This window comes from Streptomyces sp. NPDC014995 (assembly GCF_043080745.1).
Classification (GTDB): domain Bacteria; phylum Actinomycetota; class Actinomycetes; order Streptomycetales; family Streptomycetaceae; genus Streptomyces.
In genome coordinates this window covers 391,683-447,041 of the sequence record NZ_JBIBVX010000004.1, presented here as the reverse complement: position 1 = coordinate 447,041, position 55,359 = coordinate 391,683, and the positions used below count along the sequence as shown (strand labels likewise).

The 55,359-nt window shown below is 72.1% G+C and carries 53 protein-coding genes (2 of these 53 running past the window's edge); 23 read left to right on the top strand and 30 right to left on the bottom strand.

The genetic code is table 11. From position 1 onward, the window contains the following. Positions 1 to 866, top strand: the 3' portion of a protein-coding gene (locus ACF1A1_RS11735) for a PLP-dependent aminotransferase family protein (RefSeq protein ID WP_391999032.1). The gene continues 346 nt to the left of window position 1, outside the view; 866 of the gene's 1,212 nt are visible here — the last part of the coding sequence; its start codon lies beyond the left edge, outside the window; the stop codon is at positions 864 to 866. 4 nt (positions 867 to 870) lie between these two features. Here ACF1A1_RS11735 and ACF1A1_RS11730 read toward each other — a convergent pair whose 3' ends face one another. The 3 genes from ACF1A1_RS11730 to argS all read right to left on the bottom strand — a co-directional run bounded on the left by ACF1A1_RS11730 (position 871) and on the right by argS (position 3,749). Beyond that, positions 871 to 1,704 (bottom strand): DUF4253 domain-containing protein, encoded by an 834-nt coding sequence (locus tag ACF1A1_RS11730; protein WP_391999030.1) that lies wholly within the window; start codon positions 1,702 to 1,704, stop codon positions 871 to 873. A gap of 37 nt (positions 1,705 to 1,741) precedes the next feature. Further along, complete coding sequence (locus ACF1A1_RS11725) at positions 1,742 to 1,894, bottom strand: hypothetical protein (RefSeq protein ID WP_391999028.1); 153 nt, start codon at positions 1,892 to 1,894, stop codon at positions 1,742 to 1,744. Positions 1,895 to 1,982: 88 nt separating this feature from the next. Continuing rightward, the gene (gene argS / locus ACF1A1_RS11720) at positions 1,983 to 3,749 is read right to left on the bottom strand and encodes an arginine--tRNA ligase (RefSeq protein WP_391999027.1); all 1,767 of its coding nucleotides are present in this window, start codon (positions 3,747 to 3,749) and stop codon (positions 1,983 to 1,985) included. Positions 3,750 to 3,905: 156 nt separating this feature from the next. Between argS and lysS the strand changes: the two genes are divergently transcribed. Beyond that, positions 3,906 to 5,648, top strand: a complete 1,743-nt coding sequence (gene lysS / locus ACF1A1_RS11715; protein ID WP_391999025.1) for a lysine--tRNA ligase — start codon at positions 3,906 to 3,908, stop codon at positions 5,646 to 5,648. Positions 5,649 to 5,711: 63 nt separating this feature from the next. On the opposite strand, the gene ACF1A1_RS11710 is transcribed toward lysS, so the two are convergent. From ACF1A1_RS11710 to ACF1A1_RS11700, 3 genes are all read right to left on the bottom strand, one after another. Next, positions 5,712 to 7,010, bottom strand: a complete 1,299-nt coding sequence (locus ACF1A1_RS11710) for a DUF2637 domain-containing protein (protein ID WP_391999024.1) — start codon at positions 7,008 to 7,010, stop codon at positions 5,712 to 5,714. 103 nt (positions 7,011 to 7,113) lie between these two features. After that, on the bottom strand, positions 7,114 to 8,025 hold the full coding sequence (locus tag ACF1A1_RS11705; protein ID WP_391999022.1) for a DUF3558 family protein: 912 nt from the start codon (positions 8,023 to 8,025) through the stop codon (positions 7,114 to 7,116). Between the two features lie 118 nt (positions 8,026 to 8,143). Further along, the gene (locus ACF1A1_RS11700) at positions 8,144 to 8,974 is read right to left on the bottom strand and encodes a DUF3558 domain-containing protein (protein ID WP_391999020.1); all 831 of its coding nucleotides are present in this window, start codon (positions 8,972 to 8,974) and stop codon (positions 8,144 to 8,146) included. Between the two features lie 221 nt (positions 8,975 to 9,195). On the opposite strand from ACF1A1_RS11700, the gene ACF1A1_RS11695 reads away from it, so the two are divergent. After that, on the top strand, positions 9,196 to 10,389 hold the full coding sequence (locus ACF1A1_RS11695) for an RtcB family protein (protein ID WP_391999019.1): 1,194 nt from the start codon (positions 9,196 to 9,198) through the stop codon (positions 10,387 to 10,389). Between the two features lie 75 nt (positions 10,390 to 10,464). Here the strand turns inward: ACF1A1_RS11695 and ACF1A1_RS11690 are convergent, their stop codons facing one another. Further along, a complete protein-coding gene (locus tag ACF1A1_RS11690; RefSeq protein ID WP_391999018.1) occupies positions 10,465 to 10,623 on the bottom strand; it encodes a hypothetical protein in 159 nt (52 codons plus the stop codon). Then, on the bottom strand, positions 10,623 to 11,399 hold the full coding sequence (locus ACF1A1_RS11685; protein ID WP_391999017.1) for an SDR family NAD(P)-dependent oxidoreductase: 777 nt from the start codon (positions 11,397 to 11,399) through the stop codon (positions 10,623 to 10,625). The genes ACF1A1_RS11690 and ACF1A1_RS11685 overlap by 1 nt, the downstream gene beginning before the upstream one ends. A 161-nt stretch (positions 11,400 to 11,560) precedes the next feature. Here ACF1A1_RS11685 and ACF1A1_RS11680 point away from each other — a divergent pair, with 161 nt between their 5' ends. Then, positions 11,561 to 11,998, top strand: coding sequence for an ester cyclase (locus tag ACF1A1_RS11680; RefSeq protein ID WP_391999015.1), 438 nt, complete (start codon positions 11,561 to 11,563; stop codon positions 11,996 to 11,998). Positions 11,999 to 12,007: 9 nt separating this feature from the next. On the opposite strand, the gene ACF1A1_RS11675 is transcribed toward ACF1A1_RS11680, so the two are convergent. Continuing rightward, the gene (locus ACF1A1_RS11675; protein WP_391999014.1) at positions 12,008 to 12,346 is read right to left on the bottom strand and encodes a YnfA family protein; all 339 of its coding nucleotides are present in this window, start codon (positions 12,344 to 12,346) and stop codon (positions 12,008 to 12,010) included. Between the two features lie 194 nt (positions 12,347 to 12,540). Here ACF1A1_RS11675 and ACF1A1_RS11670 point away from each other — a divergent pair, with 194 nt between their 5' ends. The 4 genes from ACF1A1_RS11670 to ACF1A1_RS11655 all read left to right on the top strand — a co-directional run bounded on the left by ACF1A1_RS11670 (position 12,541) and on the right by ACF1A1_RS11655 (position 15,490). Then, positions 12,541 to 13,020: a hypothetical protein gene (locus ACF1A1_RS11670; protein ID WP_391999013.1), complete on the top strand. Its 480-nt coding sequence runs from the start codon at positions 12,541 to 12,543 to the stop codon at positions 13,018 to 13,020. A gap of 141 nt (positions 13,021 to 13,161) precedes the next feature. Continuing rightward, on the top strand, positions 13,162 to 13,635 hold the full coding sequence (locus ACF1A1_RS11665) for a MarR family winged helix-turn-helix transcriptional regulator (RefSeq protein WP_391999012.1): 474 nt from the start codon (positions 13,162 to 13,164) through the stop codon (positions 13,633 to 13,635). Positions 13,636 to 13,637: 2 nt separating this feature from the next. Then, the gene (locus ACF1A1_RS11660; protein WP_391999010.1) at positions 13,638 to 14,705 is read left to right on the top strand and encodes a permease; all 1,068 of its coding nucleotides are present in this window, start codon (positions 13,638 to 13,640) and stop codon (positions 14,703 to 14,705) included. After that, positions 14,702 to 15,490 carry a TIGR03943 family putative permease subunit gene (locus ACF1A1_RS11655; RefSeq protein ID WP_391999009.1) on the top strand — a complete coding sequence of 263 codons (789 nt, stop codon included), beginning with the start codon at positions 14,702 to 14,704 and terminating at the stop codon, positions 15,488 to 15,490. The genes ACF1A1_RS11660 and ACF1A1_RS11655 overlap by 4 nt, the downstream gene beginning before the upstream one ends. Positions 15,491 to 15,527: 37 nt before the next feature. Here ACF1A1_RS11655 and ACF1A1_RS11650 read toward each other — a convergent pair whose 3' ends face one another. After that, the gene (locus ACF1A1_RS11650; RefSeq protein ID WP_391999007.1) at positions 15,528 to 16,328 is read right to left on the bottom strand and encodes a DUF6597 domain-containing transcriptional factor; all 801 of its coding nucleotides are present in this window, start codon (positions 16,326 to 16,328) and stop codon (positions 15,528 to 15,530) included. A 120-nt stretch (positions 16,329 to 16,448) separates the two neighbouring features. On the opposite strand from ACF1A1_RS11650, the gene ACF1A1_RS11645 reads away from it, so the two are divergent. The 5 genes from ACF1A1_RS11645 to ACF1A1_RS11625 all read left to right on the top strand — a co-directional run bounded on the left by ACF1A1_RS11645 (position 16,449) and on the right by ACF1A1_RS11625 (position 23,311). Further along, on the top strand, positions 16,449 to 17,537 hold the full coding sequence (locus ACF1A1_RS11645; protein ID WP_391999006.1) for an LLM class flavin-dependent oxidoreductase: 1,089 nt from the start codon (positions 16,449 to 16,451) through the stop codon (positions 17,535 to 17,537). Further along, complete coding sequence (locus ACF1A1_RS11640) at positions 17,534 to 18,139, top strand: FMN reductase (RefSeq protein WP_391999005.1); 606 nt, start codon at positions 17,534 to 17,536, stop codon at positions 18,137 to 18,139. The genes ACF1A1_RS11645 and ACF1A1_RS11640 overlap by 4 nt, the downstream gene beginning before the upstream one ends. 235 nt (positions 18,140 to 18,374) lie before the next feature. Further along, positions 18,375 to 19,085: a response regulator transcription factor gene (locus ACF1A1_RS11635; RefSeq protein WP_391999004.1), complete on the top strand. Its 711-nt coding sequence runs from the start codon at positions 18,375 to 18,377 to the stop codon at positions 19,083 to 19,085. Positions 19,086 to 19,113: 28 nt separating this feature from the next. Beyond that, entirely contained in the window at positions 19,114 to 20,541 is a 1,428-nt protein-coding gene (locus ACF1A1_RS11630; RefSeq protein WP_391999002.1) for an ATP-binding protein, read from the top strand. A gap of 313 nt (positions 20,542 to 20,854) precedes the next feature. Continuing rightward, a complete protein-coding gene (locus tag ACF1A1_RS11625) occupies positions 20,855 to 23,311 on the top strand; it encodes a SpoIIE family protein phosphatase (RefSeq protein WP_391999000.1) in 2,457 nt (818 codons plus the stop codon). Positions 23,312 to 23,354: 43 nt separating this feature from the next. Here the strand turns inward: ACF1A1_RS11625 and ACF1A1_RS11620 are convergent, their stop codons facing one another. Next, the gene (locus ACF1A1_RS11620) at positions 23,355 to 24,863 is read right to left on the bottom strand and encodes a SulP family inorganic anion transporter (RefSeq protein ID WP_391998998.1); all 1,509 of its coding nucleotides are present in this window, start codon (positions 24,861 to 24,863) and stop codon (positions 23,355 to 23,357) included. A gap of 466 nt (positions 24,864 to 25,329) precedes the next feature. Between ACF1A1_RS11620 and ACF1A1_RS11615 the strand changes: the two genes are divergently transcribed. Continuing rightward, the gene (locus tag ACF1A1_RS11615) at positions 25,330 to 25,734 is read left to right on the top strand and encodes a MerR family transcriptional regulator (RefSeq protein WP_391998997.1); all 405 of its coding nucleotides are present in this window, start codon (positions 25,330 to 25,332) and stop codon (positions 25,732 to 25,734) included. 103 nt (positions 25,735 to 25,837) lie between these two features. Here ACF1A1_RS11615 and ACF1A1_RS11610 read toward each other — a convergent pair whose 3' ends face one another. The 4 genes from ACF1A1_RS11610 to ACF1A1_RS11595 form a co-directional block, all read right to left on the bottom strand. After that, complete coding sequence (locus ACF1A1_RS11610; protein ID WP_391998996.1) at positions 25,838 to 26,680, bottom strand: carbohydrate ABC transporter permease; 843 nt, start codon at positions 26,678 to 26,680, stop codon at positions 25,838 to 25,840. 3 nt (positions 26,681 to 26,683) lie between these two features. Next, positions 26,684 to 27,673, bottom strand: coding sequence for a carbohydrate ABC transporter permease (locus ACF1A1_RS11605; RefSeq protein WP_391998995.1), 990 nt, complete (start codon positions 27,671 to 27,673; stop codon positions 26,684 to 26,686). Between the two features lie 64 nt (positions 27,674 to 27,737). After that, on the bottom strand, positions 27,738 to 29,081 hold the full coding sequence (locus tag ACF1A1_RS11600) for an ABC transporter substrate-binding protein (RefSeq protein WP_391998994.1): 1,344 nt from the start codon (positions 29,079 to 29,081) through the stop codon (positions 27,738 to 27,740). A gap of 115 nt (positions 29,082 to 29,196) precedes the next feature. Then, entirely contained in the window at positions 29,197 to 30,216 is a 1,020-nt protein-coding gene (locus ACF1A1_RS11595; protein ID WP_391998993.1) for a LacI family DNA-binding transcriptional regulator, read from the bottom strand. Between the two features lie 181 nt (positions 30,217 to 30,397). On the opposite strand from ACF1A1_RS11595, the gene ACF1A1_RS11590 reads away from it, so the two are divergent. Continuing rightward, complete coding sequence (locus ACF1A1_RS11590; protein WP_391998992.1) at positions 30,398 to 31,750, top strand: mucin-1; 1,353 nt, start codon at positions 30,398 to 30,400, stop codon at positions 31,748 to 31,750. A gap of 123 nt (positions 31,751 to 31,873) precedes the next feature. Here the strand turns inward: ACF1A1_RS11590 and ACF1A1_RS11585 are convergent, their stop codons facing one another. The 11 genes from ACF1A1_RS11585 to ACF1A1_RS11535 form a co-directional block, all read right to left on the bottom strand. Then, positions 31,874 to 32,338: a Fur family transcriptional regulator gene (locus ACF1A1_RS11585; protein WP_391998991.1), complete on the bottom strand. Its 465-nt coding sequence runs from the start codon at positions 32,336 to 32,338 to the stop codon at positions 31,874 to 31,876. Between the two features lie 53 nt (positions 32,339 to 32,391). After that, entirely contained in the window at positions 32,392 to 32,595 is a 204-nt protein-coding gene (locus ACF1A1_RS11580; RefSeq protein WP_391998990.1) for a hypothetical protein, read from the bottom strand. A 21-nt stretch (positions 32,596 to 32,616) separates the two neighbouring features. Then, positions 32,617 to 33,510, bottom strand: a complete 894-nt coding sequence (locus ACF1A1_RS11575; protein ID WP_391998988.1) for an anchored repeat-type ABC transporter permease subunit — start codon at positions 33,508 to 33,510, stop codon at positions 32,617 to 32,619. Then, positions 33,507 to 34,262: an anchored repeat-type ABC transporter ATP-binding subunit gene (locus tag ACF1A1_RS11570; protein WP_391998987.1), complete on the bottom strand. Its 756-nt coding sequence runs from the start codon at positions 34,260 to 34,262 to the stop codon at positions 33,507 to 33,509. The genes ACF1A1_RS11575 and ACF1A1_RS11570 overlap by 4 nt, the downstream gene beginning before the upstream one ends. Next, positions 34,259 to 35,851 carry a choice-of-anchor M domain-containing protein gene (locus tag ACF1A1_RS11565; protein WP_391998986.1) on the bottom strand — a complete coding sequence of 531 codons (1,593 nt, stop codon included), beginning with the start codon at positions 35,849 to 35,851 and terminating at the stop codon, positions 34,259 to 34,261. Before ACF1A1_RS11565 ends, ACF1A1_RS11570 begins: the two co-directional genes overlap by 4 nt. Then, entirely contained in the window at positions 35,851 to 37,395 is a 1,545-nt protein-coding gene (locus ACF1A1_RS11560) for an anchored repeat ABC transporter, substrate-binding protein (protein ID WP_391998985.1), read from the bottom strand. The genes ACF1A1_RS11565 and ACF1A1_RS11560 overlap by 1 nt, the downstream gene beginning before the upstream one ends. A gap of 134 nt (positions 37,396 to 37,529) precedes the next feature. Continuing rightward, complete coding sequence (locus ACF1A1_RS11555) at positions 37,530 to 39,221, bottom strand: choice-of-anchor M domain-containing protein (RefSeq protein WP_391998983.1); 1,692 nt, start codon at positions 39,219 to 39,221, stop codon at positions 37,530 to 37,532. Beyond that, the gene (locus tag ACF1A1_RS11550; RefSeq protein ID WP_391998982.1) at positions 39,221 to 39,868 is read right to left on the bottom strand and encodes a choice-of-anchor M domain-containing protein; all 648 of its coding nucleotides are present in this window, start codon (positions 39,866 to 39,868) and stop codon (positions 39,221 to 39,223) included. Before ACF1A1_RS11550 ends, ACF1A1_RS11555 begins: the two co-directional genes overlap by 1 nt. Before the next feature lie 243 nt (positions 39,869 to 40,111). Further along, positions 40,112 to 40,423: an ArsR/SmtB family transcription factor gene (locus tag ACF1A1_RS11545; protein WP_391998980.1), complete on the bottom strand. Its 312-nt coding sequence runs from the start codon at positions 40,421 to 40,423 to the stop codon at positions 40,112 to 40,114. A 111-nt stretch (positions 40,424 to 40,534) separates the two neighbouring features. After that, positions 40,535 to 40,837, bottom strand: coding sequence for a hypothetical protein (locus ACF1A1_RS11540; protein WP_391998978.1), 303 nt, complete (start codon positions 40,835 to 40,837; stop codon positions 40,535 to 40,537). 560 nt (positions 40,838 to 41,397) lie between these two features. Further along, entirely contained in the window at positions 41,398 to 42,045 is a 648-nt protein-coding gene (locus tag ACF1A1_RS11535; protein WP_391998977.1) for a hypothetical protein, read from the bottom strand. A gap of 338 nt (positions 42,046 to 42,383) precedes the next feature. Between ACF1A1_RS11535 and hemL the strand changes: the two genes are divergently transcribed. The 8 genes from hemL to ACF1A1_RS11495 all read left to right on the top strand — a co-directional run bounded on the left by hemL (position 42,384) and on the right by ACF1A1_RS11495 (position 50,624). Next, entirely contained in the window at positions 42,384 to 43,703 is a 1,320-nt protein-coding gene (gene hemL / locus ACF1A1_RS11530; RefSeq protein ID WP_391998975.1) for a glutamate-1-semialdehyde 2,1-aminomutase, read from the top strand. Next, positions 43,700 to 44,386, top strand: coding sequence for a histidine phosphatase family protein (locus tag ACF1A1_RS11525; protein ID WP_391998973.1), 687 nt, complete (start codon positions 43,700 to 43,702; stop codon positions 44,384 to 44,386). Before hemL ends, ACF1A1_RS11525 begins: the two co-directional genes overlap by 4 nt. A 146-nt stretch (positions 44,387 to 44,532) precedes the next feature. Then, positions 44,533 to 45,816, top strand: a complete 1,284-nt coding sequence (locus ACF1A1_RS11520) for a hypothetical protein (protein WP_391998972.1) — start codon at positions 44,533 to 44,535, stop codon at positions 45,814 to 45,816. A gap of 66 nt (positions 45,817 to 45,882) precedes the next feature. After that, a complete protein-coding gene (locus ACF1A1_RS11515) occupies positions 45,883 to 46,467 on the top strand; it encodes a TlpA family protein disulfide reductase (RefSeq protein ID WP_391998970.1) in 585 nt (194 codons plus the stop codon). 1 nt (position 46,468) lies between these two features. After that, positions 46,469 to 47,239, top strand: coding sequence for a cytochrome c biogenesis CcdA family protein (locus ACF1A1_RS11510; protein WP_391998969.1), 771 nt, complete (start codon positions 46,469 to 46,471; stop codon positions 47,237 to 47,239). Between the two features lie 3 nt (positions 47,240 to 47,242). After that, a complete protein-coding gene (locus tag ACF1A1_RS11505; protein WP_391998967.1) occupies positions 47,243 to 48,973 on the top strand; it encodes a cytochrome c biogenesis protein ResB in 1,731 nt (576 codons plus the stop codon). Next, positions 48,970 to 50,070 carry a c-type cytochrome biogenesis protein CcsB gene (gene ccsB / locus ACF1A1_RS11500; protein WP_391998965.1) on the top strand — a complete coding sequence of 367 codons (1,101 nt, stop codon included), beginning with the start codon at positions 48,970 to 48,972 and terminating at the stop codon, positions 50,068 to 50,070. The genes ACF1A1_RS11505 and ccsB overlap by 4 nt, the downstream gene beginning before the upstream one ends. 158 nt (positions 50,071 to 50,228) lie before the next feature. Continuing rightward, a complete protein-coding gene (locus ACF1A1_RS11495) occupies positions 50,229 to 50,624 on the top strand; it encodes a hypothetical protein (protein WP_391998963.1) in 396 nt (131 codons plus the stop codon). Positions 50,625 to 50,680: 56 nt separating this feature from the next. On the opposite strand, the gene ACF1A1_RS11490 is transcribed toward ACF1A1_RS11495, so the two are convergent. From ACF1A1_RS11490 to ACF1A1_RS11475, 4 genes are all read right to left on the bottom strand, one after another. Then, positions 50,681 to 51,115, bottom strand: a complete 435-nt coding sequence (locus ACF1A1_RS11490; RefSeq protein WP_391998961.1) for a hypothetical protein — start codon at positions 51,113 to 51,115, stop codon at positions 50,681 to 50,683. Between the two features lie 140 nt (positions 51,116 to 51,255). Further along, positions 51,256 to 52,836, bottom strand: a complete 1,581-nt coding sequence (locus ACF1A1_RS11485; protein WP_391998959.1) for a hypothetical protein — start codon at positions 52,834 to 52,836, stop codon at positions 51,256 to 51,258. Further along, entirely contained in the window at positions 52,836 to 54,977 is a 2,142-nt protein-coding gene (locus tag ACF1A1_RS11480) for a hypothetical protein (RefSeq protein WP_391998958.1), read from the bottom strand. The genes ACF1A1_RS11485 and ACF1A1_RS11480 overlap by 1 nt, the downstream gene beginning before the upstream one ends. Before the next feature lie 133 nt (positions 54,978 to 55,110). After that, positions 55,111 to 55,359, bottom strand: the 3' portion of a protein-coding gene (locus ACF1A1_RS11475; protein ID WP_391999068.1) for a nucleoside deaminase. 201 nt of this gene lie beyond the right edge of the window; the window shows 249 of its 450 coding nt (coding positions 202-450); the start codon falls outside the window, past its right edge; the stop codon is at positions 55,111 to 55,113.

The following is a 55,359-nucleotide window of genomic DNA, read 5'->3' as shown; positions in this document are numbered from 1 at the left end:
CCCTCCTCGCCACGGCTCTGCTCGACCCCGGGGACACCGTCCTCGTCGAGGACCCCTGCTACCTCGCCGCCCTCCAGGTCTTCGGGCTCGCGGGCGCCCGCGTCGTCGCCGTGCCGGGGGACGCGGACGGCCCCGACCCGGAGGCGCTGGCCGAACTGGTCGTGCGCGAGCGGCCCAAGCTGCTCTACACCGTCCCCACCTTCCAGAACCCCACCGGGCGCACCCTGCCCGCCGGCCGCCGTGCCGCCCTCGCCTCCGTCGCCGCCCGCCACGGCCTGTGGATCGTCGAGGACGACCCCTACGGCGAACTCCGCTACGAGGGCGAGCGCGTCCCCTGGATCGCCGAGCACGCCGAGGCCCGCGACCGGACCGTGCTGCTCGGCTCCTTCTCCAAGGTGATGGCCCCCGGCCTGCGGCTGGGCTGGCTGCGCGCCCCGGCGGAGCTGCGGCGCACCTGCGCGGTCGCCAAGCAGGCGGCCGACCTGCACACCCCGACCGTCAACCAGCTCGCCGCCGCCCGCTACCTGGCCGACACCGACCTCGACGCGCACGTGGCCCGCGTCGCAGCCGTCTACCGCGAGCGGCGGGACGCCATGCTCGCCGGCCTGCCCGAGGCCCTCCCCGAGGGCTCCGTCTGGAACCGGCCCCAGGGCGGCATGTTCCTCTGGGCCCGGCTGCCGGAGCCGTACGACACCACCGCCCTGCTCCCGAGGGTGCTCCAGGAGGACGTGGCCTACGTGCCCGGTGCGCCCTTTTACGCCGGTGTGCCGGACCGGTCGACCCTGCGGCTGTGCTTCGTGACGCAGACGCCGGAGGAGATCGGGGAGGGGCTGCGGAGGCTGGGGCGCGGGCTCAGGGGGGCGTAGCGGCTCAGTCCCACCAGAAGTACCAGGCGCGCTCCCCGACCAGTCCCTTCGCGTACTCCCGCAGGCTGCCCGGGCCCTGCAGGACGTTGTCCGGGCAGAACGCGAAGTGCTCGGCCGCCACCGCCTCCGCCTCCTCCGCCGTGGTGGGCGGGGCGGCCACGGAGACCACGAGCAGGTCGAAGCCGAGCGCGACGACGCGTATGCCGAAGCGGTCCTCCCACGAGCGCAGGACCGCGCAGAGACGGGCCACGTCGTCTACGTGGTTGAGCGGGCCGGACCAGCCGACGGCGGCCGGGATGTCGGCGGAACGGCGGGCCGGGACCAGGGCCAGCCGCGGGTCCTCGGGCCAGGAACGGGTGCCGTCGGTCAGCGAGTCGGCGACCCGGGCGGCGCAGACGGCAGGGTCGATGGTGAGGGAGGACGAGGGAGCCAGGCCGGGCCAGTCGGGACCGAAGGGCGCGAGCATCCCGGCGGTCTCGTCGTCCCAGTACGCCTCGTCCTGCTCCTCGTCGGCCTCCCAGAAGTCGGCCAGGACGTCCTCGGCGTCGTGGTCCCCCGGGTAGGACGCCTGCCCGGGCATCAGGTCCCAGGTCTGCGGGCCGCCCTGGCCGCTCCCGACGTCGACGAGCACCGGCAGCAGCCCGGCCCGCCCGGCCCGTCCGCCCAACGCGGTCCAGGTGCCCGGTGCCGCGGTCTTCTCGGCGTGCCACAGCACCGGTTCGTCCGAGGGGTCCTCGGCCACGGAGTCGATCAGCCGCCCGGGCGGGAGCTGGAGCCCGAGGGAACGCCCGCTCGGGTCGGAGGCCAGCCTGGGCAGCGGGTTGGGAAGGGTCGCCATGCCCGTGACTGTAGGGGCAGGCACTGACAGTCCGCGCTCACCTGCGACGACGCCGGAAACGGTGGGTCAGCCAGATGCCCAGGCCGATCACCGGGAGCACGACCGCGGCCGGAATGGCCACGCCCGCGCCGGCGACCACCAGCAGGAAGACCAGGGTTTCCCCGATCGTCGGGTCGTCCGTGCCGCCCAACCGCCGCTCCTCGCACTCGTGTTCCCACGTCCTCGCAGGAGGGGGACGCACGAGAGCGAGGAGCCGGTTCCGGTCCGTCGGGAACGCGTCAGAGCTTCTCGGGCGTCCGGATCCCCAGCAGGGCCATGCCCTGGTGCAGGGTGCGGGCCGTCAGGTCGACCAGGAACAGCCGGTTCTCGACGACCTCGACCGGGTTGTCGGCGGACAGCACCTGGCACTGGTCGTAGAACGTCGTCAGGTGCGAGGCCAGCTGGTAGAGGTACGCGGCGAGCTTGTGCGGCTCGTAGGCCGACGCGACCTCCAGGACCGTCTCACCGAACTGGTCCAGGTGCAGGCCCAACGCCCGCTCTGCCGGGGCCAGTTCCAGCTCCGGGTGGGCGACCGGGCGGGCCTCGCCGGACTTGCGCAGGATCGACTGGATCCGGGCGTACGCGTACTGGAGGTAGACCGACGTGTCGCCGTTCAGCGAGACCATCTGGTCCAGGTCGAACTTGTAGTCCCGGACCGCCGAGGTCGACAGGTCGGCGTACTTCACCGCGCCGATGCCGACGTAACGGCCGTTCTCCTCGATCTCCGGCTCGCTCAGGCCCACCTTCGCGGCCTTCTCCCGGACGACGGTCGTGGCCCGCTCGACGGCCTCGTCGAGGAGGTCGACCAGCCTGACCGTCTCGCCCTCACGGGTCTTGAACGGCTTGCCGTCCTTGCCGAGGACCGTGCCGAACGCGAGCTGGACCGCCTGCACGTCCTCGTTGAGCCAGCCCGCCCGGCGTGCCGTCTCGAAGACCATCTTGAAGTGCAGGGACTGGCGGGCGTCCACGACGTAGAGCAGCGTGTTCGCCTTCAGGTTGAAGACACGGTCGCGGATCGCGGACAGGTCCGTGGCCGCGTAGCCGTAGCCGCCGTCCGACTTCTGGACGATCAGCGGGACCGGGTTGCCGTCGGGGCCCTTGACGTCGTCGAAGAAGACACAGAGGGCGCCCTCGGAGCGGACCGCCACCCCCGACTCCTCCAGGAGACGGCAGGTCTCGGCCAGCATGTCGTTGTAGCCGGACTCGCCGACGATGTCGGGGTCGCGGATCTCCATGTCCAGCTTCTCGAAGACGGAGAAGAAGTAGATCTTCGACTCGTCGACGAACTTCTGCCACATGGCGAGCGTGTGCGGGTCACCGGCCTGGAGGTCGACCACCCGGCGGCGGGCCCGCGTCTTGAACTCCTCGTCGGAGTCGAAGAGCCCCCGCGCGGCCTTGTAGAGGCGGCCGAGGTTCGACATCGCCTCCTCGCCGCTGACCTCGGACCTCTTGTGGTCCAGCTCGTGCGGGTGCTCGTCCAGGTACTGGATGAGCATGCCGAACTGGGTGCCCCAGTCGCCGATGTGGTGCCGGCGGACCACCGTCTCACCGGTGAACTCCAGCAGCTGGACCACCGAGTCGCCGATCACCGCCGACCGCAGGTGGCCCACGTGCATCTCCTTCGCCACGTTCGGCTGGGCGTAGTCGATCACCGTCGTGCCCGGCGCGTCCGCGTACGGCACGCCCAGGCGGCCGGTGTCCGCGTACCGCGCCGCGAGGTTTTCGGTGATCGCCCTGTCGGTGATCGTCACGTTCAGGAACCCGGGTCCGGAGACCTCGATGTCCTTGATCACATCACCGGTGACCACCCGGGAGACGACCTGCGCCGCCAGCTCCCTCGGGTTGGCCTTCGCCTTCTTCGCCAGGGCGAGGATCCCGTTGGCCTGGAAGTCCGCCCGGTCGCTGCGTCGCAGCAGCGGGTCGGCCGAGGCCTCCGGCACGATGGCGGAGATGGCGGACGCGAGGTGCTGCTCGACGGTGGCGCTGAGGGACGTGACCGAGGCCATGGGGTGATTGCCGTTCTGCTCGGGTTCCGGGGTTTCTGGTACAGGGAAGCCAGTATCCCACGCGGTGAAAAGCGGTTTTCGCGGATGCCGCACGGCCTGGGACAATGGGAGCGCCAGCCGTGCGACCGTGCCGGCTGCCGTTGGAGAAAGAAGGACGTGCCGATCGTGGCTCAGAGCACCGAGACCACCGACTGGGTCTCCCGTTTCGCGGATGAGGTCATCGAGGAGTCGGAGCGTCGGGCCCCGGGCAAACCGGTCGTCGTCGCGTCCGGCCTCTCCCCCTCCGGCCCCATCCACCTCGGGAACCTGCGCGAGGTCATGACCCCGCACCTCGTCGCCGACGAGATCCGGCGGCGCGGGCACCAGGTCCGCCACCTGATCTCCTGGGACGACTACGACCGCTACCGCAAGGTGCCCAAGGGCATCGCCGGCGTGGACGAGGAGGCCTGGGCCGCGCACATCGGCAAGCCCCTGACCTCCGTCCCGGCGCCGAAGGGCTCGCCGCACCCGAACTGGGCCGAGCACTTCAAGGCCGCGATGACCGAGTCGCTGGCCGAGCTGGGCGTGGAGTTCGACGGGATCAGCCAGACCGAGCAGTACACCACCGGTGTGTACCGGGACCAGATCCTGCACGCCATGCGGCACCGGGGCGACATCGACGCGATCCTCGACCAGTACCGGACCAGGAAGGCCCCGGCCAAGAAGCAGCAGAAGCCCCTCGACGATGCCGAGCTGGAGGCCGCCGAGGGCTCCGGCGCCGCGGCCGAGGACGACGGCAGCTCCGGCTCCGCCGGGTACTTCCCGTACAAGCCGTACTGCGGCAACTGCGAGAAGGACCTCACCACCGTCACCTCCTACGACGACGACAGCACCGAGCTGACCTACGCCTGCGACGCCTGCGGCTTCTCCGAGACCGTCCGGCTGAACGAGTTCAACCGCGGCAAGCTGGTCTGGAAGGTCGACTGGCCGATGCGGTGGGCGTACGAGGGCGTGGTGTTCGAGCCGAGCGGTGTCGACCACTCGTCCCCGGGGTCCAGCTTCCAGGTGGGCGGGCAGATCGTCGGGATCTTCGGCGGCAAGCAGCCGATCGGGCCCATGTACGCCTTCGTGGGCATCAGCGGCATGGCGAAGATGTCCTCGTCCCGGGGCGGGGTGCCGACCCCGGCCGACGCGCTGAAGATCATGGAACCGCAGCTCCTGCGGTGGCTCTACGCCCGGCGCAGGCCGAACCAGTCCTTCAAGATCGCCTTCGACCAGGAGATCCAGCGCCTGTACGACGAGTGGGACAAGCTCGACGCGAAGGTCGCCGACGGCTCCGCCCTGCCGGCCGACGTCGCCGCCCACGCGCGTGCCGTGCGGACGGCCGGCGGGGAACTTCCCCGCACGCCCCGGCCGCTGCCCTACCGGACGCTGGCTTCCGTCGCCGACATCACCGCCGGCCACCAGGACCAGGCGCTGCGGATCCTCAGCGAGCTGGACCCCGACAACCCCCTCGGCTCCCTCGACGAGGCCCGCCCGCGGTACGACAAGGCCGAGGCCTGGATCAACACGCACGTCCCCGCCGACCAGCGGACCATCGTGCGTGAGGAGCCCGACGCCGACCTGCTGAAGTCCCTCGACGAGGCGTCCCAGCAGTCCCTGCGGCTGCTGCTCGACGGGCTGGCGGACCACTGGTCGCTCGACGGACTGACCCACCTGGTCTACGGCGTGCCCAAGGTCCAGGCCGGGTTCTCGGCGGACGCCACGCCCAGGGAACTGCCGCCGGAGATCAAGACCGCCCAGCGGACCTTCTTCGCTCTGCTCTACCACCTGCTGGTGGGCCGGGACACCGGGCCGCGGCTGCCCACGCTGCTGCTGGCGGTGGGGCAGGAGCGGGTGAGGTACCTGCTCGGGGAGTAGGACCGCGCGGTACGACAACGAGGGGGCGCCCGGTGTTCGCCGGGCGCCCCCCTCATGTCTGCGTCACGCGATGTGGTCCTCTTCCAGTTCCGCCGAGTGGCGCTTTTGGAAGCGTTCCGCGAGGGCCTTCAGGTCGCTCGGGCTCAGCGTCGTGCCGTAGGTCGCCTGGATGTTGTCGCCGAGGACGCGGGGCGTGGGGTAGCTGCCGTCTATCGACTGACGGAACACCTGGTAGTACGCCTCCTCGTCCGGTTCCGGGGCGCCGCCGCCCTCGCCCAGCTCGCGCGTGCGGCCCGGGGCCACCGGGATGGGGAAGCTGCCCGTCTCCTCCGGAGAGGGCTCCTGGACGGGAGGCTCCTGCTGGTACTGGTCCTGGTACTGCTCGGCCTGGAGCTGCTCCTCGTACCACTGCTCGTACTGGGCCTCGGGGTCGTACTGCGGGTCGTACTGGGGGTTGTAGCCGCCGTGGTACTCGACCTGCTGCGGATGCCGGGCGTGCAGCCACGGGTTCACCTCCGGCCCGGGCCCGAAGCCCGGGTCCCCCGCGTCGGGGCCGGAGGCCGGGACGGGGCGCCGCTCGCCGGCAGGTGCCGCATTCTGCGCGACCGGGGCCGTCCCAGCGGCACGAGGGCCCGCGGCCACCGAGGCGGGCGCCGCCGTCAGCTCCTGCTGCTGCGGCGCCGGAGGCAGCAGCGCCGGCTCGATTCCCGCCGCCGCCAGACCCGCCGGGGCCGTCTCCGCCAGGGGCACGCCGTACTTGGCCAGCCTCAGCGGCATCAGGGACTCCACCGGGGCCTTCCTGCGCCAGGCGCGCCCGAAGCGGGAGCGGAGGCGGGCCTGGTAGACGAGACGTTCCTGCTCCAACTTGATGACCTGCTCGTAGGAGCGGAGCTCCCACAGCTTCATCCGGCGCCACAGGAGGAACGTCGGAACCGGGGAGAGGAGCCAGCGGGTGAGGCGGACCCCCTCCATGTGCTTGTCGGCCGTGATGTCGGCTATGCGGCCGATCGCGTGGCGGGCCGCCTCCACCGCGACCACGAACAGGATCGGGATCACCGCGTGCATGCCGACGCCCAGCGGATCCGGCCAGGCGGCGGCGCCGTTGAACGCGATCGTCGCCGCCGTCAGCAGCCAGGCGGTCTGGCGCAGCAGCGGGAACGGGATGCGGATCCACGTCAGCAGCAGGTCCAACGCGAGCAGCACGCAGATGCCCGCGTCGATGCCGATCGGGAACACGTAGGAGAAGTTCCCGAAGCCCTTCTTGAGGGCCAGCTCGCGAACCGCCGCGTAAGAACCGGCGAAGCCGATACCGGCGATGATCACGGCGCCGGCCACGACCACGCCGATGAGAACGCGGTGCATCCGAGTCAGCTGGATTGGCGCGGCCACCCGTACTCCCCTCCCGTTGCGTGTTGGTGCGCGCAACAGGGTGACACACGTGTGCGGCGCACGTGTTGCCGGTACGTCAGCTCTTCTTCGAAGCCGACGTGGAAGGCGACACCGAAGGCGATGCCGAGGCGGAGGTCGAGGCGGAGGCCGAGGGCGAGGCCGACGGGGGCGTCGTCGACGTGCCCGGGGACGGGGCCGTGGTCGAACCGCCGTCCGCAGCCGCGCCGTTGGCGGACCGAACCGCCGCCACCGCCTCCTTGGCCGCCTTCTCCGCCGCCTTCGTCAGGGTGTCCGCGCTCGGGGTCTTCTCACCGGCCAGACCGGCGCCGTTGTAGTCGACCGTCACGACGACGTTCTCCACCCGCGCGACGACCGTCTGCTGCTTGAAGGCGCCTTCCTTCTTCTTCAGGTCGTAGCGTACGGTCGTCGCCTGATCGCCGGTCCCGGCGAGCGCCTGCGTCCTGGTGTTCGCCGCGCCCGCCACCGCCTGGGCACCCTGGACCTGCTTGGCGTAGTACTCCTGCGCCTGCTGGTCGCCGGAGGTCGCCGCGTCCGACTCGAACCGCAGCAGGGAGACGTTCAGCCAGCGGAACTGCGAGCCCTTCACACCGTTGTTGTCCAGGCTCGACCAGGAACACGAGGCGCGGGAGGCGGTGTCGCTCGACGTGCCCTCCTTGCCCTTCGTGCCCTTCGGCACCATGTCCTTCAGCGTCGCCTTCGACAGCACCGCGCACGCCTCCGGCAGCGACTGGTACGCCGCCGCCCGCACCGTCGGCCCGGCGCTCACGGAGGCGTCGACGGAGGCGGCGGCGCCGGCCTTCTGCGCGTCGTCGCCGGAGCCGGAGTCCGAGGAGCAGCCGGCGACGATCAGCATCACGGGGAGTGCGGCTGCTGCGACGAGGAGACGGCTCACGCCTCCGGCACGCTTCGTTCGCTGGTCACGCTGGTCGTCTCGCTGGGCTCGTCGCTGCATGGTTCCTTCACTCATGACGCTCGTGGTTCCTGCGGTCGGATCGGGTCCGAGGGGCCACGGTACGCGGTGAAGAAGCTGTGCGGCTGCGCTTCGGGGGCTTTGCGGACGGACCGCGGACGGGCGCGAAGTGGCCTCAGCCGGCGAGGGAGTCGGCGAGCTGGGCGGCCAGTTTCCGTGCCCTGTCCTGCATTTCCTTGCTGTCCGGGACCGTGCCGATGGTCGTCGGCTGCTCCTCGTACTCGATGGTCACGATGACGTTCGACGTGCGGAACGCCACAGTCACCGTGCGCTGTTTCGCCGTCGAACCGGAACTGGAGAGCACGTCGTCCACGAACGCCTCGTCGCCCAGGTCGTCGAGGAGGCGGGGCTGCAGGTCGGCGGGGGTGGTGGAGGCGGACGGGGAAGGGGACCCGGTCGTCGACGTCGACGTGGGGGCGGACGGGCTCACGGTGGCGGACGGGCTCGCGCTCGTGGAGGGGGTCGCCTGCGGGCTGCCCGTCTCCGAGGCCGTGGGCACCGGGAGGTCGGCCGCCAGCACCTGCTCGGCGAACAGCCCCTCGGCCTGGCTGTCGTCGCTGACCGCGGTGCCGTACGACACCACCCGCTCGAAGTCGACGAAGAGGCGGTCGGTGGCGTCCGCCGACTCCACCTTCCAGCGGCAGCCGGCCTTGCGGTCCGTGTCGTACGTCAGGGTCGCCTCGCCCGCGTAGGCGGTCTCGCGCCGGGCCTCGTCGGTGATCTCGCGGATACCGGGGAGGAGCGAGTCGAGGGTGGAGCGGCTGACCGCGCCGCAGGCCTGCGGGAGGCTGTCGTACCGGCCGGGCTCGGCCGCGGCGGTCGCCGTGCCGGCCTCGCCGGGGTTGGAGTTGTCCGCCGGGCCGCCGTCGTCCGTGCTTCCGGTGCAGCCGGCCAGCAGCACCGCGAGGAGTGCGGCGACGCCGGATACGTACGCCTTCCGCTGCACGGTCGGCTCCTCTCGACGGTCACAACGTGGGTGGCTGGTCGTGCCCGGGCCGGTGCCCCCGCGCCCCCGCTGGTTATTCGCTTGCCGGGCGGGGGCGGCCCCAACAGACAATGTGTATCGCACGCACCACCGTGGATGCCGGTCGGCCGTCCTGTTCGTCGACCTTGGCACCGGTATTGCGATTCAGGACTTCTGCTGTGTTTCGGGGGAATGAGGACGATATGTCGTACGTGGAAATGCCGGGCGCGAAGGTTCCCATCCGTATGTGGACCGACCCCGCGACGGTCGAGGACGTGGCGCTCGAGCAGCTGCGCAACGTCGCCACCCTGCCGTGGATCAAGGGCCTGGCCGTGATGCCGGACGTGCACTACGGGAAGGGTGCGACGGTCGGGTCCGTCATCGCGATGCAGGGGGCCGTGTGCCCGGCGGCGGTGGGCGTCGACATCGGCTGCGGGATGTCGGCGGTGAAGACGTCGCTGACGGCGAACGATCTGCCGGGGGACCTGTCGCGGCTGCGGTCCAGGATCGAGCAGGCCATTCCGGTGGGGCGGGGCATGCACGACAGCCCCGTCGAGCCGGGGCGTTTCCACGGGCTGGCGACCGCGGGGTGGGAGGACTTCTGGGGGCGGTTCGGGGGGATCGCGGAGGCGGTGAGGTTCCGCGAGGAGCGGGCCGCGAAGCAGATGGGGACCCTCGGAAGCGGCAACCACTTCTGCGAAGTGTGCATAGATTCATCCGGTGCGGTGTGGCTCATGCTGCACTCCGGCTCCCGCAACATCGGCAAGGAACTCGCCGAGTTCCACATCGGTGTGGCGCAGAAGCTCCCGCACAACCAGGGCCTGGTCGACCGCGACCTCGCCGTCTTCGTGGCGGACACCCCGCAGATGGCGGCTTACCGCAGCGACCTGTTCTGGGCGCAGGAGTACGCGAAGTACAACCGCACGATCATGATGGCGCTCCTGAAGGACGTCGTCCGCAGGGAGTTCAAGAAGGCGAAGCCGACCTTCGAGCCGGAGATCTCCTGCCACCACAACTACGTGGCGGAGGAGCGCTACGAGGGCATGGACCTGCTCGTCACCCGCAAGGGCGCGATCCGCGCCGGTTCCGGCGAGTACGGGATCATTCCCGGTTCCATGGGCACGGGTTCGTACATCGTGAAGGGCCTCGGGAACGAGAAGGCGTACAACTCGGCGTCGCACGGCGCCGGTCGGCGCATGAGCCGCAACGCGGCGAAGCGCCGCTTCTCGACGAAGGACCTGGAGGAGCAGACGCGGGGCGTGGAGTGCCGCAAGGACTCCGGTGTCGTGGACGAGATCCCCGGCGCCTACAAGCCGATCGAGCAGGTCATCGACCAGCAGCGGGACCTGGTGGAGGTCGTGGCGAAGCTCAAGCAGGTCGTGTGCGTGAAGGGCTGACGCCCGGGGGAGTCGACGTCCGCGGGCAGGGGCCCGGGCCGGTGGCCCGGGCCCCTGTGCGTCTCTGACGGGTGCTCAGTTCCCGTGCTTCACGGCGTAGATCATCACGAAGGCGATGATGTGGATGCCGAAGAGGAAGTACGCCAGGAAGTACCACACCTGGCGTTCGTTCCTCGTCTCCTGGGCGAGACGGCGCTGTTCCGCCGACTTCTCCTCCGGGGTCCGTTCCGGCATCACGGTTCCCGGTGGACCTTGGTGTTGGAGGCCTGGGCGCGCGGGCGCAGGATCAGCAGGTCGACGTTGACGTGGCTGGGGCGGGTCACCGCCCAGGTGATCGTGTCGGCAACGTCGTCGGCGGTGAGCGGTTCGGCCACGCCCTCGTAGACCTTCGCCGCCCTGCTCTCGTCGCCGCCGAAGCGGGTGAGGGCGAACTCGTCGGTCCTGACCATGCCGGGCGCGATCTCGATGACGCGGACCGGTTGGCCGACGATCTCCAGGCGCAGGGTCTCGGCGAGGACGTGGGCGCCGTGCTTGGCGGCGACGTAGCCGGCGCCCCCCTCGTAGGTGCCGTGGCCGGCGGTGGAGGAGACGACGACGACCGTGCCGTCGCCGCTCGCGACCAGCTTGGGCAGCAGGGCCTGGGTGAGGTTGAGGGTGCCGATGACGTTCGTCTCGTACATGGTGCGCCAGTCGGCCGGGTCGCCGGTGGCCACCGGGTCGGCGCCGAGCGCGCCGCCCGCGTTGTTGACGAGGACGCCGATCGTCTTGAAGGCGGTGGCGAACTCGTCGACCGCCGCGCGGTCCGTGACGTCCAGCGGGTACGCCGTCGCCGAACCGCCCGCCGCGGCGATCTCCTCGGCCAGCGCCTCGATGCGGTCCTTGCGGCGGGCGGTGAGGACCACGCGGTAGCCGGCCGCGGCGAGTTGCCGGGCGGTGGCGGCGCCGATTCCGCTGCTCGCACCGGTGACGACGGCGATGCTGGAGGCGGCGGACGGTGCGGCGGTGGCCATGGGGACTGCTCCTCGGATTCCTCGGGCGGTGTCGAAAGCCTGCTCGGTCAGGATAGGGGGGCGGGGCCGGCGAGCGGTCGGCGATCTCGCTCCGCGGTCGGCCCGCCGGGGGCTCCGGTGGGAGAATGGGGTGGGTGATCCCCTGTTCAGGAGGTGGATCGATGGGACAGGCACGTGAGGTCATGGACCGGCTCACGGAGGCGCTCACCACCAAGCCCGACATGAGGGTCGTCGCCGAGCTGTTCGCGCAGGACGCGGTCGCCGTCACTCCCGAGGCCGGGGAGCTTCACGGGCGCGACGAGATCGTCGAGTACTGGCGTCAGATGACGGACGCGATCCCCGAGGCGACGTACGAGCCGGTGCACTCGTTCGAGATCGGCACCACCGCCGTCGACGAGGGGTTCTTCAGGGGCCGCAACACGGGGCCGTTGCAGATGCCGGACGGACAGACGCTGCCCGCGACACAGCGGGAGGTCAGGGTCCGCGGGGCCGACTTCGCGACGGTGGTGGACGGGCAGATCGTCAGCTACCGGCTCTACTTCGACCAGATGGAGTTCCTGGAGCAGCTGGGGCTGCTGCCCGACCTGGCGTCCACCTGAGCGGTCCGGTCAGCCGCTGCCTCGCGGGGCATACATGATCACAGCCATGCCCACGAGGCAGATCAGCGCGCCCGTGACGTCCCACCGGTCGGGGCGGTAGCCGTCGGCGACCATGCCCCAGGCCAGGGAACCGGCGACGAAGACACCGCCGTAGGCGGCGAGGATCCGGCCGAAGTTCGCGTCCGGCTGGAGGGTGGCGACGAAGCCGTACGCGCCGAGGGCCATGACGCCCGCGCCGGCCCAGAGCCAGCCGCGGTGCTCGCGCACGCCCTGCCAGACCAGCCAGGCGCCGCCGATCTCGAAGAGCGCGGCGACGGCGAAGAGGGCGGCGGAGCGGAGGACGAGCATGACAGCAGCTTCGCACGCTGTGCGGTGTCGCTTGCCGGGGGGCGCCCGGTCAGTTGCCGGGGGGCGCCCGGTCAGTTGCCGGTGGGTGTCCTGTCACCTGTTGGAGGGCGCCTGTCGGCCGGCGGACCGGGGATACATGCGTACGTCGTAGGCGTCGTACGTCCCTGTCCCTGGCCGACCGAGGAGTGGATGGCATGCGCTGGATGCGGGTTCTCGCCGTGCGGGGTGCGCTGGTGGGTGCGGTGGCGGCGGGTGTGGTGGTGGCGCCGTCCGCCGCCGCGGGCGTTCCGGAGGCCGATCTGTCGTACCACGGCGTCGCGGTCCTGGACGGCGGGCGGGTCGACGTGCGGCTGACCCCGCGCAACCACGGTCCGGGGGACGTCTCGGACGCGTCCGTGCGGCTGCGCTGGTCGGTGCCGTTGGCGGACCGGCCGCAGGGGCTGCCGGCCGGGTGTGCGCGGACGGGTGCGCGGGACGTGGTGTGCCGGACGGGGGCGCTGGCCGCGGACGCGCCGGGGGAGCGGATCGAGGTGGGGGCGTGGCTGGAGGGGCGGCCGGCGGAGGTGACGCTGGAGGTCGAGACGGTGTGGGGCGGCGGGGCGGTGGACCGCAACCGGGCCAATGACCGGCAGCGGGTGCTGGTGCTGGACACCGGTGACCCGTACTTCTTCTGACCGGTACCGGTCTTCTTCCGGCCCGTACCGGTCCGTGTGCGCGGGGGCGGTCGTCGGCCCGGTGGGGTTCGGCTTCCGACCGGTCGGGTCGCGGCTCGTCGTACGATCTGCGGACGGCGCTGACGAAGGGGTGTGCGGGCGATGTCCGGGAACGTGCGGTCGCGGTTGCTGGACGAGTTGTCCACCGTCTCCCGCCGGTACGTGGCCGCCTTCGCGTTGTTCAACCAGGCCGTCGCCGACCGTCTCGGGCTGCACCCCACCGACCTGCAGTGTCTGAACCTGCTGTCGCTGGAGCGGGCGCCGGTGACGACGGGCCGGGTCGCCGAGCTGACGGGGCTGACCACCGGGTCGGCGACGCGGCTGGTGGACCGGCTGGAGAAGGCGGGGTACGTCGTGCGGGAGCGGGACGCGGTCGACCGGCGGCGGGTGCTGGTGGCGACGGTGCCGGAGCGGATCGCCGAGTTCGGGCGGACGTGGGAGCGGCTGGGCGGCGACTGGAGCCCCCTGTTCGCGGAGCTGGACGACGCCGAACTCGCCGTTATCGTGCGGCACATGAGGCGGACGGTGGAGTTCAGCGGGGAGCAGGTCGTGCGGTTGCGGGGAGGCCGGGTCTAGGCATGCGGACCGTCCGGGACACGAACACGAACACCGACACGAACACCGACGCGGACGTGGACGCGGACATACGGGTGGGGGAGGCGGGCGCCGCTCCCGTGGCCTCGGGGCGGGGGCTGCCCCGCCGGTGGCCGTTGCTGCTGGTCGCCGCCGCCGTGCTGCCGGGCGCGGTGCTGGTGCTCGTGGGGCGGTCGCTGGAGGAGCCGGCGGTCGAGGCGTGGCGGACGGTGTGTCTGGCGGTGACGGTGCAGGCGTTGCCGTTCCTGCTGCTCGGTACGGCCCTGTCGGGGGCGATCAACGCGTTCGTGCCGGCGCGGGTGTTCAACCGGCTGCTGCCCAAGCGGCCGGCGCTCGCGGTGCCGGTCGCGGGGGCGGCGGGGGTGGTGCTGCCGGGCTGTGAGTGCGCGTCGGTGCCGGTGGCGAACAGTCTGATCGGCAGGGGGGTCACCCCGGCCGCCGCGTTCGCGTTCCTGCTGTCGGCGCCCGCCGTGAACCCGGTCGTGCTGATCGCCACCGCCATCGCGTTCCCCGGCAGTCCGGAGATGGTGCTGGCCCGGCTGCTCGCCTCGCTGGTCACCGCGGCCGTGATGGGGTGGCTGTGGTTGTGGCTGGGGCGTGCGGAGTGGCTGAAGCCGGCCGTGCGGCACACCGGGCACCGGCCGGGGCACAGCCGGTTCACGGAGTTCCGGCGCGGCTTCCAGCACGACTTCCTGCACGCGGGCGGTTTCCTCGTGGTGGGGGCGATGGCCGCGGCGACCTTCAACGTGGCGGTGCCGCGCTCGGTGGTCGACGCGTTCGCCGACTCGGCGTGGCTGTCCGTGCTGTTCCTGGCGGTGCTGGCGATCGTGCTCGCGGTGTGTTCGGAGGCCGACGCGTTCGTGGCGGCCTCGCTGAGCGGGTTCTCGCCGGTCGCGCGGCTGACGTTCATGGTGGTGGGGCCGATGGTCGACCTGAAGCTGATCGCCTTGCAGATGGGTACGTTCGGGCGGGCCTTCGCGGTCCGGTTCTCCGCGGCGACGGCCGTGGTGGCGGTCGTGTGCAGCGTGGTGGTGGGAGGGGTGCTGCTGTGAAGCGGCTCGCGCAGGTGGTGCTGCTGGTGCTGAGCGGGCTCGGCCTGTTGCAGGTCTCGCTCTTCACGGACCTGTACCTGAGGTACGTCAAGGAGGGCATGCGGCCGCTGCTGATCGGGTCGGGGCTGCTGCTGGTGCTGCTCGGGGTGGCGGAGGCGGTGTCACGGCGGCGGACGCCGGAGGGGGACGACGGCCACGAGCATGACGGCCACGAGCATGACGGCGACGGTCACGACAGTCACCGCGGGGACGGCCACGGGCACGACCACTCCGCGGTCCCGCGGGTCGCCTGGCTGCTGTTCCTGCCCGCGCTGAGCCTGCTCTTCTACGCCCCGCCCGCGCTGGGCGCGTTCACCGCCTCCCGCGAGGCGCCCAAGGCCGTGGCGGTCGTCGAGGAGGACGGTTTCGAGCCGTTGCCCGCGACCTCGCCGCTGCCGATCACGCTCACCGACTTCACCCAGCGGGTGCAGCAGGACACCGGGCAGGCCATCGAGGGCCGCACGGTCCGGATGACCGGGTTCGTCACGCCCGCCGGCGGGGGCGACGGCTGGTACCTGACGCGGATCCTGCTGTCGTGCTGTGCGGCGGACGCGCAGTCGGTGAAGGTGCGGGTGTACGGGGTCGGGGCGCCGGCCGCCGACACCTGGGTGACGGTGACGGGGACCTGGCACGCGGACGGCACCCTGGGGACGTCGTCGGCGGCGGTCGCGCTGGACGCCCGGACCGTCGAGAAGACGGAGCGCCCGGTGAACGGGTACACGGACGCGCTGCCGCTGGGCTTGTGAGGGGTGCGCGCCCGCACGCGGCGGAGCCGTACGGGTGTCAGCCCCGGGCCGCCCTGCGGGGTGCGTAGGCCGTCGGCGGTACGCCCACCGTCGCCTTGACGTCGCGTACCAGGTGGGCCTGGTCGGCGTAGCCCAGTGCGGCGGCCAGGGCCGCCCAGTCGACGTCGGCCGAGGTCTCCGCCACTTCCAGGGCCTCGTGGACGCGGTAGCGCAGGATCACCCACTTCGGGCCGACCCCGACGTAGGCGGCGAACAGCCGTTGCAGCAGGCGTACCGACGTGCCCTCGGCTCTCGCGAGGTCCGTGACCCGGCGGATCGTGCGGTCGGCGCGGATGTGGTCGACGAGGGTCATCGCCCGGTCGGCCCGGGGGTCGGGGCGCGGGTCGAGGCCCAGGAGGTAGGTGTCGAGGGCGGTCACGCGGGCGTCCTCGTCGTCGGTGGAGAGGACGGGCTCCGGGTCGGTGTCCGGCAGACGGACGCGGCGGCCGGTCCAGTGGCCGACCGGGTGGTCCGGTGCGAAGGGGCGGAAGCCGCCCGGGCGGAACTGGATCCCGCAGACCCGGCCCTTTCCCTCCAGTCTCTGGGTGAAGAGGCCGAGGCCGATCCCGGCCAGCTCGGCGTAGGGGGCCCGGCCCTCGTGGTGCTGGAAGACGATGTTGACCGACGGGTGCGGCACCACGTGGGAGGTGTGGGGCTGGTCCAGGTGCCAGTCGATCAGCCAGTAGTGCTCCAGGTAGGGGCGCAGGGGCGGGGCCGGTTCGCGGCGGCGGAAGCGGACGCGCGCGAAGAGCTGCGCGGCGTCGACGATGCCTCGGGTGTCACGGCGTGGGGCGGCCATGCCGGGATCGTAGGAGGGGGTACTGACAGCCGGCGGAAGGGAGGGAGTGGAATAGAGGGGAGGGGGTCGCTGTTGGGCCGTGTAGTTTAACGGTCAACAACTTCTGGAGGTTGAGCGACCATGCAGTTCGGGATCTTCACGGTCGGCGACGTCACGCCGGACCCCACCACGGGCCGCACGCCGACCGAGCGCGAGCGGATCAAGGCCATGGTCGCCATCGCGTCGAAGGCCGAGGAGGTCGGGCTCGACGTGTTCGCGACCGGGGAGCACCACAACCCGCCGTTCGTGCCGTCGTCCCCGACCACGATGCTCGGCTACATAGCCGCGCGGACGGAGAGGCTGATCCTCTCCACCTCGACCACCCTCATCACCACCAACGACCCGGTGAAGATCGCCGAGGACTTCGCGATGCTCCAGCACCTGGCCGACGGGCGCGTCGACCTGATGATGGGGCGCGGCAACACCGGGCCGGTCTACCCCTGGTTCGGGCAGGACATCCGCCAGGGCATCAACCTCGCCGTCGAGAACTACGCCCTGCTGCACCGGCTGTGGCGGGAGGACGTCGTCGACTGGGAGGGCACGTTCCGTACGCCGTTGCAGGGGTTCACCTCGACGCCGCGGCCGCTGGACGGGGTCCCGCCGTTCGTCTGGCACGGGTCGATCCGCTCCCCCGAGATCGCCGAACAGGCCGCGTTCTACGGCGACGGCTTCTTCCACAACAACATCTTCTGGCCGGCCGACCACACCCGGCGCATGGTCGAGCTGTACCGGACCCGGTACGCGCACTACGGGCACGGCACGCCCGAGCAGGCCGTCGTGGGGCTCGGCGGTCAGGTGTTCATGCGGCGGAACTCCCAGGACGCGGTCCGCGAGTTCCGGCCGTACTTCGACAACGCGCCCGTCTACGGGCACGGGCCGTCGCTGGAGGACTTCACCGAGCAGACCCCGCTGACCGTCGGCTCGCCGCAGCAGGTGATCGAGAAGACGCTGTCCTTCCGCGCGTACGCGGGCGACTACCAGCGCCAGCTGTTCCTGATGGACCACGCCGGGCTGCCGTTGAAGACCGTGCTGGAGCAGCTCGACATGCTCGGCGAGGAGGTCGTGCCGGTGCTGCGCCGGGAGTTCGCGAAGGGGCGTCCGGCGGACGTGCCGGAGGCGCCGACCCACCAGTCCCTGCTCGCCGCCGCCCGGAAGGAGACCGTCGCATGAGGCTCGTCGTCGTCTCGGCGGGGCTGAGCGTCCCGTCGTCCACCCGGCTGCTCGCCGACCGGCTCGCGGCCGCCGTCGACCGGCACACCCCGGTCGACCTCCGGGTCGTGGAGGTGCGCGACCTCGCCGTGGAGATCGCGCACCACCTCACCAACGGCTTCCCGGGACGGAAGCTGGCGGCCGCGCTGGACGCGGTGACCGCGGCGGACGGTCTGATCGTCGTCACGCCGGTGTTCTCGGCGTCCTACAGCGGACTGTTCAAGTCCTTCTTCGACGTGCTGGAGAAGGACGCGCTGACCGGCAAGCCCGTGCTGATCGCGGCGACCGGAGGGTCGGCGCGGCACTCGCTGGTGCTGGAGCACGCCCTGCGGCCGCTCTTCGCCCACCTGCGGGCCGTCGTCGTACCCACCGGCGTGTACGCCGCCTCCGAGGACTGGGGCGCGCAGGGGCTGCCGGAGCGGATCGAGCGGGCCGCGGGCGAACTGTCCGCCCTGATGACGGGCCTGTCGGCGGCGAAGCCGACGGAACCGGCGGAGCCGGCGAAGGACGCCTTGGAGGTCGTGCCGTTCGCCGAGCACCTGGCGGCGCTGTCCAGGCGGTGACCGACTCTCGGGCGCCGGCCGGGAGATCCAGCCCGTCCGGCGTTCGCTCTCGGGCGCCGGGCGGGTGACTCAGCCCGTCTGGCGTTTGAGGACGAGGCCCGTTCAGGGCCGAAGCGGGGGTCCGGGGGCGGCAGCCCCCAGGGACGGCCACCCCGACGGTGAGAGCCCAGTAAGAAGGGTCACCGCAGGACCACCGGGACCGCCCAACCGCCGGAGGCCTTGGCAGACTGGACGCGTGCCTCCCACCGTGCTCCTCGCCGAAGACGACCGCGCCATCCGCCACGCCCTGGAACGGGCCCTGACCCTGGAGGGCTACCAGGTCACGGCGGTCGCCGACGGCGTCGAGGCGCTGGCGCACGCCCACCGGACGCCACCGGACGTGCTCGTCCTCGACGTGATGATGCCCGGCATCGACGGCCTTCAGGTCTGCCGGGTGCTGCGCGCCGAGGGCGACCGAACGCCCATCCTCATGCTGACGGCGCTCGTGGAGACCGCCGACCGGATCGCCGGCCTGGACGCGGGCGCCGACGACTACGTCGTCAAGCCCTTCGACGTCGAAGAGGTCTTCGCCCGGCTGCGGGCGCTGCTGCGCCGCACGAACCCCGGCATCCCGGCCGGCGTACCGAAGCCGGCGGCGGTCACCGAGCGGTCTGTGGAGGCCGCCGGGCTGCGCATGGACCCGCAGGCGCGGCGGGTCTGGCGCGGGGAGCGGGAGCTGGAGCTGACCCGTACCGAGTTCGAGCTGCTGGAACTGCTCGTACGCAACGCGGGCATCGTCCTCGACCACGCCACGATCTACGACCGCATCTGGGGCTACGACTTCGGCCCGGGCTCCAAGAACCTCGCCGTCTACGTCGGCTATCTGCGCCGCAAGCTCGACGCGCCCGGCGCCCCGCAGCTGATCCACACCGTGCGGGGCGTGGGTTACGTGCTGCGGGAAGACTGAGGGGGCGGGCCCGGTGGGCGGCCGTCCGATGCGGTGGGTGTCCCGGCGACGGCCGAGACTGGTCTCGCTGCGCACCACCTTCGCGGTGTCCTTCGCCGCCGTGACCGCCGCCGTCACCGTCCTCATCGGCGTGCTGTCGTACTCGGCCGCGGCCCGGCTGGTGCGGGTGGACCAGGAGTCGGTGTTCGACGAGGTCGTGCAGGACCTGCGCGACGAGGTGCGCGACCAGGCGATGGCCCCGGAGGACTTCTCGTCCACCGCGCCGGGCCACGACATCGTGCGGCCGGCCCGTACGGACGTGCAGGTACTGGGGCCGGACGGGGCGGTCGTCGACCCCGGCAACCCCGGGCTGCCGGTCAAGGCCGCCGACCGGGAGGTCGCGGCCGCCGCCACCAGCGGCACGCTCACCGAGCACAAGGACGTCGACGTCGGCGACGACGTCTACCGCGTCGCGACGGTCGCGCTGGGCGGCGGGCGGGGCGCCGTGCAGGTCGCGCAGGAGTTCAGCGACACGGAGGACCTGCTGCGGGCCTTGCAGCAGCGGACGCTGGTGCTGATGGGCGCAGTTGTGACGGCGGCCGGTCTGTTCGGCTGGTGGCTGGCCCGGCGCATCACGCACCGCCTGGTCATCCTCACCACCGCCGCGGAGGACGTCGCCCGCACCCGCCGGCTCGGCGTCCAGGTCCCCGTCACCGGTTACGACGAGGTCGGCCGCCTCGGCCGCGCCTTCGACCGCATGCTGGGCCGCCTCGCCCAGTCGGAGGAGGACCAGCGCCGCCTGGTCCAGGACGCGGGGCACGAACTGCGGACCCCGCTGACCTCGCTCCGTACGAACATCTCGCTGTTGCGCCGCATCGACGAGCTGCCGCCCGCCACCCGGGACGAGCTCGTCGCCGACCTCGGCCAGGAGGCTCGCGAACTCACCGACCTGGTCAACGAGCTGGTCGACCTCGCGGCCGGCCAGTCGGACACCGAGCCGCCGCAGCGGGTCGATCTCGCCGACCTCGCCGAGGAGGTCGCCGGCCTCGCCCGCCGGCGCACCGGCCGGCGGATCCTGGTCCGGGCGAGCGGCGACACCACCACCGACGGACGGCCCGGCATGCTCCAGCGGGCGCTGTCCAACCTCGTCGAGAACGCCGCCAAGTTCGACCGCGAGGGCAGGGCGCCCATCGAGGTCAACGTCACCGGCCCCGCCCGGCCCGGCACGGTCCGCGTCGAGGTCCTCGACCGCGGCCCGGGCATCACCGAGACCGACCTCACCCGCGTCTTCGACCGCTTCTACCGCGCCGCCGACGCACGCTCCCTGCCGGGCTCGGGCCTCGGCCTGTCCATCGTGCGCGAGGTGGCCCTGGCGCACGGGGGAGCGCCGTTCGCCCTCCGGCGGGAGGGCGGGGGATCGGTGATCGGGTTCACGGTGGGGGGCGGACCGGGGGACCGGGGCACCGAGCGGGCGTAGCGCGCGCCCCTCGGGGAGGGGATCGAGGCGTACGGCGGCACTCTGGCCGAGGCCGTGACGATCGCCGCGTCCCGGCCTCCCGCTCTCCCGCCGCCCCTGCCTCTGCCCCTGTCCGGACCGGGCCGCCCCCGTCGCCGCCCCCGCTCCCGTCCCCGCTCCTGCCCTCGCCCTCGGCTCGAGCAGCCGGGACGCTTCCCCCGTGCGCCGGGCGGGAGGCGGGATGCCGTGCCCGTCCGTGAGGTGGGATGCCGTGCCCGTCCGTGAGGTGGATAGGTGAATAATGCAATATAGGGGGACATCTGGGGAGTGTGAGATGGGCGGCGGATCGGACGTCGTCGTCGGTGAGGCGCTCACCGCGCGCGTCACTGTCGACGAGCAGGGCACCGTGACCGGCTGGAACGACGGCGCCGAACAGCTGCTCGGGTACGCCTCGGAGCAGGTCGTCGGCCGGCCGGCGGCGGCCCTGCTCGCCGAGGAGCCGGCGGCAGGGGATCTCCCGCCCCTCGCCGAGCTGCCCCGATGGCACGGAACGCTCGCCCTGCGCCACCGGGACGGTCACCGCGTCGTGACCCGGGTGCTGGCCCACCACAGGACGCCGGAGCGGGGGAACGCCGGCTGGCTGGTGCTCGCCCCGCTGACCGGACGGGAGCGCGAGCCGGCCGACGAGGAGCTGGTGGCCTGGAGCTTCGCCCAGTCCCCCTGCTGCGCGATGGCGCTCTACGACACGCGGCTGCGGCTGTGCCGGGCCAACGAGGGCATGGAGCGGGCCGTGGCGCTCACCGAGGCCGACATGCGCGGGCTGCGCGTCCCGGAGATCGTGGACGACGAGGCGGGCGAGCTGGCCGAGCAGGACATGCTGCGCGCGCTGGAGACCGGCGAGCCGCGGTACCGCGAGAACTTCCTGAGCGCGGCCGGTGAGAACCGCGAGCACGCCTGGTCCGTCTTCGTGTCGCCGCTGCGGGACCCGGACGGCCGCGCCCAGGGTGTCTGTCTCTCCGCCCACGACATCACCGAGCAGCAGTCGGCCCGCACGCGCCTCCAGCTGATCGCCGAGGCCAGCGGGCGCATCGGCAGCACCCTCGACGTGATGCGGACCGCGCAGGAGCTGGCGGACGTGTCGGTTCCGGCCCTGGCCGACTTCGTCAGCGTCGACCTGCTGATGTCGTTCTTCGAGGACGGGGCCGAGGTGTCCGCGGACCGGACGGGCGGCCCGCTGGTGCTGCGGCGCGTCGCCCACCAGTCGGTGCTTCCGGGGAGGCCCGAGGTGGCCGTGGCGGCCGGTGCGGCGGACGAGTACCCGGAGGGCTCCCCGCCGGTCGAGAGTCTGCGCACCGGACGCTCGCTGCGGCACCGGGTGACCGACCCGGCGGTCGCCGACTGGGTCGCCCGGGATCCGCTGCGGGCCTCCCGGGTCCGCGACTTCGGGATCCACTCGGTGATGACCGTGCCCCTGTCGGCCCGCGGGACCACCCTGGGCGTCGCCGTCTTCGCCCGTCACCGGCACCCCGACCCCTTCCAGCGGGACGACGCCGTCCTCGCCGAGGAACTGGCGGCCCGCGCGGCGGTCTGCATCGACAACGCCCGGCGCTACACCCGCGAACGCGGTACGGCGGTCACGCTCCAGCGCAGTCTGCTGCCGCAGAGGCTGCCCGAGCAGTCCGCGGTGGAGGTCGCCTCCCGCTACCTCCCGGCCGGCGCCCGGGCCGGGGTGGGCGGGGACTGGTTCGACGTCATCCCGCTGTCCGGGGCGAGGGTGGCACTGGTCGTGGGGGACGTGGTGGGCCACGGCATCCACGCGTCCGCGACCATGGGACGGCTGCGTACGGCCGTACGCACCCTCGCCGACATCGATCTGCCCCCCGACGAACTGCTCACCCACCTCGACGACCTGGTGGGCCGGCTCGCCACCGAGACGGAGGACCCGGAGGAGGCCGGCGGGAACGGCGGTTCGGGAGAGGTTGGGGCGACCTGCCTGTACGCCGTGTACGACCCGGTCTCCCGGCACTGCGCGATCGCCAGGGCCGGGCACCCGCTCCCGGCCGTGGTCGGCCCGGACGGCACCGTGGAACTGCTCGACCTGCCGGCGGGACCCCCGCTGGGTCTGGGCGGACTGCCCTTCGAGGCGGCCGAGGTCGACCTGCCCGAAGGCAGCCTGCTGGCCCTCTACACCGACGGCCTGATCCGGTCCCGGGACACCTCCCGGGGCGACGACATCGACGACGGCGTCTCCCGCCTGTGCCGGGCCCTGACCACGCCGGCGGCCTCCCTCGACGCCCTCTGCGACACGGTCCTCGCCACGGTGCTCCCGCACCGGCCCGTCGACGACGTGGCCCTGCTCGTCGCCCGCACCCGCGCACTCGACGCCTCCCAGGTCGCCTCCTGGGACGTGGCCCCCGACCCCGCCGCCGTCGCCGAGACCCGCAAGAACGCGGTGGACCGGCTGGCGGCCTGGGGCCTGGCCGACGCCGCCTTCGTCACCGAGCTGATCGTCAGCGAACTGGTCACCAACGCCATCCGCCACGCCGAACCGCCCATCCAGCTCCGCCTCATCCTCGACGGGAACCTCATCTGCGAGGTCTCGGACTCCAGCAGCACGGCACCCCACATGCGCCGCGCCCGCACCTACGACGAGGGCGGCCGCGGCCTGCTCCTGGTCGCCCAGCTCGCCCGGCGCTGGGGCACCCGCCCCGGCACCAAGGGCAAGACGATCTGGGCGGAGCAGGTGGTGGAGGAGCCGGAGGGGGCGGGGGCCGGACCGTGGCCGTCGTGACGCCACGGTGCCGGGGCCGCGCGAGAGGCGAGTGGCCCGCCGGTCAGTGGCTGCCGGCGAGTTCGCCGCTGAGCCTCTGGTGGATCCGGGCGCTGGGCTCGTTCAGCCCGATGATCTCCACGGTCTTGCCGCGCTGGGCGTACTTGGTCTCGATGGCGTCCAGGGCGGCGACGGAGGAGGCGTCCCAGATGTGGGCGGCGGACAGGTCGATGACGACCCTGTCGGGGTCGGTGGCGTACCCGAACCGGCCGACCAGGTCGTTGGAAGAGGCGAAGAACAGCTCGCCGGTGACCCGGTAGACGACGGTGGCGTCGTCGGGGTCGGTGACGGCGGTGACCTCGGCGAGGTGGGCGACGCGCCGGGCGAAGACGACCATGGCGGTCAGGGAGCCGGCGACGACGCCGACGGCGAGGTTGTGGGTGGCGACCACGCACACGACGGTGACCACCATGACGGTGATCTCCCCGGCCGGCATCCGCCTCAGGGTCTTCGGCGCGACGGAGTGCCAGTCGAAGGTGGCCGCCGACACCATGACCATCACCGCGACCAGCGCCGCCATGGGAATGTCGGAGACGACCGGCCCGAAGACGATGCACAGCACCATCAGGAACGCTCCGGCCAGGAACGTCGAGAGCCGGGTGCGGGCACCGGAGACCCGTACGTTGATCATCGTCTGGCCGATCATGGCGCAGCCGCCCATGCCGCCGAAGAAGCCGGTGACGATGTTGGCGACGCCCTGGCCGACGGACTCCCGGGTCTTGGAGGAGCGGGTGTCGGTGATGTCGTCGACCAGCTTGGCCGTCATCAGCGACTCCATCAGGCCGACCAGCGCCATGGCGAGCGCGTACGGGGCGACGGTCGTCAGGGTGTCGAGGGTGAAGGGGACGTCCGGCAGGCCCGGCACGGGCAGCGCGGACGGCAGGGCGCCCTTGTCGCCCACGGTCGGCACCGCGATCCCGGCCGCGACCGTGATGACGGTGAGGATGACGATGGACACCAGCGGCGCCGGGACCACCGTGGTGATCCTCGGGAAGAACACCATCAGCGCCAGACCGGCGGCGATCAGCGGGTAGACGGCCCACGGCACGTCGGTCATCTCCGGCACCTGCGCCATGAAGATGAGGATGGCCAGGGAGTTGACGAAGCCGACCATCACCGAGCGCGGCACGAACCGCATCAGCTTCGCCACCCCGAGCGCCCCGAGGACGATCTGGAAGACGCCGGCCAGGATGACCGCCGCGACGAGGTGACCGAAGCCGTGCTCACGGTTGAGCGGGGCGATGACCAGGGCGACGGCTCCGGTGGCGGCGGAGATCATGGCCGGGCGGCCGCCGACGACCGCGATGGTCACGGCCATCGTGAACGAGGCGAACAGGCCGACCGCCGGGTCGACCCCGGCGATGATCGAGAACGAGATCGCCTCGGGGATCAGCGCCAGGGCGACCACGAGACCGGCCAGCACCTCGGTGCGCCAGACCTTCGGATCGGACAGCCAGGAGGGACGCCGGGCGCCGCGCGACCACGCGGCCGGGGACAGTGCGGAGGAGGACAAGACGAGAGGAACCTGTCGTGCTCGGGCACACCCGGCATCACGGCGGGCGCGCGGGGGAGGCGGGAAGACATGGAGGCCCGGGGCGGCCTGCCGCGGAGTCCGCGAGCGGCGGACCTGGCGGTCGGTGGGGGGCGGCGGAGGAACCCACGGGGGAACCGGCCGCTGCTCGGGGCCGAAGGGTCACGGTGGCCGAAGGGTCACGGCGGGCGAAGGGTCACGGCGGACAGGCGGCGGCGCCGGGCATCACGGACAAGCGCACGCTCTCCCCTGCTTCCGCGGGACTTCGGTCTTCGCCGGGGGCTTCGTCGGCCCCGACACGGCTGAGGTGACGGGAGAATGTCCCGCACCATGGGAACGGGGCACGGCGGCAGCCGGCCCCACACCCGGGCAACTCTACCCTAACGTTAGAGTAGAGATCGGCGCCGGCCGCCCGCGGCCGCAGCGAGAGACGAGGAAGGCACCCCGCGTGAGCAGCGAGCACATGCAGATCGGCGAGGTCGCCGCACGGACCGAGCTGTCGCTGCGCACCATCCGGCACTACGAGGAGACCGGTCTCGTCATCCCCTCCGCCCGCTCCCAGGGCGGCTTCCGCCTCTACACCGAGGCCGACGTCGCCCGCCTGATGGTCATCCGCCGTATGAAGCCGCTCGGCTTCGCCCTCGACGAGATGCGCGCCCTCCTGGAAGCCACCGACCGCCTCGACTCGGGCGGCGAACTGCCGCCCGAGGAGCGCGAGGCACTGCTGGAACGGATCCGCGGCTTCGAGCGGGCCGCCCGGCAGAGGGTCGAGGAACTGCGCACCCGGCTCTCCCGGGCGGAGGAGTTCGCGGCCACGCTGGCGGAGCGCCTGGCCGGGACCCCCGCACACTGACGTCCCCTCCGCGACGAAGGTCGACGCGGACAGGGCATGCCCCGGAGAGGCCCTGGACAAGGCCCCGGACATGCCCTGGCGGACCGTATGACGGCCGCGCCGCTCAGCCCTTGACGGCGGAGCTCGCCACGCCCTGGACGAACCAGCGCTGGAAGAAGACGAAGACCACGAGAACGGGCAGCACCAGCAGGACGCCGAAGGCGAGGATCTGGCCCCAGTCGGGGGGCAGCTGGCCCTGGAAGACGCTCATCTCCAGGGGGAGGGGCCGGACGGAGGGGTCGGAGACCATCAGGACCGGCCACAGGAAGGAGCCCCACTGGGTGAGGAAGGTGAGGATCGCCACGGAGGCGAAGGCCGGCTTCGACATGGGCACGATGATGGCGAAGAAGGTGCGCCAGGGGCCGGCGCCGTCGATGCGGGCGGCTTCCTCGATGCTCGGCGGGATCGAGCGGAAGAACGTGTGGAACTGGTAGACGGAGAAGGCGTTCGCGATGAACGGGAGCGCCTGGATGAAGAGCGTGTTGCGCTGGTCGTTGAACATGTAGAACAGCGGGACGGCCACCGACTCGAACGGGATCAGCATCAGCAGCAGGACGAGCGTGAAGACCGCTTCCCGGCCGCGCCACTTCAGCCGTGACAGTCCGTACGCGGCCATCGAGTTGACGAACAGGCCCCCGGTCACGACCACGAACGCCAGGAGCAGCGAGACGCCCATGAAGCGCCAGAAGTAACCGGTGCTGTCGGAGTCGAGGGCGTCGAGGACGGCGGCGTAGTTGTCGAAGGACAGGCCGGTGGGGAGGAAGCCGGACAGGCCGTCGAGGACCTGGTCGGAGGGCTTGAGACTGCCCAGGAACAGGTAGAGGACGGGCAGGGTGAAGACGAACGCGAGCACGCTGAGGACGGCGTAGTCGGCGAATCGGCGCAGCGGTGTGCGGGTCGTGGCCATGGGTCAGTCCTCGTTTCCGGGCCGGACGACGCGGCGCTGGATGAGCGTCAGGACGACGACGATCAGGAAGAAGACGACGGTGATCGCGGACGCCTGTCCGATGTTGTTCTGGTCGAAGGCGGTGGTGACGGCCTGGTACATCACGGTGCGGGTGGCGTCCTCGTCCAGGCCGCCGCCGCGGATGAGGACGTAGACCTGGTCGAAGACCCGGAAGGACAGCACCGAGGTGAGCATGGCGACGAAGACGAGGGTGCCGCGGATGCCGGGCAGGGTGACGTGGCGGAACTGCTGCCAGCGGGAGGCGCGGTCGAGCCGGGCGGCCTCGTACAGCTCGGTGGGGATCTGCTGGAGACCGGCGAGCAGGATGACCATCTGGAAGCCGACGCCCTGCCAGACGGACAGCACGATGATGGAGGCCATGGCGGTGGCGCCGTCGCCGAGCCAGTCGAAGGCGCCCCAGTTGCCGAAACTGACCGCGTCGAGCAGGGAGTTGAGCATGCCCTGGTCGCTGCGGGCGAGGATGAGCCGCCAGATCACGGCGACCAGCGCCATCGGGAAGACCACCGGCATGAAGAAGAAGGACCGGAACAGGCCGATGGCCTTGAGCTTGCGGTTGAGCAGGATCGCCAGCGCGAGGGCGAGCCCGGTCTGTACGGGGACGACGACCACGGCGAAGGTCAGGTTGTTCAGCAGGGCCCGCAGGAACGGGCCGGACATGTCGGGGTCGGCGAACAGCCGCCGGTACTGCTCCAGTCCGAAGAACGACGGCGCCAGGGGGGAGCCGAGACGCACGTTGTAGAAGGAGAGCACCACGGCGTAGCCGAAGGGGATGCCGACGAAGGCGACGAGTCCGGCGACGGCGGGCAGGGACATGAGCAGTCCGTGCAACCGGTCGCGGCTCTTTCGCGCCGGCCGCGCGGGGTTCGCGTTCTTCACGGGTGGGGCCTTCTCCGGGCCGGAGGGCGCGGCGTGCGCGGGTTCCACGGTCTTCACGGGTGGGGTCCTGTTCCCGGCGGGGGCGGGCCGACGGTCGTGTGCCCGCCCCGGCCGATGGGGCCTACTGGATCTGGTAGCCGGCGTTGTCGGAGAAGTCCTGGTCGATGGCGCGGGCGGCCTTCTCCAGCGCGCTCTTGGGGTCGGCGCCGCCGTAGATGGCGCTGAGGGCCTCGCTGAACTGGGCGGTGACCGTGGGGTATCCGGCGGTGACCGGGCGGGTGACGGTGACGCAGGACTCGGTGATGTCACTGTCGCCGCAGGGCTTGGCGAGCTGGTCGGCGAAGAGCTGGAGCGGGCCGCCCTGCCGGTAGAGGTCGCTCGCCGCGAGCGCGGACTTGGTGGCGGGCGGGGCGCCGTTGGCCTTCGTCATCGCGGTGACGTTCCGGTCGGTGAGCAGGTAGTCGAGGAAGGTGCCGGCGGCCTTGGCGTTCTTGGTGGCGGCGCCGATGCCCCAGGCCCAGGAGCCCTGGCCGGACTTGGGTCCGTTGCCGAAGTCGGGCAGCGGCATCACGACGAGGTCGTCGCCGAGGGCCTCGCTGTAGGCCGGGTACATCCAGTGGCCGACCCAGCTCAGCGCGACGCGGCCCTTGGCGAAGGCGTTGCCGTCGGTGTTGGGGTCGACGTAGGTCTTCCAGGACTGGAAGGTCTTCATCGCGGAGACCACGGCCGGGGTGTCGAGGGCGCCTTCGGCCTTGCCGCCCTTCAGCAGCGAGCCGCCGGCCGACCAGACGACGGGGGCGAAGCCGTAGGTGCCCCACTCCGTGGCGTACCCGTTGGCCTCCTGGAGGTCGAGGACCTTGCCGTCGGCGTCCTTGGCCTTGAGCGCCGCGAGCGCGTCGGTGAACTGCTCGGCGGTCCAGGCGTCGGACAGGCCGGTGGGGTACTTCACCCCGGCGGCGTCCAGCAGCTTCTTGTTGCCGTAGACGCCGAGCCCGGAGTCGTACATGCCCAGGCCGTAGTGCTTGCCGCCGATCTCGCCCTGCGCCTTGCCGGCGTCGGTGGCGTTGGCCATCGTCTGGGAGGAGACGTAGGTGTCGAGGGGGGCGAGCTTCTTGTTGTAGACGAAGTTCGCCATGGTCGGGCCGTCGAACTCCATCACGTCCGGCAGCTTGGAGGCGTCGGTGGCGGTGATGGTCTTGGTGTAGTCGTTGCCGGGGATCAGCTTCAGCTCGACCTTGACCTTGTCCTGCGAGGAGTTGAAGGACTTCACCGCGTCCTGCAACGCGGCGTCCTCGCTCTTCTGGCCCTGGTGGGCCCAGACGCTGATGGTGCCCTTGCCGCTGCCGGCCTCGGCGGAGGCGTCGGTGCCGCCCCCTCCGCCACAGGCGGCCAGCGCCGCCAGGGGAAGGGCGAGGGCCAGGCCGGTACGGGCCGTGCGGCGGTACCTTCTGCTTCGTGCGTCCATGGTGGGTGCCTCCGTGCGTCAGTGCAGGGTTGAGGGTGCGGCTGCGGGTGCTTTCCGGCGTGGGGGCGCGGGGCTGAGCGGCCCCGCCGGCTCGCGGGCGTACGGGCTTGCGGGGTTACTGGGGTCCGCGCGGGTCCGGCGGGGCGGTGGTGTCGCGCAGGACGAAGCGGATGGGCATCTGTACGTGTGCGGGCAGTTCGGCGTCGGGCTCGTCCAGCCGCCGCAGCAGCAGCCGGGCGGCCTCGGCGCCCTGTCCGGCGACCGGCTGGGCGACGGTGGTCAGCCCGATCACGTCGGCGAGTTCGTGGTCGTCGAAGCCGACGACGGAGACGTCGTCCGGCACCTTGAGCCGGTGGCGGCGCAGGGCGCGCAGCGCGCCCATCGCCATCTCGTCGGACTGGGCGAACACGGCGGTCGGCGGCCGGGAGGCGGCGAGCAGTTCGGTCATGGCCCGCTCGCCGCCGTCGACGGTGTAGTCGCCGTCCGCCTCCAGCGCCGGGTCGTGCGCGATCCCGGCGTCGGCCAGCACGTCGAGGTAGGCCCGGCGGCGGTCGACGGGGGTGGTCCAGTGCAGGGGTTCGCTGGCCCCGGAGATCATGCCGATCCTGCGGTGGCCCAGGTTCACCAGGTGCCGCACGGCGCTCTCCGCCCCGGCCCGGTCGTCGATGCCGACCACCGTGAAACCGTCCCGCGCGACGCCGACGGTGGTGGCCAGCGGCACCCCGAGGGAGCGCAGCGCGAGGGCCTCCTCCTCGTCGGGGATCAGCAGCGACAGCACGGCGTCCACCCGCTTGCGCACCGGCAACTTCGTGAAGAAGCGCTTGCGGGTCTCCGGTGAGCCCAGGTTGTACAGCAGGACGTCGTAGCCGGCGGCGCTGAACACCTTCTCGGCGGCGTCGAGCACGGTGCCGAAGAACCAGCGGCCGATGTAGGGGGCGATGACCCCGATGGTGAAGGTGCGTCCGCTGGCCAGGCTGGAGGCGGAGCGCGAGGCGGTGTAGCCGAGCTGGGCGGCGACGGCCGCGATCTGGGCCCGCACCTCGTCGGACACGCCCGTCCGGCCGCGCAGGGCGCGGGACACGGTGGACGCGGAGACTCCGGCGGCGCGGGCGACATCCGTGATGCTGACCGTCACGGCGCACTTCCTCCTGTTGGTTTCACGTCGGTGTGAGCTGGCGGTGACGAGACCGTAAACCTGCCCAGTTTGTTGCGCAAGCGTTTGCGTTCATATTTACTTGGGCCGATTCTCAAGTGAGACCTTCGCGGTCAATGATCAGCGCACGCGTTTGGGCGCTGGGAGCCGACAGGAACTGTGCATGCGATACGCCCCGCCCGGCCTCGTGGTGAACGACTTCGCCCTCCTGCGTGACGACGACGGCACGTACGCGGTGCTGCACCTTCAGGGCCCCTGGACCCCGGACTTCGACCACCTGCGGATGGAGACCTCCTACGGCCGGGCCACCTCCACCGACCTGGTCCACTGGGAGCCCGCGGGCACCGCCTTCGGCACGGGCCTGCCCGGCCGCTTCGACGAGCAGGCCGTCTGGACCATGCACCCCGTCCGGCACGGCGACGGGATGGCGATGTTCTACACGGGCGTCTCCGGCCTCACCGACGGCGGCTGGCCGCTCCAGTCGGTCGGCCTGGCCTACTCGGACCGCACCGACGGGACCGGCTGGCGCCGCCACGGCACCGCGCCGGTCGTCGAGGCCGACGCGCGCTGGTACCGCACCGGCGAGCGCATGGGCTGGCGCGATCCGTTCGTCGTCCGCGACGACGAGGGCGACGGCTGGGTCATGGCCGTCTGCGCCGCCGACGCCTCCCTCCCGGTCGAGGTCGGCGGCTGCGTCGCCTGGGCCACCTCCGACGACCTGGAGCACTGGACGGTCCACCCGCCGCTCGTCTCCCCGGGCGACGTCGACGAACTGGAGTGCCCGGTCCTGGAACGCCTCGACGACGGCAGCTGGCTGCTCCTCGGCTCCATCGGTGCCACCCGTGGCTTCGAGGCGTGGACCGCGCCCCGCCTCCGCGGGCCCTGGACCCGCCGCGGCCCGCTCGGCCCCACGGGTGCGTACGCCCCCCGGGTCATCACCGCGCCCGACGGCGCACGCGTCGTCATGCACACCACCCCCCGCCGCGTCGGCCTCACCGACACCGGCGAACGCTGCCGCGGCATGATCGCCCAGCCCAAACTCCTGGTCACCCCGCCGGACGCGGCCCCCCGCCTGGAGTGGTGGCCCGGCCTGAACGCCTGGCTGGGCGAGGAGACCGACCGGCCCACCCTGCACGCGGTCGGCGACCTCGACGTATCGGGGCCCGTGGACGTCACCCTGCGCACCACCGCCCCCGGCGGCGACCGGCCGGCCCTCACCGTGGGCTGCGACGGCAAGAACCTCTGGGTCACCGGACCCGACGGGTCACGGCTGGGCGAGACGGTCCTGACCGAACCCGCCTCCACCGTGCGGATCCTGACCGTCGGCGAGTACGTCGAGGTCTACGCCGACGGCGTCTTCGCCCTCACCACCCTGTGCTACTCCGGTCACCCCGCCCCGTGGACGGCGGTCACGGAAGGACGCGCCCGGACCGTCGCCGTCCGCCCGGTCCGCCTGCCCGACCCGCACCGCGACGACGCCTCGGCCATCTGGCCCGGCCCGCGCACGACGGGCTGACGGAGCCGGCCGGGCCGGCCGGCGTCCGAGGCGGTCCGGTGAGCCTCCCGTGTCGCCGTCGTCTCGGGCGCCACCGCCCTCGGGCTCGCCGTCTACCGCCGCCCCCGCCGCGCCCTCGCCGTTTCAGCCCGCGCGGCGGCCGGCTCTCCCCGGGGCGTCCGGGGCGCGCTCCCGGGCGCACGGCGGTTCCCCGTCGTCCTCGGGGAACCGGCAGTCGGCGCAGATGCCGGTGAGTTCGACGGTGTGCCGCACCGCCGTGTACCCGGTGTCGGACGAGATCCGGGCCGCCCACTCCTCCACGACGTCCGAGTCCACCGGGCGGCTGCGGCCGCAGGCGCGGCACAGCAGGTAGTGGCGGTGGCCCTCGGCGGGACGCGGCCGGTAGAGGCGTTCTCCGGCGTCGTCCCGTACGACGTCCACGCCGCCCGACGCCTCGAGTTCGCGCAGGGCGCGGTAGACCGTGGTCAGGCCGATCGGGTGGGCGTCGGTGAGGAGCAGGGCATGCAGTTCCTGGGCCGACACGAAGTCCTGGCGGCTCGCGAGGGCACGCAGGACGGCCCTCCGTTGCCGGGTGTTCCGGCCGCCCATGGCAGATCACCTCCGTCAGCTCGGAAAGGGCGCTCGTGCGGCCTCCGTACCGGCTACGGCAGCCCGCGCAGGGTGAGCCGGTACTCCTCGACCCGCGGCGGCCGCCGCTCGGCCGGCCCGGCGAGCATCTCGCGGTACGCGCCGGGCGGTCGGCCGCGCGGAGGCGCCGGCAGCGTGGCGGGCGCGGGCGACGTGAGGAGCCGGGTGCCGGGTCGCCAGGCGGTGGGCTCGGCCGGGTCGGCGCGGGCCCACCGCATGCGGGTGTCCGGGACGGTCGGTCATGCCGTCGCGACCGCCGGTTCGTCCGTCGGCCGCCGTGTCCCGCCCCTGCGGCGCAGGGCCCGGGGCAGCAGCCCGTGCCGGGGTGCCAGGCACCAGGTCAGGGCGAACAGGGCGGTCAGGACGCAGACGATGGAGCCGCCGGCGGCCAGGTCGTAGGTGTAGGACAAGTACAGTCCGGCCAGCGCGCCCGTGCCGCCGAACGCGGAGGCCAGCAGGGTCATCGCCCACAGCCGTTCGGTGAGCATGCGGGCCGCGGCGGCCGGGGTGATGAGCAGGGACAGCACGAGGACGTTGCCGACCGCCTCCAGGGAGAGCACGATCGTGGCGGTCACGACCGTGTAGAGGACCAGGTCCAGCCCGAGGACGGGGAGGCCGGCCGCCCGGGCGGTCTCGCGGTCGAGGCTGACGGCGACCAGTTCCTTGCTCAGCAGCAGGACCACGGCGACCAGGACCGCGCCGACGCCCGCGGCCGTCCACACGTCCTCCGGGCCGACCGCGAGCACCTGCCCGAACAGGAACGACGACAGGTCGGTGGACCAGCTGTCCTGCGTGGACACCAGCACGATGCCGAGCCCGAACGCGCAGGAGAAGAACACACCGATGACGGTGTCCTCCTTCAGGCGCCGGTTCTGCGAGACGAGCGCGATGAGCAGCGAGGTGGTCAGGCCGGCGAGCGCCCCGCCGAGGAGCAGGTTGCCCTGGAAGGCGTACGCGAGCGCGACGCCCGGGAACGCCGAGTGGGACACGGCCTCCCCGATGAACGCCATCCCGCGCAGCACGACGTACACGCCCACGACCCCGCAGACCAGCCCGGTGATCACGGCGACCGCGAACGCCCGCTGCATGAAGGGAAGCTGCCAGGGATCGGTGAGGAACTCCAGGAAGGTCACGCGGCCCTGCTTTCCCGGGTGGCGCCGATCGCCGTGTCCAGGCCGAAGGCGCGCAGCATCTGCCCGGGATCGGCGAGGAGTTCGGGGCCACCCTCGGCGACGACCGTACGGTTGAGCAGCGCCACCCGCGAGCAGGTGCGGGCGGCGGCCGCCAGGTCGTGCGTGGTCATCAGCAGGCCCTTGCCGTCGGCGGCCAGCCGGCCGAAGAGGTCGTTGAGGAGTTCCTGGGTGGGGACGTCGACACCCGTGAACGGCTCGTCCAGCAGAAGGAGCCGGGGATCGCTCGCGAGGGCCCGGGCCACCAGGACGCGCTGCCGCTGGCCGCCCGACAGCTCCCCGATGGGGCGCCGGCGCAGTCCGGTCAGGCCGACCAGCTCCAGCGCCTCGTCGACGGCCGTCCGGTCGGCGCGCCCGGCCCGCCGCAGCCGGCCGATGGAACGGGTACGGCCCGACAGCACCGCGCCCGCGATGTCGATGGGGAAGTCCCAGGCGAACTCGTGGCGCTGCGGAACGTATCCGACGAGGTGCCGGGCACGGGCGGGCGGCAGACCGTCGATCAGTACGTCACCGCTCGCGAGCGGGACCAGGCCGAGGGCGGCGCGCAGCAGGGTCGTCTTCCCCGCCCCGTTCGGACCCAGCAGGCCCAGCAGGTCACCGCGGTGCAGGGTCAGCCGCGTGTCCTGGACGGCGGTCCGGCCACCGAGGACCACGCTCACGTCCCGGGCCCGGAGCAGGGGCTGCGCGGTGCTCACGCGGGCGTCCTTCCGGCGGTACGGCTCCCGCGCCGGCGGGTGACGGCGACGACGGCCGCCCCGAGCGCGGCGAGTGCGGCCGCGGTACCACCCAGCAGCGCGGCGTTCCCGGCACCGGTCGAGGCCATGGAGCCGCCCGCGCCGGCCGGGGAGTCGCCGTCGGAGGAGGAGCCCGCCGCCGACGCGTCGTCGCCCGTGCCGGTGTCCGGGGATCCGTCGCCCGTGCCGGACGACGAGCCGCCGCCGGATCCGTCGCCGGGCTTGACGGCAGCCGGGTTCCCGTCCCCGACCACGAACGTCACGGTCTCGCTGTCGCTGACCGCCGTGCCGTCCGCGAGCCTGCCGCTCATGGCGAAGGTGAGCCGGTAGGTGCCCTGCTCGGTGAAGGCCCAGCCGCCGTGCGCGTGCGTGTTCGCCGGGATGTCGAAGGAGTCCGGCACCCCGTCCTTGCTGTTGAACAGGACGTTCGCGCCCGACATCGCGTCATAGGTGTAGAGGGCGACCGTCCCGGGACCCTTGACGCCGGTGAGGGAGAACCGCACACCGCCCCGGGTGGCGCCCGCCTCGATGTTGTCGGTGGACCAGCCGGGCCACAGCAGTCCGTCCTGCTGCACCTGGTCGAGCAGCCACACCGGATCGCCGGCCCTGCCGAGGAAGGCGAACGCGTCGCCGTCCGGCAGGGTGTTCTTCGCGGCGGGCTTGACGTGCAGGACCACGGAGGAGGGCTCGCGCCAGGTGGTCCTCCCGGAGACCGTGCCGTCCTTGACGTGGATCTGCATCCGCTTGTCGACGACCCGCGCGGCGATGTCGATGTGGCCCTCGTCGATGACTGCCCGGGTCGCGACCACATCGGCGTCCGTGGCGGCGCGGGCGGCGGCCGGGGCCGAGCCGGCGGTGGCGGCCGGAACCCTGCCGACGGCGGCGAGGAGGCTGCCCGCCTCGGGCGTCTCCACGGTGGTGGGCGTCGAGGCAGGCGGCTCGGCGGACCCGCCGGCCGGCTCCCCGTCGGTCCCCTCCGTCCCGTCGGTCCCGTCCGTCCCGTCCGCGCGTGCGACGGCCTCGTCCCCGACCAGCACCGTGTACACGGTCCCGACGGACAGCTCCCGCCCGTCGACGGTTGTGGCCTCGGCGGTGAAGACGGCCCGGTACACCCCGTCCGCGTCGAACGCCCACCGGGTGCCGCCCTCCTGGCCCACGGGCAGCTCGTAGCCGTCGGGCAGCCCGTCGGCGCTGTCGAACAGCAGCCGCTCCTGCCCGCCGTCCGCCGCCTCCGCGTACACCTTCAGCTCGCCCGGCCCGTCGAGCCCGGTCAGGGACCATCGCACGGTGTCCCGCTCGACGGCGCCCCCGGGCACGCCGGTGGTGTCCCAGCCCGGGGCCGGGGCGTCGGCCCGCAGGGCGTCGGGGACCTCGACGACGCGGGCGGACGCACCGGCCACCGCGTCCAGGCTCAGCGCCCCGTCCGTGTAACCGATCCGGCCCAGTCCGGACCCGGTGCCGCCGTCGTCCGCGGCGGCGGCACCGCTGCCCGCGAGCGTGGCCGCGAGCGCCACGGCCACCGCGACGCGTTCCCTCCGCATGCCGGTCATCAGGCGTCCCCTCCCAGGCACTTCGCGAGCTCGTTCGCGTTGTGCCGCATCATCGATACGTAGTCGTGGATCTCGTCGTCGAAGGAGTCGCCGTAGATCGTGCAGACGCCGACGCCCTCGTCCTGGGCGACCCGCTTCAGCACGTCGGCGCGGGCGGCGAGGTTCGGCTCCAGGAACACGGACGGCACCTTCTTCGCGCGGATGGTGGCGCCGAGTTCCTCCACCTCGGACGCGCTCGGTTCGCGGTTGGGCACCGGCACGACGAACCCGGCGACCTCCATGCCGTACGCCTTGGCGAGATAGCCGAAGGCGTCGTGCGTGGTGATCAGGTCGCGGTTCTCCTCCGGGACGGTCGCGAGCGTGCGGGCGACCTCCTTGTCGAGGGCGCCGAGCGTCTTCAGGTAGGCCGCGGCGTTCTTCTCGTACGTCGCCTTCCCGCCGGGGTCGGCCTTGATCAACTCGGCCTGGATGCGGCGGACGTACGCCTCCGCGTTGGCGACGTCCTCCCAGGCGTGCGGGTCGAGGTCACCGTGCACGTGCTGGCCGATGACGGCCTGCGGCAGCACCCACACCGGGTCACCGGCCCGGCCGAGGAAGGCGTACGGCTGCTCCTTCGGCACGGACTCCTTCGCCCGGTCCGGCACGTTGAGGACGACCCGGTCGGCCGGGTGCTCGGTGCGGGCGCCGCTCTTCTCCTCGTCCGCGCGGACGTACACCGTGCCGGTCTGCGCGTCGAGCGTGACGTCGGCGTGCCCGCCGTCCAGCACGGTCGCCCCCGCGGGCGCCTCGGCCGCGTCACCGACGGTGAAGGTGAAGGTGCCGCTGCCGATCTCCCCGGTCTTCCCGTCGAGGGTCTCGGTGCGGCCCTCGACCGTCAGCCGGTAGGTACCGGGCTCGCTGAAGGCCCAGTTGACGTGGGTGTGCGCCTCGGGCGGCAGGGTGAAGGAATCCTTGGCGTCGAGGCCGTCGGCGGAGTCGACGTACACCTTCGGCCGGCCGAGCGTGTCGGTGAGGTAGACGCGCAGTTCGCCCGGCCCTTCCACCTTCGTCGCGGTCGTGCGGACCTGGGAGCCGTCACCGGCGACCTCGCCCTCCACGGCCCAGCCCAGCCACAGCACGTCCAGCCCGAGGTCCTCCTCCAGCTTCATGACCGTGCCGCCGTACTGCTCCAGCTTCTCGGCGATCGCGATCTTCGGAGCGTCCTTCGGCGCGTTGGTGTGCACCATCTTCGTGATCCCCGGCTCTTCGAGGAGCAGCCCGTTGCTGAAGACGACGTCGGCCTTCGCGACCTTGGCCGCGTCGCCGGGGCTCGGCTCGTAGGAGTGCGGATCGCCGGTGCGCGGCACGATCGAGGTGACGTCGACGCGGTCGCCGCCGACCTGCTCGACCAGGTCCGCGACGATCGCCGTGGTCGCCGAGACCGTCAACGCGGCGTCCGACGACCCGGACCCCGTGCCGCCGCACCCGCTGCCCGCCGCCGTGACGAGCAGCGCGCAGGCGGTGGTGAGCGCGCTTCGCGTGGTTCCTCTGACCTGGCCCCGCATGGGGCTCCCCCTTCTTCGACGCCCCGCTGCGAGGGCGATGACACTTCCCGGCCCCCTCCGCGGGGGCCCTGACCGAGCCGCGTACGGCGGACGACCGGGATCGCCGCCGCCCGTGTCCGCCGTACGCGGAGCTCTCACCGCGCGGGACGACGACGTCGTGCCGCGATCACCGCACCTCCCCCGAGGAGCACCGTGGCCGCGGCGATCCCCGCGAGCACGGCCGCACCGGAACCGGTGGAGGCGAGCCCGCCGCCCGTGAGGGCGGCCCCGCCGCTCGACGAACCGCCGCTCATGCCGGCGGAGCCGGAGCCAGCGCCGGAGCCGGCGCCGGAGCCGGTCGCCGGGGCGGTGGCGGTCGCCGTGTCCGTCGCGTCCGGTGCGTCGGTGGCCGGCGCGGAACCCGGCACCGAGGCCGACGGCGGGGGAGACGGCGAGGCGGTGGGCGCCGCCGTCGGTTCGTCGCCCGCGCCCGGCACCACGGTCGACGGATCCACGTCGTCCCCGACGACCCAGGCGAGCGTCTCCGTGTCGCTGACCTTCGTGCCGTCGGCGAGGGTGGCGCTGACGGTGAGGGTGGTGCGGTAGACGCCCTCCGCGGCGAAGGTCCACACGAAGTGGCTGTGCCGGCCGGCGGTCAGCGCGTAGCTGTCGGGCAGCCCGTCCCCGCTGTGGAACCTGATGTCCACGGCGCCCAGCGAGTCGGGGTTGAACATCGCGACCGCGCCCGGCCCCTGCACCTTGTCGAGCCGGTACGTGATCGGCCCGTCGACGTCGGCGGCGCGGTACTCCTCGGTGTTCCAGCCGGGCCAGACCAGACCGTCCACCTGGCTCTCCGGCAGCCACCACACGGGAGCCCCGACCGTGCCGAGGAAGCCGAACCCCTCCGTGATCCTCCGCAGCGCCGCGGGCTTCACGTGCAGGACGGTCCGGCCGGGCTCGTACCACTGGTACGACTGCGAGGTGCCCTGCTTGACCTGGAACTGGAGCTTCCCGCCCACCGGCCGGGCGGCCAGGTCGAGGTGCCCGTTGCCGATGACGTGCGCGGGCGGCGGGGAGGCGGCCGGTGGCGTACTGCCCGAGGCGCTCGCCGGGTCCGACGGGCCGCCGGGCGCGGGGCTGGTGCCGTCGCCCGGGAGCACGCCGGCCGGGTCGACGTCGTCGCCGACGACCACGGCGAGGGTCTCGGTGTCGCTGACGCCGCCGCCGGTCACCGTGAAGGTGAGCCGGTAGACGCCCTCGGCGTCGAACATCCAGGTCGGCGTGTGCCGCTGGGCGCCGCCGTCGAGGGTGAAGGCACGCGGCGCGGGATCGGCGCCGCCGAGATACATGACCGGCGGCTCGTCGTTGTTCTCCATGGCGAACGTGTACGTGGCCATGCCGAAGACGGCGGGCCCGTCGAACGCCGAGAGCCGCACCTCCGTCTCACCGCCCGCCTCGGAGCCGTTCCAGCCCGGCTCGAGGGCGAAGAGGTCGTCCGCCGTCTGGCCGTTGAGCTGCCAGGTGTCGTGACTGACCAGACCGAAGGCCTCGGCGAGCGGGGACGGAGTGTGTTGCAGCGTCGACGGTGTGACGTGCAGGACCACCTCGGACGGCTCGCGCACCACCGGCGCGTCCCCGCTCCGGTCGTCGATCTGCAACTGGAGCCTGCCGTCGACCGGCCGGGGAGTGAGGTCCACCTCGCCCTCGTCGAGGACGACGGCACCGCCGGCGGCGCGGGCCGACCCGCTGCCGCCGGCGACCAGCCCTGCCGCGCCCGTGAGCACCGCGGTCGCCGCGATGACGGCCGCCGTCGTGACGGCCCGGCCTCTGCGCGTCAGGGTCGTCATCACGAGCTGACGACGACGGTGTACGTCTCGGTGGCGGACTCGGTGACGCCGCCGACCGTGCCCTGGACACGGAAGGTCAGCCGGTAGGTGCCGGCCTCCTCGAAGGCCCAGTTGGCGTGGTTGTGGGTGGCGACGCCGAAGGAGCGGGACTTGAAGGTGGTGATGGCGGTGTTGGAGTCGAACCAGCGGCTGCCGCTGCCGGCGTAGATGCTGAAGTCCTCGGTGGCGGCGCCGTTCCGGGTGGCGCCGACGAGGGTGTAGGTGACGGTGTTGTTGGCGAAGACGCCGGTGGTGAGGTGCTCGGTGGAGATGCCGGGGAACAGGACGCCGGCCGCGTCGGCCTCGGTCTCGGTGTCCGGCAGCAGCCAGATCTGGCTGCCCGAGCCGAGGAAGCCGAAGCCGGGGTTGGCGACCTTGGCGGCGGCCGGCACGGACAGGGTCACGTCGGCCGGTTCGTACTCGGTCTCGCTCTCCTCGTCGTGGACGTGCAGGTGCAGGTCGGCGCCGTCCCATTCGGCGTCGAGCACGTCGACGTGGCCGCTGCCGAGCGTCGTCGCGGCGAGGGCCGGGGTGGCGGCGAGGCCGGCCACGGCGAGCGCGGCGGCGAGGGAGCCGGAGACGGTCAGGGCGCGGGTGAAGGCACGCAAGATGATCCCCCCAGGATCAGAAGGCGCACGCACTTGAGCGTGCGCAGACAAGTCACATGGTAATCATTTTCAAAAAGGGTTGGCAACGGTTGTGTGTGACCTGTGGGGGCGGGGACGGCGGCGACAAGGAGGGGGCGACGTCTCCGAAGACGACACCACCGCCCGGCGGAAGGCCGGGCGGTGGTGTCGAGGAGGGGTGGTGGCGCTGCTCCTGGGGCCGGGTTGCCGGCAGGGTCAGGGGCGCTACTCCTGAGCGTGCCGGATGGCGTCCAGCACGATGTGGGCCACGTGGTCGTCGGCGAGGGTGTACCGGGTCTCGCGCGCCTGGCGCCGGGCGGTGACGATCCGGGAGGTGCGCAGCACCCTCAGGTGCTGGGAGACCAGCGGTTGGCTCACGCCCAGAGCGGCCACGAGTTCATGGACGTACTTCCCGCCGTCGGCCAGCTCGCGCACGATACCCAGCCGCACGGGCGAGGCCAGGGCGCGCAGCAGCTCGCTGGCCGCCTGGAGATCCGCGGGGGGCTCGTCGGCCGGGGGAGGGGAAGTCATTGCCATATGCAGACATTAGCATATGACAATGGTTCCGGACCGTCGGGCGAGGACCGGACGGGCCTGCCCGGGCGAGGCCCGAGCGGGGCCTCGGCCGCCGCCCCCTCCCCTGTGACCTCAGTGGTCGTCCCAGTGCCCGTCGTGGGAGGCGTGACGGTGGCCGTCGTGCACGTAGTCGGTGTGGTCGTCGTGCGGTACGGCCACATGCCCGCAGCCGTCGCCGTGCTGGTGGTCGTGCCCGTCGTGGACGGCGTGGCCGGAGGTGGCGCACTCGTCGACGTGGTCCGCGTGCGCGCGGTGGATGTGCCCGTCGTGGGCGTAGTCGGTGTGGTCGCCGTGCGGAATGGCGACGTGGCCGCAGCCCTCGCCGTGGGTGTGCGTGTGGGCGTCGTGGGTGCGGTGTTCGGTGGCGCTGCTCATGGGGGCTCCTTGCTCGTGCCGGTGGCTGCCCGTGCTGTCGCCGGGGCCGGGCCGATGTATGGCGACATTAACATATAGCGATTGCTGCATACGTTGCCTGAGTCGCCCGCCAGTGGTGATGGCTGCTCCGATCCTCCGCGACGGAAGGCCATCACCGGACCAAGCGGTGGCAATGGCTTGGGGAAGGAGGCCGTACGGCAAGGGCGGGCGTAGGGCGAGGCGGGCGTGCGGCAAGAACGGGCGTACGGCAAGGCGGGCGTACGGCGAGGGCGGGCGTTCGGCGAGGGCGGGCGTTCGGCAAGGCGGGCGTACGGCGAGAACGGGCGTGCGGCAAGGGTGTGGCGGCGGTGCTGCGACGGGCGGGGGCTGCGGTCGGAGTGGCGCGGTCATCGCCGTCTCCTGCCGGGGCTACGGCACGTCAGCCGGCCGTCACGGCCGGACGCTGGGAAGGGCGTCAAGGCGCCGACGCCCTCGATGTGCCCTGGCCGCCGGACGGCCCGACCCCGCACATGACGAGGGCGGAGCCCGAAAGCCCCGCCCGCATCCCACAACACCTCGGCTCAGGGCCACACCAGGCAATACGGCTGGTGCCCCGCCTCATGCAGTCGGTGCGAGAAGTCCTGCCACTCGTGCAGCAGCTGGTACACGTTGAACGCGTCCCGGGGTCCGCCCCGGTCCGGGACGGTCGACCAGATGAACGCCGCCGCGCCGACCGCCTCCTCGCCGATGTCGCGGAGGGGGTCGACCACCGTCATCGGGAGCTTCACGACCGCGTAGTCGGGGTGCAGGACCACGAGTTCCAGCGGCGGCACCTTGTGCAGGGGGACGCCCTCGATGCCCGTCAGGACCATCGCCGCCATGGTCTCCGGCTTGATCTTGGTGAACATGCCGTTCATGCCGAGCTCGTCGCCGCCGAGTTCCTCGGGGCGCATCGAGATCGGGACGCGGGCCGCGGTCGCACCGTCCGGCGCGCCGAAGTACTTGTACGTCACCCCCACCCGACCACCATTCCTGCTCCCCTCCCGGAGGCGATCCGCCCGGCGGTCCAACCGCCGGTCGATCGGCTCGGGCTCACTCGGTACGCCCTGTGCCTGACGTGCTTCGGTACTCTCTGCCGCTGCCTCCGCGTCGCGCCGGTGCCTTCCCCGCCGGGCACGTCGAGGACCCAGGTCATCAGTCCCCTCACCCAGTCCGCCACCGCGATGCATATCTCCACCCGACTGCTTTTCTAGGACGCTTGGCCCCCGCCGCGCAACCCGATCATCGTGTCAGTGACCTCCCCCACGGCCGCCCGCCGAAACGTGCGTTGAAACACCTGCCCGCAGGATCTTCGCAGCCCTTCGCCACATCGTCGCTGTGAGCCGCGTCCACAGGGGCCAGTTTCGCAGATGGCGGACGGACGGCAGCGGCCGTCCGGTCGGCGTGGCCCCCGGCCACGGGCCGGGGGCCATGGCCCCGCTGCCCGCTACCCGCCCTGGCCTACCCTGAGGATGTCACTGGCAACCGGAGCCCCAGAAGTCGGAGAAGGTCGGAGTAGTCGCAGGTCATGAGCGAAATGCCCTATTCATACGATGCGCCTGTCTCGCAGGCCCTGTTCGACCGGGCGGCCGCCGTCACGCCGGGCGGCGTGAACTCCCCGGTGCGTGCCTTCCGTGCCGTGGGTGGTACGCCCCGGTTCATGGTGTCCGGCAGCGGTCCGTACCTGACGGACGCCGATGGGCGGGAGTACGTCGATCTGGTCTGCTCCTGGGGCCCCATGATCCTCGGGCACTCGCACCCCGAGGTCATCGCCGCGGTGCGGGACGCCGTCGCCCGCGGTACCTCCTTCGGCACGCCCGGTGAGGGCGAGGTCGCGCTCGCCGAGGAGATGGTGGCGCGGATCGAGCCCCTGGAGCAGGTGCGGCTCGTCTCCAGCGGGACCGAGGCCACCATGTCCGCCATCCGCCTGGCCCGCGGGTTCACCCGGCGCACCAAGGTGATCAAGTTCGCCGGGTGTTACCACGGGCACGTCGACTCGCTGCTCGCCTCGGCGGGCAGTGGCGTGGCCACCTTCGCGTTGCCGGACACCCCCGGTGTCACCGGCGCGCAGGCCGGCGACACGATCGTGCTGCCGTACAACGACCTCGAGGCCGTGCAGGAGGCCTTCCACCGGCATCCCGGTGAGATCGCCTGTGTCATCACCGAGGCGTCGCCCGGGAACATGGGCGTGGTGCCTCCGATGCCCGGGTTCAACCAGGGGCTCAAGGACGCCTGCGCGAACAACGGCGCCCTCTACATCTCCGACGAGGTCATGACCGGTTTCCGGACCAGCCGCGCCGGGTGGTACGGCATCGACGGGGTCAGGCCGGACCTGATGACCTTCGGCAAGGTGATGGGGGGCGGCTTCCCGGCCGCCGCCTTCGGCGGCCGTGCCGACGTCATGGCGCACCTCGCGCCCGCCGGGCCCGTCTACCAGGCCGGCACCCTCTCCGGGAACCCGGTCGCCACCGCCGCCGGCCTCGCCCAGCTCCGTCTCCTCGACGACGCCGCCTACGCCAAGGTCAACACCGCGTCCGAGCGGATCCAGGCGCTGGTGTCGGAGGCGCTGTCGAAGGAGGGCGTCGCGCACACGCTCCAGAGCGCCTCCAACATGTTCTCCGTCTTCTTCACGGACCGCGCGGTGCGTGACTACGAGGACGCCAAGGCGCAGGAGTCCTTCCGCTTCACCGCGTTCTTCCACTCGCTGCTGGCGAACGGCGTCTACCTGCCGCCCTCGTCCTTCGAGTCCTGGTTCGTGTCCACGGCCCACGACGACCGGGCCATCCAGCGGATCGCCGACGCCCTCCCGGCGGCGGCCCGAGCGGCGGCGGAGGCCACGGCGGCATGAGCGGCAACAGCAGCGACATCACCGTCGTCCACCTCATGCGGCACGGTGAGGTGGCCAACCCGGACGGCATCCTCTACGGCCGTCTCGCCGGCTACCACCTCTCCGAGCTCGGCCGGCGGATGGCCGAGCGGGTCGCCGACCACCTCGCCTCCCGGGACGTCACCCACGTCGGCGCCTCCCCGCTGGAGCGGGCGCAGGAGACGGCGGCCCCGATCGCCAAGGCGCACGGCCTGGACCTCGCCACCGACGCGCGGCTCATCGAGGCCGACAACGTCTTCCAGGGGAAGACCTTCGGGGTCGGGGACGGGGCGCTGCGCCGGCCCGAGAACTGGCGGCATCTCGTCAACCCGTTCAGGCCGTCCTGGGGTGAGCCGTACGTCGACCAGGTGGTGCGCATGATGGGCGCGCTGAACGCCGCGAAGGACCAGGCGCGGGGCCACGAGGCCGTGCTCGTCAGTCATCAGCTGCCGATCTGGATCGTGCGGTCCTACGTCGAGCGCCGGCGGCTGTGGCACGACCCGCGCAAGCGGCAGTGCACGCTCGCCTCCCTGACGACGTTCACGTACCAGGGCGACACGATCGTCTCCGTCGGCTACTCCGAGCCGGCCCTCGACCTCGTGCCGGAACACCTCCGCGCCGGCGCCAAGCCGGTGCAGGGCAAGGGCAAGGCCTACGGGGCGTAGGCCTCGCGGGCCCCGGACGGCGGGCTGCGGGCGTCATGGCTCGATCCTTGCCTCTGTTACGGAATCCGTAAGAATCGGCGGAACCTCCCCGTTGGTCCCGTGCTCTGAGTGGGTGACCACCAGAGCACGTGACGAACGGAGATGCCATGCGCACTCTCACCCGACGGGGAGCCCTCGGACTCGGGGCCGCGGCCGCGGCCACGGCCGGACTCGCAGGATGTGCCGACCTCTCCTCGTCAGAGGGGTCGAAGCGCACACCGGGTTCCGGGAAGAATCGTTCCGCCAGTCCCCAGGGCAGTCCCAGGGCCACCGCACGCCCCCTCGGGGACGGCTCCACCTCCTTCACCGGCAAGCAGCCCCACCAGCCCGCCGCGCCGGAGCCGCTGGAGCCCGGCCTGGAACCGCCGCAGTTCGTCGTCTTCTCCTGGGACGGAGCGGGCGAGGTCGGCAACGGCCTCTTCACCCGCTTCCTGGACCTCGCCAAGGAGCACGGCGCGTCCATGACCTTCTTCCTCTCCGGGCTCTACCTCCTGCCCGAGTCGAAGAAGCGCCTGTACGACCCGCCCAACAACCCGCGCGGCGCCTCCGACATCGGCTACCTCACCGACGCGCACATCAAGGACACGCTCGAGGGCGTCCGCCGCGCCTGGCTCGAAGGGCACGAGATCGGGACGCACTTCAACGGGCACTTCTGCGGTGAGGGCCGCGGCTCGGTCGCCCACTGGACCCCGCGGCAGTGGCGCAGCGAGATCGACCAGGCCAAGTCCTTCGTGAAGGAGTGGCGGACCAACACCGGGTGGACCGACCTGCCCTCCCTCCCGTTCGACTACGACAAGGAACTGGTCGGCGGCCGTACGCCCTGTCTGCTCGGGCAGGACAACCTGCTGCCCACCGCCCGGGCCCTGGGCTGGCGCTACGACGCCTCGTCGCCCGGCGGCCGCCAGGTCTGGCCCCAGAAGAAGCAGGGCATATGGGACCTTCCGCTCCAGCAGATACCTTTCCCCGGTCGTGGCTTCGAGGTCCTCGCCATGGACTACAACATGCTCGCCAACCAGTCGGTCAACTCGACCAACGCGCCCGCGCACAACCATCCGGGCTGGCGCGAGCAGGCGACCGGGGCGTACATCCAGGGATTCAAGCGGGCATACGAGACAAACCGCGCACCCCTCTTCATCGGCAACCACTTCGAGCAGTGGAACGGCGGCATCTACATGGACGCCGTCGAGCGGGCCTTCCAGCACATCGCGCGCGAGAAGGAGAAGGGCGGGGACGTGCGGCTCGTCTCCTTCCGGCAGTTCACCGACTGGATCGACGTGCAGAAGCCCGAGGTGCTCGCCAGGCTGCGCACCCTGGAGGTCGGGCAGCAGCCGGCCGGTGGCTGGAAGTCCTTCCTGGGGGAGACCGCGACCGCGTCCCCAAGCACCGCCTGAAATGCGGATTTCCCCCCGCAAGGGGGGTGCGCAAGATCCCCAGAACGGGCATGCGAAACTTTTCACATGAGTGCCGCCCGTCTGACGACCGCCGCCGGTGCCGCGGTTGCCGCGCTGCTGCTGTCCGCCTGTACCTCCGGAGGTCTCTCCGGCGGTGGCGGTGACACCAACTTCATCATGGGCAAGGACGGCATCTCCACCGTCGAGAAGGGCAAGCGCGATCCGGCCCCCGACCTGTCCGGCAAGACCCTCGAGGACAAGCAGCTGGCGGTCTCCTCCTTCAAGGGCAAGGTCGTCGTCCTGAACGTGTGGGGTTCCTGGTGCGCCCCCTGCCGCGCCGAGGCCCCGAACTTCCAGAAGGTCTCCACGGACCTCGCGTCGCAGGGCGTGCAGTTCGTCGGCATCAACGTCGCCGACGCCCAGGTCAAGAGCGCACTCGCCTTCGAGAAGCAGTACGGCGTCACCTACCCCAGCCTGTACGACCCGAGCAGCAAGCTGATGCTCCGCTTCGAGAAGGGCACGCTCAACCCACAGGCGATCCCCTCCACGCTCGTCCTCGACCGGGACGGGAAGATCGCGGCCCGCTCCCTGGCCGCGCTCAGCGAGGAGAAGCTGCGCTCCATGATCGCCCCGGTCCTGGCGGAGAAGTGACGTGAGCGCGGTCACCACGCTCGCCGCGGAGGGCTACAACGGCACGGTGCTCAACGGCGCCCTGCTGGTCGCCCTGCCCATCGCGCTGCTCGGCGGGCTCGTCTCCTTCTTCTCCCCGTGCGTCCTGCCGCTGGTCCCCGGCTACCTCTCCTACGTCACCGGGGTCACCGGCACCGATCTGGCCGAGGCCCGGCGCGGCCGGATGATCGCGGGCGCCTCGCTGTTCGTGGCGGGCTTCACCGCCGTGTTCGTCTCCGGCGGGGCCCTGTTCGGCTACTTCGGGGCGACGCTCCAGGAGCAGCAGGGCGTCCTGTCCAAGGTGCTGGGTGCGCTCATGATCCTCATGGGCGTGTTCTTCATGGGGCTGATGCCGTGGATGACCCAGCGGGAGTTCCGCCTCCACCGAAAGCCCGTGGCCGGACTGGTCGGCGCCCCCCTGCTCGGCGCGCTCTTCGGCGTCGGCTGGACGCCCTGCATCGGTCCGACCCTCGCCTCCGTGCTCGCCCTGTCCTCGCAGCAGTCGAGCGCGGGCCGCGGTGCCGTACTGACCGTCGCCTACTGCCTCGGCCTCGGTGTGCCGTTCGTGCTGGCCGCGGTCGCCTTCCGCAAGGCGCTCGGCGCCTTCGGCTGGGTCAAGCGCCACTATGTCTGGGTGATGCGGATCGGCGGCACGATGATGATCGTCACCGGCCTGCTGCTGCTGACCGGTGCCTGGGACAGCCTCGTACAGGACATGCAGTCCTGGTCCGCCGGATTCACCGTGGGGATCTGATCCATGAGCAAGACCACTACGACCGGTGCGCCGACCGGTGACACCCCGGCCGCCGCCCCCGACGACCAGGACCTCGGCGCCGCCGGCTCCCAGCTGTCCACGGCGCCCGCGGACACCCTGGCGAGCGGGCCCGCCCTCGGCGTGACCGGCTGGGCCCGCTGGTTCTGGCGGCAGCTGACCTCCATGCGGGTGGCCCTGCTGCTCCTGCTGCTGCTGGCGCTCGGAGCCATCCCCGGCTCGCTGATCCCGCAGACCGGCCAGGACGCCACCAAGGTCGCCGACTTCGAGAAGAACCACCCGACCCTCGCGCCGATCTACGACAAGCTCGGCCTCTTCCACGTCTACGGCTCGGTGTGGTTCTCCGCGATCTACATCCTGCTGTTCGTCTCCCTCATCGGCTGCATCGTGCCCCGCACCTGGCAGTTCGTGGGCCAGCTGCGCGGCCGTCCGCCGGGTGCGCCCAAGCGGCTGACCCGGCTGCCCGCGCACACCACGTGGCGTACCGAGGCCGAGCCGGAGCAGGTGCGCGAGGCCGCGCTGGCGTTGCTGAAGAAGCGCCGCTTCCGCGCCCACCTGGCCGGTGACGCCGTCGCCGCCGAGAAGGGCTATCTGCGCGAGGTCGGCAACCTCGCCTTCCACATCGCCCTCATCGTGATGCTGGTCGCCTTCGCCTGGGGCCAGCTCTTCAAGTCCGAGGGCAACAAGCTCCTCGTCGAGGGCAACGGTTTCTCCAACACGCTGATCTCGTACGACGACTTCAAGTCCGGCAACCTCTTCTCCGCCGACGACCTGACGCCGTTCAGCTTCAGCCTGGACGACTTCACCGGCACCTACGAGGCCTCCGGCCCCAACAAGGGCACCCCGCGCACCTACCAGGCCGCCCTCACCTACTCCAAGGGCGCCTACGGCAAGGACGAGAAGACCGTCGTCAAGGTCAACCACCCCCTGGAGATCGGCGACTCGAAGGTCTACCTCACGGCCCACGGTTACGCCCCCGTCGTCACCGTCCGGGACGGCAAGGGCGAGGTCGTGTTCCACGACGCCGTCCCGCTGCTGCCGCTGGACTCCAACGTCACCTCCTCCGGCGTGATCAAGGTCCTCGACGGCTACAGGAACGCCAAGGGCGTCACCGAACAGCTCGGCTTCCAGGCCTTCTTCCTGCCCTCCTACACTCCGGGCAACGAGGTGTCCTCCACCTTCCCCGCGCTGCTGAACCCGATGCTGAACCTGGAGCCGTACCACGGCGACCTCGGCGTCAACTCGGGCATCCCGCAGAGCGTGTACCAGCTGGACAAGACCCACATGAAGGACTTCAAGGACGCCAAGGGCCTCCAGCTGCGGGACAACCTCCAGCCGGGTGAGACGCTGACGCTTCCGGGCGGCGCCGGCTCGATCACCTACGAGGGCACCAAGGAGTGGGCGAACTTCCAGATCACGCAGCAGCCCGGCAGCGGCTGGGCGCTCGCCGGTGCCCTCACCGCGATCTTCGGTCTGGCCGCCTCCCTGTTCATCCAGCGCCGCCGGGTGTGGGTGCGGGCGGTACGGGGCGCCGACGGCGTGACGGTCGTCGAGATGGCCGGGCTGGGCCGCAGCGAGTCCGCCAAGGTGCCCGAGGAACTCGGCGACCTCGCCGGCATCCTCTACGACCAGGCCCCCGGGGCACCCGATCCCGAGGACGACCCTTCCGAATCCCCCGACCCCCAAGCCGTACCTGCCGAAGGGGCTGAGAAGTGACTCTCGCCGCCGCAACCGAGTTGGCCGCCGCCACCAACGAGAACCTCGCGAACATCAGCAACACGCTGATCTACTCCGCGATGGCCGTCTACACCCTGGCCTTCTTCGCGTACATCGCCGAATGGCTCTTCGGCAGCCGCAGCAAGGTCGGCCGCACCGCCGCCGCGCTCACCGCGGAGGCGACGCACACGGGCAAGGCCCCGGCCGTCACCGTCAAGAAGAACGGCGGCACCGCCGTCCTGGAGCGCCCGCGGGTCGTCGTACGCTCCGCGTCCGGCGCGCGGGACGTGCCCGACGGGCCGGGCGCGCACGGCGGGGACGAGCAGGGCGACCTGTACGGCCGGATCGCCATCTCCCTCACGGTGCTCGCCTTCCTGGTCGAACTGGGCGGCGTGATCGCCCGAGCGGCCTCGGTGGAGCGGGCCCCCTGGGGCAACATGTACGAGTTCAACATCACCTTCTCCACGGTGGCCGTCGGCGTCTACCTGGGCCTGCTCGCGCTGAAGAAGAACGTGCGCTGGCTCGGCCTGTTCCTGACCACCACGGTCCTGCTCGACCTGGGCCTCGCGGTCACCGTCCTCTACACGGCGAGCGACCAGCTGGTCCCGGCCCTGCACTCGTACTGGCTGTACATCCACGTCTCCACCGCGATCTTCTGCGGCGCGGTGTTCTACGTCGGCGCGGTCGCCACGATCCTGTACCTGTTCAAGGACTCCTATGAGAACAAGCTCGCGGCCGGCGGCAGGCCCGGCAGGTTCGCGAACTCGGTCCTGGACCGCCTGCCCGCGTCGGCCTCGCTCGACAAGTTCGCCTACCGCGTGAACGCGGCCGTCTTCCCGCTGTGGACGTTCACGATCATCGCGGGCGCGATCTGGGCGGGCGACGCCTGGGGCCGCTACTGGGGCTGGGACCCCAAGGAGACCTGGTCCTTCATCACCTGGGTCGCCTACGCCTGCTACCTGCACGCCCGCGCCACGGCCGGCTGGAAGGGCCGCAAGGCCGCGTGGCTCGCCCTGATCGCCTTCGGCTGCTGGCTGTTCAACTACTACGGCGTCAACATCTTCGTCTCCGGCAAGCACTCGTACGCGGGCGTGTGACCCCACGCACGGAAGGCCGGTTCCCGTGGCTCGGGTCACGGGAACCGGCCTTTGCCGTGCGACAGGGGGACCGCCCGACGAGCCCGACGGCGGAGCCGTGCCGGCCGGCGGCGTCCGTAACGGGTGCGCGAGCCCTGGCCAGGGGTCAGGCTGGTGTCATGACCGGTTCTGTCGAACAGGGCACCAGCCAGACCCACGGGAACACGCACATCCTGCACTTGCTGGTGCGGCTCCCCCGGCCCATGGAGACGGTCTGGCCGGCGGTCGCCACCGCGGACGGGCTCGGGGCCTGGTGGGCGGCCGTCGACGTCCTCGAACCCCGGCTCGGCGGACTGGTCGCCCTGCGCGGTGTGGGGAGCGGGCAGGTCACCGCCTGGGACGTGGACCGCGTGGCCGAGTACACCGTGGAGGGCGGTGGCCGTATCCGCTTCCATTTGGAGCGGGACGGGGAAACCGGCACCGTCCTGCGTTTCACGCACGAATTCCAGGGCGAGGGGGAGACGGAACCGCGCTGGCGGGCCCGATTCGAATCGCTCGTCGAGTGGCTGAAATAGCCAGGGCGGACCACCCGGAATGGAAACCGGGTGATCCGCCCTGGCGGAATTCGTCGTTACGACGTGACCCCGTAGACGTTGGAGCACGTCAGCCCGGCGCTGTTGTTGCCGATGCAGACCCAGAAGTTGTAGGACCTGTCCTCGGGGAGGTCTCCGCCCACGTTCCTCGTGAACGGGGAGCTGTACCCGAACGTGCCGGCCTCGCGGACGGGGCTCGTGCCCAGGTAGGCGCCGATGCCGTAGCCGTCGGCCAGGGAGTCGTGCGCCGTGAGGGTGTCCCCGTTCGCCGTCCACTTCCCGTATCCGGCGTACCGGTCGTTGAGGTAGATGTCGATCTCGCGCGAACCGTCGCTCAGCTTCGGTCCGACGTCGAAGCGGACCCCGGAGGGTCCGGCGGCGGCGGTTCCGGCGCCGATGGAAAGGACCAGCCCGGCCGTGGCGACGACGGTTCCCAGAATCTGTGCGGACTTCCTGCCCAGAGAAATCTTCATTCCCACCCGTTTCGTATGAAGGTTTTGGTCGTCCATGATCATAATCGAACTCGCAGCCGAGCGCCAAGGAATATTACGGGTCGGCAAATCGGGCCAAAGGGTGAATTGGGGGGAATGTGCGGGAATGCTGAGTCGACCGCCTAGGAGGACGGCGGCAGACACTCCTTTTCCGGCGGTTTCCCCTCCGGCCAGGCGATCCGCACGAAACGGGAACCGCCGTCGGCGTGCAGCTCCACGATCGGCACGGCCTTGTCGTACGGGTTGCCGTGCGCGTCCAGACAGATCCAGCCGCTCGCCCCGTTCACCCGCAGCGAGCCCTTGACCTGCGGCCACTGGAGGCCGACGTCCGCGAGGGGCGGGGCGGTCCCACCCGGCGGCGTGGCCTCGCGGATGCCGTGGATCGCCAGCCGCAGGGCGTCGTACGCGATGATCAGCTGGCCGTCCTCCAGGCCGGTCGAGCCGATCGGGCCGACCGGCGCGCGCGTGCCGCGGGCCAGCAGGTCGGTCAGCGCCCGCGCGTCCGCCGCCGAACCGCCGGGCGTCCCGGCGGGGGCCGTCGTCCAGGCGTCCGGGTGGGCGAGGGCGGTGTAGCGGACGGACAGGTTGTGGGTGAGGGCGGTGCGGTCCAGCTTCTTGTCGCCGGCCAGGTACGAGCCCTCGTCGCCGGTCAGCAGCGTGAACCTGCGGTCCTGGCAGCCGCGGGTGCCCAGCGCGTTGATGAACTGCCGCAGCTGCGTGTGGCGGCCCGCGAACAGGATCGTGTCCGTCTCCGGCGAGGTGTCGCACACCAGGTGCGTGATCTGCCGGAACGTGTTCGCGGTCGTCCCCTCCCGGGTGCGGTCGGCGGGTGGCGTGAACGGCTGCGGCTCGTACGGCGACCCCTTGATCAGCCCCGCGAACGACGTCTGGAGCGTCCGCGTGTACGGATCGCCCGGCTTGTCGTACACCAGCAGCGCCCGCCCCGCGCTCACCTTCGCGAACGACGCCAGGGCGCGCGCCTCGTCGGTGTTGGTGGGCGAGACCCGGGCCAGCCCCGGGAAGGGGTCCCGGCCGCCCTGTCCGTTGGCGAGGTCGTCGGCGGTGATGGAGGCGCCGACCACCGGGATGCCCCGCCGGGTCAGCTCCGCCACGGCCTTCTTGTTGTTGTCGGTGCTCATGCCGACCCCGACGACCGCCCGCAGCCGGTCGGCGCCCTCGGCCATCCGCTCCAACCGGTCCACCAGCGGCTCCCAGTGCTCGCTGGTGGCACCGGGGTTGGCGAGCACCAGCCGGATCGCCGGGGCCTGCCCGTTGGAGGTGTGGTTGGCCTGCCACTGCGCCAGATAGGCGCCCTGCACCTCGTGCAGGATGTCGCTGAGGGTGGAGGGGGTGGTGGCGGTGTACGGCAGCATCAGCGCCACCGTCACGTAACTCCCCTTCTTCAGCCGGTCGTTCTCCCGGTCGATCGCCCGCACCGCCTCGCGCAGCCGCGGCCGTCCGAAGTCGTACGCCGTCGAGGTCACGCCCACGCACTCGTCGCTGCCCTCGGGCCGGGCCACCCCCGGGGCGCAGGAGCGGTTCTCCTGGGTGAACGCCCGCACCGCGAAGACCAGCCCGGTGACCAGGGCCGCCGTCACCAGCAGCGCGAGGTAGCGGTAGAGGCGGATCTCCCAGATCTCCCGCAGCCACCGCACGAACGGGCTTCTCACCCCCGCGCCACCGCCACCGCCATCGCTCGCCATCACGCCTCCCCGTCCCCGTCGTCGGATCCGTCGTCGGCCGGTGTGCGCAGGGGGCGGCCGGCGCGCGCGTCCCGGGGCCAGGCCCGGGACGTCGCGAACAGCAGCGCGCCCCCGGCGGGCCGCAGGTCGGACAGTTGCAGCAGCTCGAACTCCAGCCGCCCGCACACCTTCGGGTCGGGCAGCACCAGCGGGTCGGTGACCTGCCAGACCGCGTGCAGCAGCCGCCGTACCCGCAGGTGCAGGAAGGCGTCCGCGCCCTCCGGCGGCTCGTGCGCGGCGTCCGTACGGCCCAGCGCGACCGCCGTCCGGTGGTCGTCGTGGCCGGCCGCGTCCCGGCCCTCGTCGTCGTGCGCGGGGAAGCAGGGCGCCGACGCCAGGAAGCACAGGGTGTCCAGCCAGGCGCGGGTGTCGAGCGTGAGGAAGGTGTCGCGCAGGTGGGCGACGGCGTTCGCGGTGTGTCCGAGGGCCAGTTCGTGGGAGAGCCGGTAGCGGGCGCGGGCCGGGTCGGCGTCGTGCTCGCCGTCGGGCTCCGCGTAGTGCCGGATCAGCGTCTCGTGCACCTCGCGCCAGCCGCTGTGGTCGGCGTCCCGGTGGTACAGCCGCAGCAGCAGCAGCGTGCGCACGAACGGGTCGCCCACGAAGTGGCCCGGCACGGCCGGCAGCCCCTCCTCGGCGAGCCGCACCCGCAGCGACCGTACGCCCGAGGAGCCGAAGTCGTCCGGGAGGTGGGCGGCGGCGAGCGCCACCGCGGAGTCGTGGTCGTGGGCCGCGGCCAGCACGGTCAGCTCCTCGAGCCGGTCGACCGGGACCAGACGGCGCAGCAGCTCGCCGTAGACCGGCTGGTCGTCGGTCTGGCCCTCCTCCAGCCGGATCCCGGCGGTCAGCAGCCGGCCCAGGGACGCCGCCCGGCCCGGGTGCCGGCGCGCCGCGGTGGACACCAGGACGATGCCGAGCGGGTTCCCGCCGGTCAGCCGGTGCGTGGCCTGCGGCAGCCGGGGCGGGATCTCGATGTCGTCGCAGACCGCGCCCATCATGTGCAGGGTGTCGTCCGGGGACAGCGGCGGCAGCGTCACCAGCAGCGCCCGTGAGGACGGCGCACTCCCCGGCTCCCACTCGGTGGCCCGCGCCACCTCCGGCAGCGCCCGCCGTACGGCGTCCGCCAGCGCCGGATGGCCGGTCCCGCGGACGGTGGCCACGCACACCACCTGGTCGGCCGTCCCCTCGGCCCGGTCGCGCAGCACCGCGTCCAGCAGCCCGGGACCCGGACCGCTGCCCGCGTTGTCCAGCAGGACGACCGGCCGGCCCAGCCGCCGCAGATGCGAGCCCAGCCCCGCGTACGCCTCCGCCAGGTCGGCGATCAGCGCCCGCACCAGCCAGCGCTCGGCGTGCTCGCGCGAGGTGCCGCCGGCCCGGAAGTTCCCTGCGAGCAGCAGCAGGCCGCGCTTGGCGTTGCCGCCCGCGTTCGGGTAACCGCGGTACCACTGGGACGGCTTCTGCTCCTTGTGGTGCGTGAACCCCTCCGAGAGCGCCTCCAGCGTGGCCTCGATGGCCGCCGCCACGAACGGGCCCTGACCGCTCGCGGCCCCGATGACCCGCCCCGCCACCCGGGCCGCCCACCGCCCCGCCATGCTGAACCGTGAACCGCGCTCGTTCAGCAGCAGGATCCGCACCAGCTCCCGCCGGATCCGCTCCGAGTCGGTCCGCCCGCTCCAGTCGCTGGCCCGCACCGCCACCAGGCCCGCCGTCAGCCGCGGGAACGTGAGCTGCCCGGCCGCCTTCACCGGCTCCGTCAACTGCTCGGCGAGCACCAGCAGCGCCTGCCACACCGGCGACCAGGACTCCGGGTTCTCCTCGTGCGGCGGCCCCGCGAACTGCTCGTCCGCACAGTCGACCAACGCGACCGGAGTGCGCTTGCGGGCCTCGCCCTTCCGGTTCCGCTCGGTGTAGGCCTCCCACACCTCCCCGAGCACCGCGCTCTTGCCGAGCCCCCGGCCGCCCGCCAGCACCAGCACCGGCATCTCGTCCGGATGCTCGACCTTCACGGCGAAGTGCTCGTACGGCCGCAGCCCCACCAGCCGGGGCACCAGCCCGGCCGGCTCCACGTCGAACAGCGCCCCCCGCCCGTACAACCGTCCGTGCACCGCACCTCCCCCAGGGTCGGTCCCTCAACGCCAGGGTAGGGAGGGGGAGTTGATGTGTGCCAGATCGCGTGATGTCCGTTGGGTTACGAAAATTCCGTCATGGCGGTGTCGCGGTTCCCTCGGGGCCCGCGGTTCACTCGCCGATGTCCTCGTTCCACAGGGCCGGGTTCCTCTCGATGAAGTCGCGCATCATCGCGACGCACTCGGGGTCGTCCAGCAGCACGATCTCCACGCCGTGCTCGGCGAGCCAGTCGTGGCCGCCGTGGAAGGTGGCCGCCTCGCCGACGACCACCCGGGAGATGCCGAACTGGCGGACCAGGCCCGAGCAGTACCAGCACGGCGAGAGGGTGGTCACCATCGTCGTGCCCCGGTACGACCGCTG

Excerpts from the sequence above, each read along its gene's own strand:
- ACF1A1_RS11730 (WP_391999030.1), bottom strand. The coding sequence starts at position 1,704 with ATGGCGACCCTTCCCAACCCGCTGCCCAGGCTGGCCTCCGACCCGAGC.
- argS (WP_391999027.1), bottom strand. The coding sequence starts at position 3,749 with ATGGCCTCGGTCACGTCCCTCAGCGCCACCGTCGAGCAGCACCTCGCG.
- ACF1A1_RS11710 (WP_391999024.1), bottom strand. The coding sequence starts at position 7,010 with ATGCACCGCGTTCTCATCGGCGTGGTCGTGGCCGGCGCCGTGATCATC.
- ACF1A1_RS11705 (WP_391999022.1), bottom strand. The coding sequence starts at position 8,025 with ATGAGTGAAGGAACCATGCAGCGACGAGCCCAGCGAGACGACCAGCGT.
- ACF1A1_RS11695 (WP_391999019.1), top strand. The coding sequence starts at position 9,196 with ATGTCGTACGTGGAAATGCCGGGCGCGAAGGTTCCCATCCGTATGTGG.
- ACF1A1_RS11690 (WP_391999018.1), bottom strand. The coding sequence starts at position 10,623 with ATGCCGGAACGGACCCCGGAGGAGAAGTCGGCGGAACAGCGCCGTCTC.
- ACF1A1_RS11685 (WP_391999017.1), bottom strand. The coding sequence starts at position 11,399 with ATGGCCACCGCCGCACCGTCCGCCGCCTCCAGCATCGCCGTCGTCACC.
- ACF1A1_RS11680 (WP_391999015.1), top strand. The coding sequence starts at position 11,561 with ATGGGACAGGCACGTGAGGTCATGGACCGGCTCACGGAGGCGCTCACC.
- ACF1A1_RS11675 (WP_391999014.1), bottom strand. The coding sequence starts at position 12,346 with ATGCTCGTCCTCCGCTCCGCCGCCCTCTTCGCCGTCGCCGCGCTCTTC.
- ACF1A1_RS11670 (WP_391999013.1), top strand. The coding sequence starts at position 12,541 with ATGCGCTGGATGCGGGTTCTCGCCGTGCGGGGTGCGCTGGTGGGTGCG.
- ACF1A1_RS11665 (WP_391999012.1), top strand. The coding sequence starts at position 13,162 with ATGTCCGGGAACGTGCGGTCGCGGTTGCTGGACGAGTTGTCCACCGTC.
- ACF1A1_RS11660 (WP_391999010.1), top strand. The coding sequence starts at position 13,638 with ATGCGGACCGTCCGGGACACGAACACGAACACCGACACGAACACCGAC.
- ACF1A1_RS11650 (WP_391999007.1), bottom strand. The coding sequence starts at position 16,328 with ATGGCCGCCCCACGCCGTGACACCCGAGGCATCGTCGACGCCGCGCAG.
- ACF1A1_RS11645 (WP_391999006.1), top strand. The coding sequence starts at position 16,449 with ATGCAGTTCGGGATCTTCACGGTCGGCGACGTCACGCCGGACCCCACC.
- ACF1A1_RS11640 (WP_391999005.1), top strand. The coding sequence starts at position 17,534 with ATGAGGCTCGTCGTCGTCTCGGCGGGGCTGAGCGTCCCGTCGTCCACC.
- ACF1A1_RS11630 (WP_391999002.1), top strand. The coding sequence starts at position 19,114 with ATGCGGTGGGTGTCCCGGCGACGGCCGAGACTGGTCTCGCTGCGCACC.
- ACF1A1_RS11625 (WP_391999000.1), top strand. The coding sequence starts at position 20,855 with ATGGGCGGCGGATCGGACGTCGTCGTCGGTGAGGCGCTCACCGCGCGC.
- ACF1A1_RS11610 (WP_391998996.1), bottom strand. The coding sequence starts at position 26,680 with ATGGCCACGACCCGCACACCGCTGCGCCGATTCGCCGACTACGCCGTC.
- ACF1A1_RS11600 (WP_391998994.1), bottom strand. The coding sequence starts at position 29,081 with ATGGACGCACGAAGCAGAAGGTACCGCCGCACGGCCCGTACCGGCCTG.
- ACF1A1_RS11590 (WP_391998992.1), top strand. The coding sequence starts at position 30,398 with ATGCGATACGCCCCGCCCGGCCTCGTGGTGAACGACTTCGCCCTCCTG.
- ACF1A1_RS11585 (WP_391998991.1), bottom strand. The coding sequence starts at position 32,338 with ATGGGCGGCCGGAACACCCGGCAACGGAGGGCCGTCCTGCGTGCCCTC.
- ACF1A1_RS11580 (WP_391998990.1), bottom strand. The coding sequence starts at position 32,595 with ATGCGGTGGGCCCGCGCCGACCCGGCCGAGCCCACCGCCTGGCGACCC.
- ACF1A1_RS11565 (WP_391998986.1), bottom strand. The coding sequence starts at position 35,851 with ATGACCGGCATGCGGAGGGAACGCGTCGCGGTGGCCGTGGCGCTCGCG.
- ACF1A1_RS11560 (WP_391998985.1), bottom strand. The coding sequence starts at position 37,395 with ATGCGGGGCCAGGTCAGAGGAACCACGCGAAGCGCGCTCACCACCGCC.
- ACF1A1_RS11555 (WP_391998983.1), bottom strand. The coding sequence starts at position 39,221 with ATGACGACCCTGACGCGCAGAGGCCGGGCCGTCACGACGGCGGCCGTC.
- ACF1A1_RS11545 (WP_391998980.1), bottom strand. The coding sequence starts at position 40,423 with ATGGCAATGACTTCCCCTCCCCCGGCCGACGAGCCCCCCGCGGATCTC.
- ACF1A1_RS11540 (WP_391998978.1), bottom strand. The coding sequence starts at position 40,837 with ATGAGCAGCGCCACCGAACACCGCACCCACGACGCCCACACGCACACC.
- ACF1A1_RS11535 (WP_391998977.1), bottom strand. The coding sequence starts at position 42,045 with ATGCATCGCGGTGGCGGACTGGGTGAGGGGACTGATGACCTGGGTCCT.
- hemL (WP_391998975.1), top strand. The coding sequence starts at position 42,384 with ATGAGCGAAATGCCCTATTCATACGATGCGCCTGTCTCGCAGGCCCTG.
- ACF1A1_RS11525 (WP_391998973.1), top strand. The coding sequence starts at position 43,700 with ATGAGCGGCAACAGCAGCGACATCACCGTCGTCCACCTCATGCGGCAC.
- ACF1A1_RS11520 (WP_391998972.1), top strand. The coding sequence starts at position 44,533 with ATGCGCACTCTCACCCGACGGGGAGCCCTCGGACTCGGGGCCGCGGCC.
- ACF1A1_RS11515 (WP_391998970.1), top strand. The coding sequence starts at position 45,883 with ATGAGTGCCGCCCGTCTGACGACCGCCGCCGGTGCCGCGGTTGCCGCG.
- ACF1A1_RS11505 (WP_391998967.1), top strand. The coding sequence starts at position 47,243 with ATGAGCAAGACCACTACGACCGGTGCGCCGACCGGTGACACCCCGGCC.
- ACF1A1_RS11495 (WP_391998963.1), top strand. The coding sequence starts at position 50,229 with ATGACCGGTTCTGTCGAACAGGGCACCAGCCAGACCCACGGGAACACG.
- ACF1A1_RS11490 (WP_391998961.1), bottom strand. The coding sequence starts at position 51,115 with ATGAAGATTTCTCTGGGCAGGAAGTCCGCACAGATTCTGGGAACCGTC.
- ACF1A1_RS11485 (WP_391998959.1), bottom strand. The coding sequence starts at position 52,836 with ATGGCGAGCGATGGCGGTGGCGGTGGCGCGGGGGTGAGAAGCCCGTTC.